The organism is Blautia obeum ATCC 29174 (assembly GCF_025147765.1).
In the GTDB taxonomy this organism is placed as follows: domain Bacteria; phylum Bacillota; class Clostridia; order Lachnospirales; family Lachnospiraceae; genus Blautia_A; species Blautia_A obeum.
The window spans coordinates 2,403,089-2,450,000 of the sequence record NZ_CP102265.1 but is presented as its reverse complement, the minus strand read 5'-3'; the positions used below and the strand labels follow the sequence as shown (position 1 = coordinate 2,450,000).

The following is a 46,912-nucleotide window of genomic DNA, read 5'->3' as shown; positions in this document are numbered from 1 at the left end:
CCAGTGAAGATGCTGGTTACCTGCGCCAGGACGGAAAGACCCCATGGAGCTTTACTCCAGTTTGGTACTGGGATCCGGTACTGCATGTACAGGATAGGTGGGAGGCTGAGAATCGGTAACGCCAGTTGCCGAGGAGCCGCTGTTGGGATACCACCCTTGCAGTATTGGGTTTCTAACCAGCCGCCGTGACCCGGCGGTGGGACAATGCCAGACGGGGAGTTTGACTGGGGCGGTCGCCTCCGAAAGGGTATCGGAGGCGCCCAAAGGTTCCCTCAGGATGGACGGAAACCATCCAAAGAGTGCAAAGGCAGAAGGGAGCTTGACTGCGACACCGACGGGTGGAGCAGGTACGAAAGTAGGGCTTAGTGATCCGGTGGTATTAAGTGGGAATGCCATCGCTCAACGGATAAAAGCTACCCTGGGGATAACAGGCTTATCACTCCCAAGAGTTCACATCGACGGAGTGGTTTGGCACCTCGATGTCGGCTCATCGCATCCTGGGGCTGTAGTAGGTCCCAAGGGTTGGGCTGTTCGCCCATTAAAGCGGTACGCGAGCTGGGTTCAGAACGTCGTGAGACAGTTCGGTCCCTATCCGGCGTGGGCGTAGGATATCTGAGAGGAGCTGTCCTTAGTACGAGAGGACCGGGATGGACGGGCCGCTGGTGCACCGGTTAGACTGCCAAGTCTATAGCCGGGTAGCCAAGCCCGGAAGGGATAAACGCTGAAGGCATCTAAGCGTGAAGCCCCCCTCAAGATGAGATATCCCATCCGAAAGGAGTAAACCCCCTTGAAGACGACGAGGTCGATAGGGCAGGGGTGGAAGTGTGGTAACACATGGAGCTGACTGCTACTAATAGGGTGAGGGCTTGACCAAAAAGCATGGTCAGAATTGATTCGGTTGGTTGTCAACATGTATGTGGTTTTGAAGATAAGATAATATTAGGAGCAGAGAGATCTGCTTCTTTTTTTGTATATTAGAAAGGAATCCCCATGTCCTCAATCACACGAATCAACCGCGACGATATGCTCGAACTCACCCGTCGAATGACAATTGCCCGTACATCCATGACACGCATAGCTGGCAGTTACATGGACGCAGATGGATTTATCGATGGAACCTTCAATACCAACTTCCTAAAACTGAAAAACTCTGAAAAAGAAAAAAACCTTACTATAGCCAAGGCAATTCCGTTCGCGCAAACCAACCAGAATCTCAAACGCTATAAAATTCCTAAAGAAGCATATGCATTAGGTGGAATCCGTCAGCTCCTTTTGGGAATCAAATCCTGTGCTCTCAAAAATGATGCACTTTTGGAATCTTTTTATGACTACATTGCAGAAAATTACCATACAAATCATGATTATGCAGTATATCTCTTCCATAATACTTATGATATCCCTCTCAAAGCAGCCGATCACGAAAGCCTCTGGGAATCCGAAGAAACCTACGAATATATCATCTGTGCAATCTGTCCGGTTTCCGGTGATTATGAACCTGGTAAACCAGAATGTGGTTTCATTTTTCCGGCATTTAATTCCAGAACAGAAGATCCGGACTACATTGATATCTACCAAAGTAATCCGGATTTTCCCCAAAAAGACTTATTAAAAATATTACAAATTCCTGAGTAAGTATATTTATGCCATCATGGGCATGATCACGTGTTATTTCATCCAATGGAAGACAATCAGACAGATGTTTACTATATAGGCAATGGCGATAAAATATATTGGACTTTTGGAATCTCCGAGCCCACGAAATAAAGTAACCGTGCTTCCAATTGTTCTTTTTTTACGAAAAATTAGTCCTGAAGCAGAGCTTTTTCTACGTTTTCAAAGCCGATACGCTCAATTGTTTCTGCAAAACGTTCTCCCTTCAGGCCGTTATCACGAAAAAATAAAATTGCTTTTTCAATAACATTCAGCGCTTCTTCTTTGGATGCGAAGATTTTACTGAGAGATTTTCCGCGAGAAATTTTTTTCCCCCAGCGTCCACCGATATAAATTTTATATCCATAAATACCATTTGCAATTGTATGGAACGGACATTTTCCGACACAGCGACCACAATGTCGGCACTGCATCTCGTCAATTGTGATTTTTCCATCTACAACTTTGGCAACACCATTTGGACATGCTGCTTCAATTGCGCATTTTTTGCAGCCTTTGCAGAGTTCACTGTTTACTTCAGGAATACGCTGACCGATAATACCGACATCATTCAGATTGGGTTTTACACAGTTGTTTGGACATCCACCTACTGCAATTTTGAATTTGTGTGGCAGGGCAACATCCTGAAATCCTTCATAAAAACGTCGGTAGATTTCCTCAGAAAGTGCATAAGAGTCAAGCAGCCCATACTGACATGTCGTTCCCTTACAGGAGACAACCGGACGAACTTTTGCACCGGTGCCACCGGTCACTAAGCCTTCTTTGGCGATAAATTCCTGAAACTCTTCAATTTTATCATAGGGAATTCCCTGAATTTCAACAGAAAGCCGTGTGGTGTATAATAGATTTCCATTGCCGAATTTTTCGGCAGCATCGGCCATACAGTGATGTTGTGCGGCGGTTACCTTTCCGTTTACGGTGAGTACCCGTGCAGAAAACAGATCAGTTCCTCGATTGTTGAGGAAGCCCATCCCTTTTACTCTTTTTTCATCTTCTTTACTGATTGTTAATGCTGACATTAGTAAATTCTCCATTCTGTTTATTATTATAACTGTCTATAGATAGTAATTTTTATTTGCAATTCATAATATACCACTTGAGTATGTATTTGAAAAATGATATTATTTTATATAAATAATAGATATTTTCTATATATGAAAAATGACTGGAACAGGAGAGGGAAAATGACGATTCGGCATTTGAATATTTTTGTTGCAGTGGCAGATTATGGTTCCATGAGTGCAGCTGCAAGACATTTATATTTATCTCAGCCAACGGTAAGCCAGGCGATACGGGAACTGGAAAAACATTATAATGGTTTGCTGTTTGAACGCCTAGGGAAAAAGCTGTATCTTACAGAACGGGGGGAACTTCTTCTGCCGAGAGCAAGAGAACTGGTCCGCCAGTTTGAGGAAACAGAAGAATTGATATTGAATCAGGGCCAGTCATTAACCCTGAAACTGGGTTCAACGATCACAGTAGGAACCTGTCTGACTCCGCGTTTGATTCCTGAACTTCAGAAAAGTTGTCCTGATGTAAAAGTTTCTTCGTATGTAAGCAACACGAGAGCGATTGAACAGAAATTACTGCGTTCTGAGCTTGATGTAGGAATTGTAGAAGGAGAAATTTATTCTCCTGATCTTCATGTGCTTCCAATCGTAGATGATCGCCTTGTTCTTGCAGTGGGGAAAGAACATCCTTTTTATTTAAAAAAAGTATTGCATGTGCAGGATCTTGAGCAGGAACAGTTTGCAATGCGAGAACAGGGGAGTGGGACACGGCAGTTGTTTGAAGATTATGCGACACGGCATCAGATTTCTTTTCAGACAGTATGGGAGGCAAACAGCCCTGGAACATTACTTAATGCCGTGCTTTATGATGGTGTCCTTTCGGTGATGTCTTTGCGGCTGATGTATCACGAGATCAGAAATGACAGTATTCATGTTTTTCAGAATGAAAATGGCGAGTGGAATCGGAAATTTAAACTTGTGTATCACAAAAATAAATTTCTGACGCCTGCGGTCCATGAACTGGAAAGAATCCTGCATTCCTATCGAAACGTAGAGATACCGGAAAATGCTGGAATATTGAGATAAATACGAAGGGAAGTTTATGAAAAAATATCTTACGATAACAGTAAGGGAGCAGATGCAGGGAATGACTGTTGAAAAAGTCCTTTATGATTATCTGGAACTGACCAAAAAGCAGGTCAGTCGTGCAAAATTCCGCCCGGATGGTATTTGCAAAAATAAAGTACAGTGCAGAGTAACAGAGAAAGTTTCTATGGGAGATGAAATTTGTATATGCCTGGAAACAGATGAAATACAGTCTGCACAGCTGGTTTTGGCAAAGATTCAGGGAGAGAGACTGTGTATTTTGTATGAAGATGAAGACATACTGGCAGTAAATAAACCGGCAGGAGTGTTAACGCATCCGGCGGGTATGCACTATAGTGATAGCCTGGCAAATCAGGTTGCTGCATATTTTCAGGAAAGAAATCTTTCAGTCTGTATACGTCCAATCGGCCGATTGGATAAGGAAACATCCGGAATCGTTTTGTTTGCCAAAAATCAGGTTGCAGCACAGAGATTGCAGGAACAGCGTGAAACAGGAGTCTTAGAAAAACAGTATCTTGCTTTGGTGGATGGAAACCTGCCGAAGGATCAGGATGATATTTGGCATACGATAGACTTTCCGATTAAAAAAATTGGAAATCATCCGCTTCGAATGGAAGCAGTAAAAAAGAGCAGCAGTGCAGAAAATGAAAAATATATTGCACATCAGTTAACTGATTATATAAATTGTTTTCAGGCAGTGACACATTATCATGTCCTTTACAGTACGGATAAATGGTCGGCAATAAAGTTAAAACTGGATACAGGACGGACGCACCAGATTCGGGTGCATATGCAGGCAATTGGACATCCACTGCTTGGTGATTCCATATATAATACATCAACAATGAACCGAGAACAGTGTACAATTTATCGTGCAGCATTACATGCCTGGAAAGTAAGACTTCGACAGCCATTCAACGGCAGGAAGATAGAACTGGAGGTACCTGTGCCGGAAGATTTTAAGAAATATGGAGGTTTTTATGTCAGCTCAGGTTCGTGATATGACCAAAGGATCTCCGGCAAAACTGATTCTGCTTTTTGCAGTACCGTTAATGCTGGGGAATATTTTTCAACAGTTGTATACAATGGTGGATACGATTGTTGTTGGCCAGGTTGCCGGTGTACAGGCACTTGCAGCGCTTGGCGCAGTTGAGTGGATCATGTGGATGACACTTGGAGTTTCTACCGGTGTTACGCAGGGATTCTCAATCCTGATCTCGCAGCATTATGGGGCAAAGAAATGGAATGATCTGAAAAAGACAGTTGCCCATAGTTATCTGCTTACCGCAGTGACGGCTATACTGCTCCTTCTGATCAGTCAGCTTGCTGCCAGATGGCTCCTTGTTCTGTTAAATACACCGGATAATATTATTGGAATGTCACTGATTTATCTCAGAATCGTATTTTGCGGGATTCCGATCGTAGCGGCCTATAATATTTTTGCATCTGTGCTGCGGGCACTTGGAAACAGCAGGACACCGTTGATCGCAATGATTATTGCAGCTTTTATCAATGTAGTGCTGGATCTTGTTTTTGTCGCAGGTTTTAACTGGAGTGTGGCAGGAGCTGCACTGGCAACCGTTATCGCACAGGCTTTTTCAGCTTTTTACTGTTTCCTTATTGTTCGTAAAATTGAAATCGTACATACAGACAGGGACGATTTTGCAAAAGTTCCAGGGTTGAATCGAAAATTATTTGGACTTGGAGCGCCAATTCTGTTTCAGGACGTGATCATTTCTGTGGGTGGGCTGGCTGTTCAGTTTGTTATTAATGGATATGGATTTTTGTTTGTTGCCGGTTTTACTGCGACAAATAAACTTTACGGAGTATTGGAGATGGCAGCAATCTCTTACGGCTATGCAGTGGTCTCCTATGTCGGACAAAATCTGGGAGCCGGAGAGATCACGAGAATCAAAAAAGGAGTTCATGCGAGCTCGTTTCTTGCCTTTCTTACATCTGCGTTTATCAGTATAGTGATGTTTCTTTTTGGAAAGACGCTGCTTTCGATGTTTATTTCCGGAGATCCAGAGCAGACAAGTCAGGTACTGGCAATCGCCTGGCATTATCTTTCTATTATGGCATCCTGCCTGTGTATCCTTTATTTTCTGTATGTATACCGTTCTGCATTACAGGGGCTCGGAAATACCATGATTCCGATGTTGAGCGGAGTGGTAGAATTTTTTGTCAGAGTCGGTGTGGCACTTTTACTACCGAAACTGATTGGTCAGAATGGGATTTTCTATGCAGAGATTGCAGCGTGGACAGGAGCTGCTGTTTTGCTGATGATCAGTTATTATATCAACATTCGCAAATTTGCCTGATGCATGAAAATTTGCTATAATCGCATCAGAAATTTTGATGGGATCGGGAGACAGAAAATATGGAACAGACACAAAAAGACAATATCATTAAGAAGTTGATTGATACACATACAACGGTTTCCACGATGGAGAGCTGCACGTCAGGTATGATTGCATCTACGATCACAGATACAGAAGGAGCATCTGCAATCTTTCCGGGAGGATATGTGACATATCTGAATGAAACGAAAATTTTCATCGGCGTGGAGGAAGAAATCATCCGAAAGTATGGTGTGTACTCAAAAGAATGTGCCGAAGAGATGGCGAGAACCGTGCAGGAAAAAATGCATACAGACATTGCCATTGGAATAACCGGGACGACCGGAAATATTGATCCGAATAATGCAGACAGTATGCAGGGAGTTGTGTATTTTTGCATTCGCGTAAAAGATAAAGAAAATACTTTTGAGGTGCATGCAGAGGTTGCAGGAATGAATCGGCATGAGATCAAGCAGATGTATACGGATATGGTATTTGAAAAACTTCAGACACTTGTGATGTAGGATAAAATAGTGTATATTGTAGAAAGAATTATAGTAGAAAATATAATCTGGAGGAAATGATAATGAGTATCAAAGAAGAAATTCATGGATTAACAGATGAGATACTGACAAATCTCGAAAGACTGGTTGCAATTGATTCACAGCTTGGAACTCCGTCAGAAGGGAAACCGTTTGGGGAAGGCCCGGCCAAGGTACTGGAAGAGGCACTTAAGATTGCCGATGAACTTGGGTTTAAGACTGTAAACCTGGACAATTACTGTGGATATGCTGAAATGGGCGAGGGCGAAGAAATCGTTGGTATTGCCGGACATCTTGATATTGTACCGGTTGGTGGAGACTGGACTTATGATCCATTCAAACTGACCAGAGAAGGTGACCATGTCTATGGACGTGGAACTACAGATGACAAGGGTCCGGTTCTGGAAGCACTTTATGCAATGAAACTGCTTCGTGATTCCGGCGTAAAACTCAATAAGAGAGTTCGTTTGATCATGGGATGCAACGAAGAAACTGGATCAAAATGTATGGAACATTATAACGAAGTTGCAGAAGAAGTATCCTGTGGTTTCACACCAGATGCGAATTTCCCGTGCATTCATGGTGAAAAGGGAATGGTGATGATGACAGCATATTCTAAGAACACCAGGATTATTTCCATGAATGGTGGCTTTGTTTCTAACGCTGTCTGCGATACCTGTAATACCGTTGTTCCGGCGGAAGCAGGGCTGAAAGAAAAACTGGAAGCAGCTCTTGCTGAAACAAAACTTCAGGAATACAAAATAACAGAAGAAAACGGTGAGATCAGTATTTACGCAAAAGGTGTTCCGGCACATGCCAGCACACCGACTCTTGGTGTTAATGCAGCAGGTGTGACATTTGAATGCCTTGCAAAAGCCGGATTCGAAGATGACTTCGTAAAATTCTATAATGAACATATCGGAACGGCATGCGATGGCTCCGGACTTGGTCTTAAATTTGAAGATGAGTACGGAGAACTGACTCTGTGCAACGGAATTGTTAAGACAGAGGACGGAGTGGTTTCCTGTACGATCGATATCCGTGTACCGGTTACTCTTAAGGGAGACGAAGTACGCAAGATGTGCGAAGACAAACTGGAAGATGAGAATGGACGTATCGAGATCCATATGATCGGTGATTCCCTGTTTTTCCCGAGAGAATCCCCGCTCGTAAACGCTCTGTACAAGGCATATGTAGATGTGACCGGCGATACAGAAAACAAACCAATGGTAATCGGTGGTGGAACTTATGCGAAGTCACTCAAGAACATTATCGCATTCGGACCGGAAATGCCGGGAATTGATTATCGTATCCATGGGGCAGACGAATTTATTCTTGTATCAGGAATGGAAGAAGCTGTGCTTGTATATATGGAAGCAATCAAAAATCTTCTTGCAATCTAATCAAATGAGGATTTGTGATATCTGTTCTGACAATGAAAGACAGTTTTCTGTTTTTGCAATAATGAAGAGATTGATGAGGAAGCCTGGGAATTAGTGAAACATTGACAAGGAGGTTAGTATATACTAACATAACAGATGTTATGAATGATGACAAGATAAATCCTTGCGATGTTGGAAAAAGAGCTTTGCCAGGTATTATGGGCGTTCTTGAAAGTTGTATTATCAGGAAGTGAGGAAAGAGTTGTTGCGGATAGAAAGGTCGGTATAATGCACGTTTACAGATATGGAAACATGGAGGCAGATATTGTTCTAATTCAGTTGGCTGGTAATCATGATATATCTGAAATCAAAGATGAAGTAGCAGAAATTCAGCATCTGACCTCTATGGATTTTGAACTTATTGCAGTGAAAGTTGATGATTGGAATAAGGAATTGTCCCCATGGAAGACTCCTGCCGTATTTGGAAATGAGGATTTTGGAGACGGAGCGGTACAGACATTGGAAGAGATTTTGCTATTATGTTCAGATAAAAGTAAAACGTATTATATTGGGGGATATTCTCTTTCAGGGCTGTTTTCATTATGGGCTGCCTGTCAGACAGATCTGTTCTCCGGGATTGCGGCAGCATCGCCGTCTGTCTGGTTTCCGGGATTTATAGATTACATGAAAGAGTATAAGATAAAGAGTAAAAATGTATATCTTAGTCTTGGAAATAAAGAAGAAAAAACTCGAAATCCTGTTATGGCAAAAGTAGGAGACTGTATCAGAGAAGGGCATGAATGGATAAAAGCAGAAGGAGTGAACTGTACGTTTGAGTGGAACCAGGGGGGACATTTCAAAGAACCGATGACTAGAACTGCGAGGGCATTTGCCTGGGTGATGCAGCAAAATAGAAACGAAAGCAGAGTAGAGAAGGATCATCTATGAAAACACGTGAAGAGGTATTGAAATTTGGTCTATCCTTTAAAAATGTATATGAGGAACGCCCGTTCAAAGACCAAAACTGGCAGTTGGTGCGCGTGAAGGAAAGTAAGAAAGCATTCCTCTGGATCTACGAAAAAGACGGATATATCAATCTGAATGTCAAGGTAAATCCGGAGTGGCGTGACTTCTGGCGATCGGCGTATGATGCCGTGATCGCAGGTTACCACCAGAATAAAGAGCACTGGAATACCATCATTTTGGATGGAACTATACCAGATAAAGATATCAAAAGAATGATCGCGGAAAGCTATGATATCATCACAGACAGCCCGACAAAACGAATATACGAGGCAGTCAAAAAGATTCCAAAAGGTCATGTCGCAACCTATGGAAAGGTTGCAGAGATGGCAGGTAATGCGAAGATGTCAAGAGCAGTGGGAAATGCTCTCCACAAAAATCCGGACCCGGAACATATTCCGTGTTTCCGAGTTGTGAATGCGAAGGGAGAACTTGCAGGGGCATTTGCGTTTGGCGGAGAACAAACGCAGGCAAAACTTCTTGAAGAGGATGGAGTAGAAGTGATTGACGGTAAGGTTGATCTGAAGAAATATGGAATTGAGATGATTTAGAATAAATCCAGTTTTTCTTGCGAAAGAGCAGTTTGTGTGTTATCCTTACCAAAAAATATAAAGGGAATGAGGTTCTCCCTAAGTAATAAAATTACTTAAACCGCTTATGAAAGCTGATGACTTCTGCGAGTAAATGAACGCAGAGAGTGTCAGCTTTTTCTGCGTATATGAGGAGGAAAATTATGTTATTAAGTATTTCGCTGATTCTTATTTTAGGGATGTTTATGGGATGGATATGCCAGAAAATCAAATTGCCGAGTTTACTTGGCATGCTGATCACCGGTATTGTTCTGGGACCATATGTGCTTAATCTGTTGGATGACAGTATTCTTGGAATATCTGCAGAACTTCGTAAAATAGCATTGATCATTATTCTCACAAGAGCAGGTCTTGGACTGGATCTATCTGGGCTTAAAAAGATTGGAAGACCTGCTGTTCTTATGTGTTTTGTGCCTGCGTCTTTTGAACTGATCGGCATGATTTTGCTGGCACCAAAATTAATGGGATTAACCGTATTGGAGGCGGCTATTATGGGGGCAGTACTTGCGGCAGTTTCACCGGCTGTTGTTGTACCCAGAATGGTGAAGCTTATGGATGAAGGCTATGGAGTAAACGAAGGAATTCCACAATTGATTCTTGCAGGTGCATCCGTTGACGATGTGTATGTCATAGTTCTGTTTTCTACCTTTGTTGGGATGATGCAGGGGGAAGGTGCTTCCATACTTAAGTTTGTCAATATTCCCATTTCAATATTCTTGGGAATTGCAATAGGATTATTAATTGGAGTTTTGTTAGCATATTTTTTTAAGAAGATGCATATTCGGGATACGTCAAAGGTTCTTATTATTTTGAGTATTTCGTTTTTACTTGTAGTAATGGAAGATAAATTGTCAACTCCAATTACATTTTCAGCATTGATCGCTATTATGTTTATCGGCATAGGATTACAGAAAAAGAGGGAAACTGTTGCAAAAAGACTTTCTGTAAAATATGGAAAGCTATGGGTTGCGGCAGAAGTCTTTTTGTTTGTGCTTGTAGGAGCAACGGTAAACATCGGATACCTTGGAAAAGTCGGAGTGAAGGCTCTGATTGTTATTATTGGTGCATTGGTATTTAGAATGTTTGGCGTATTTGTATGCCTGTTAGGAACAAGTCTTAAAAGAAAAGAAAGGCTGTTTACGATGCTGGCATATACACCGAAAGCAACTGTCCAGGCTGCAATTGGGGGGATTCCGCTTGCATTAGGTTTTACCTGTGGAGATCTGGTACTTACAGTGGCGGTTCTTGCGATAGTACTTACGGCACCGTTGGGGGCATTTGCCATCGATTTGTCGTATAAGAAGTTATTAAATAGATAGAGACGATTGCAAGTTTAGAAACGTAAGGAAAAAGAGTAGTGACACATTTTATTCAATAAAATTTTGTTTGTGAATGGAGAGAAAAGCAATGTTCAGACCGATTCGAAGAAAGAAAAAAGAAATGGATATTGATGCAGCAAAAGAACTTCTGCAGTGCAGCAGACGAGGGGTGCTTGCAGTAAATGGGGATGATGGATATCCTTATGCAGTCCCTGTCAACTATTTTTATGACAGCGATGCAGGAAAAATATATTTTCATGGAGCACGTGTCGGACACAAAGTAGATGCCTTAAAAGCCAGCGACAAGGTATGTTTTACCGTTTACGGAAATGAAACCATCAAAGAAGAGGTGTGGGCACCGTTTGTACAGAGCACAGTTGTATTTGGCAGATGCCATCTGGTAGAAAAAGGAGCAGAAGCAACAGAAATCCTGAAAAAGCTTGCGGCGAAATACTATCCGAATGAACAACTGATCGATGAAGAAATAGAACGTTCGGGAAAAGCTGTACAGCTTTTTGAGATAGAAATTGAACATATCAGTGGTAAAGAAATTCAGGAAAAGTAAATCAAACCAAATATTAGTTTGTCTGGTATCGAACTCAGGGTACCAATTTTGATACCCTGAGTGGTACCCTGCTCTTTTCGGGCAAAACAAAAGAGCCTGAATGCCATGATTTTAAAGGCTTTCAGACTCCTAATGAGCAGGGGATGAGAGAATCGAACTCCCACCAAAGGTTTTGGAGACCCCTATCATACCATTTGACCAATCCCCTGTATTATTAAAATAATTGCAAATTTATCTGCAACAAATCAAATTATAGCAGATATGCTGAAATTTGTCAAGCGGAGATGGAGGGATTTGAACCCTCGCACCGGTTACCCGATCTACCGCATTTCGAGTGCGGACCCTTCAGCCACTTGGGTACATCTCCATGTCCTGAAAATTGTCTCAAACATGTTTATTATATAAGCAGTTTGTCGAAAGGTCAATTCTTTTTTTTATTGACGTGAAAAGAATCCTATAATATGATATAAGGAAAGATATCCGCAGAGTAATAATACATCAGGTATTAACATCTTTGCAGAAATTGCGGAAGGAGGTTTGGATTTTATGAACAGAAAAAAAGATGTGATTCTCAGGGCCACTGTGGCTTTGACTGAAAATTATAAAAAAGAAGAGTTATTTATGCCAAAAAATAACAGAGAACTTCCAAGCAGGGCAGCAGTGATCGATGTTGTCAAGGAACTTCGTTCCGTTATTTTTCCGGGTTACTTCTGGAATGATTCGGCAGCAAAGGTATTTCCGGAATATTTTGCGGGATACCGTCTGAATGATCTTTATGACAGACTCAAGGAACAGATTGAAATTGCTCTTTTATATGCACAGCCGGAATTAGAACAGGAGGGCGCAGAAGAAGAGGCAGACCGTATCTGTGCAGGCTTTTTTGAACAGCTTCCAGAGGTGCAGCAGCGTCTTCTGAAAGATGTGCAGGCGGGATTCGACGGTGATCCGGCTGCCAAGAGCAAAGAAGAAATCATATCATCGTATCCTGGTTTGTTTGCCATTTATGTATATCGCCTGGCTCATCTTTTATATAAAGAAGAAGTTCCGTATATTCCGCGAATCATGACAGAATATGCACATGGTAAGACCGGAATCGATATTAATCCGGGAGCAACGATTGGAGATTACTTCTTTATTGATCATGGTACAGGTGTGGTAATCGGTGAAACAACTGAGATCGGCTGCAATGTAAAATTATATCAGGGAGTAACTCTTGGGGCGCTTTCTACGAGACAGGGCCAACAGTTGGCCAATGTGAAACGTCATCCAACGATCAGGGATAATGTGACAATCTATTCCAATGCGTCTGTACTTGGCGGAGAAACGGTTGTGGGAGAAAATACGATCATTGGAGGTAACACATTTATTACAGAATCTGTTCCGGCCAACACCAAGGTCAGTGCCAAGAGCCCGGAATTGGTGATCAAGAAATCTCGCAGTGCAGTATCCAAAACAGATGTCTGGGATTGGCAGGACTGATTTTCAAAACTGACAAAACAATACAAAATAACAGAAAAAAATATAAAATAAAAATAATTTAAAAAAATTAAAATTACCTGTTGACAAACTATGAGTTATAAGATATACTCAATATCGTTGAAGCGAGCGGATACAAGCGTGACGCGAGAACAGCGATATGCGGGTGTAGTTCAATGGTAGAACACCAGCCTTCCAAGCTGGATACGTGGGTTCGATTCCCATCACCCGCTCTTATGCGATAGTGGCGTAGTTGGTAACGCGCGACCTTGCCAAGGTCGAGACCGCGGGTTCGAGCCCCGTCTATCGCTCTTAAGGACTCTGAGTTTTCAGAGTCCTTTTTTCTTTATATAAAAAAGTAAGGAGGAATGAAAGATGCCAGTACCAACCCCTCACATTGAAGCGAAAAAAGGTGAGATTGCTAAGAATGTTCTGATGCCAGGAGATCCTCTCCGTGCGAAATATGTAGCAGAACATTTTTTAGAGGATGCCAGACTGGTCAACCAGGTCAGGAATGTATATGCTTATACAGGAACATATAAAGGAAAAGAACTTACGGTTATGGCTAGTGGAATGGGAATGCCGTCTATCGGTATTTATTCTTATGAACTGTATAAGTTTTATGATGTGGACAATATCATCCGTATTGGTTCGGCAGGCGCTTATACGGACAGACTTGCTGTATACGATGTAGTTCTTGCAGACAGCGCGTGGAGTCAGTCCAGTTTTGCGAAAGTGCAGAATGGGTGTATGGATGATGTGTTGTACCCATCTGAGGCGCTGAATACCAGAATCCTTGATGCGGCGCATTGCTTGCAGATTCCGCTTAAGACTGCGCGTATTCATTCCTCTGATGTTTTTTATACAGAAGATAATGTGGATGGTTATAAAGAGATAATCAAGAAACACCAATGTGAATGTGTGGAAATGGAAAGCTTCGCACTGTTTCACAATGCGAAGCTTCTTGGCAAAAATGCGGCGTGTCTTCTGACTATTTCAGACTCTTTTGTGACACATGAGGAATTATCTTCATTGGCGAGACAGGAGTCTTTTGAAAATATGATGAAGATAGCCCTGGAAGCATGCTGATCAGGAAGAAGTTCTGTCCTGTTCAACCAGACCATAAAAAGAAAGCAGATAGAGCCCGCAAAGGCCGACCAGTCCATAGATGATTCTGGAAAGCAAACTCATACTTCCAAAAAGAAGAGCCACAAGATTCAGGTTGAAAAAACCAATCAGTCCCCAGTTGATGGCACCGATTACAGTGAGTGTCAGTGAAAAGTATTGTAAAAATTTATTTCCCATAAGTCACCATCCTTTCATAGTGCTAGTATGGCAGGATAATAAAAAAATATTCGCGACAGATCTGCTCTGCCGCGAATATTTTTTTACTGTAATTTAATTGTCTGTGAAGTGACATTGCCCCCACCGAAAGCAAATGCTTCAGATGCTTCCAGAGTAACATCAGATTTATCATTCAGAGAGAATGCGTAGCAGACGGTTACTGTACTTCCTGGTTCTACTTCGGCAATATAATTGTCAATCGCAGGTTCATCTTCTTTTGGAACAGCCGGTGAAAGCTTTTCTCCATTCTGCTTTGCAGAAAGCTGAACATCAACTAATGCACTGGATGAGGAACTGCTGTTGTTTGTATAGTCACAGTACAATAACAGACAGTCAGAATCATCAATTGCCTGTGTGACACGAAATTCTTTCAGGCGAAGTGTGAAATGATCATTGTCCATATCAATGCTGGTAGTTTCAGCTGGTGTGACAGTTGCTTCGACACCTGCGTTTTCTGAATTGTTCATTTCAGCCAGGGATTGATTGATCTCATCCTGAACGTTTGTGAAGTTTGCAGACATAACTTTTACGGTGTCGGCATCCAGAGAAACAATTTTCCATTTTCCATCTGCTTCTATTAACGGATAAGTGATGTCGATGGATGTGAATTTATCTTCTACGCTACCTGACTTTTCCTCCAGAAGTGAAGCTAGTTTCTGCTGTGTTTCTTCTTCGGTTAAAGTCGTGCCGGAAAATGCTGTGGAAACAATCTGTTTCAGAAATTCTGAGATGGTTTCTTTGTAAATATCTGCACCATCAATGTAATTGATGTGAACAGTTACAGATGCAGTGCCGTTCTGAATATGAAAATTGGTTTTGCCGATTTTGTAGGTCATCTTCTCATTGATCTTCTTGAAAAATGAAGAGTAAGCATCACTGGTGATATCTGCATTGTCAAGAGCAGACATATCATTGCTCTGCAGAAGGTTTTTCATTCCGTCAAAGTTCATGGCGCGCATGTTTTCCAGAAAATCTTCTGTTGCGGAAATTGGTTTCTGGCGTTGCATAAAATAAAATCCAGTGCCGCCGGCGACAGCAAGAATGAGGATGATCAGAAAAATGATCCACCCTTTTTTCTTTTTTTTCTTACGTCTCGGAGCAGCGGATTGTTCTTCATATACTTCCTGATTATTAGTATCCATACTTCCTCCTTATGAAGTTGCCTGGCTACGTTTGAAATTGTAACCGTATTGTTGCGCAATAAACGCATGCTTATCATTAACTCTTTTATTATAGCAGAAGGCGACGTTACTTGACAAGGTCATTTACGGACTCTAAAATGAGATTATAATGAAATACAAAATAGAAGCAAAAACAAAAGAGAAGTGACTGTAGCTCAGGAGGGGAGAGCGAAGGTCGGATGGAGGGAAAATATGGCGATAAAATATGAAGGAAGTTTTCTTTCAGAGGCAGATACACTTGAGATTTCGGTACTTTGCCTGATGCCGGAACCAGGGATAAAACCACGGGCAATCGTTCAGTTGGTGCATGGAATGAGTGAACATAAAGAACGATATATCCCATTTATGGAATATCTGACAGACAAAGGTTATATAACAGTGATTCATGATCACAGAGGACATGGGAAAAGTGTTTCGGATAAAAAAGATCTGGGATATATGTACGGAGGCGGTGCAGATGCAATGCTGAAAGACGTCCTGACGGTGAATGAAGAAATCAGACGCCATTTTCCGGAATTGCCGCTGATTTTGTTCGGGCACAGCATGGGGTCACTTGCAGTAAGAGCATTTGCTGCAAAACATGACGACTGTATGAATATGCTGATCGTCTGTGGTTCACCAAGTGAAAATAAAGCAAGACCTCTTGGAAAAGCAATTGCGAAGGTACAGGGAAAACTACTGGGCTCACATCATAAGAGTAAAATTCTGGAAACCATGTCTTTTGGAACTTATGCATTGAAATTTAAGGATGAGAAAAACAAAAATGCATGGATATGTTCTGATCCGGCAGTTTATGAGGCTTATACAAAGTCTGATCTGTGTGGATTTACTTTTACAGATGATGCATACATAGCACTGTTTGATCTGATGAAAAAAGCATATGACGTACATAGATGGACCTGTACCAGACCAAAGATGCCTGTATTGTTTATCAGTGGGGCGGAAGATCCGTGCCTTGGAAATGTACGGAAATTTGCAGGAGCGGTCCATGCCATGCGAAGAGCCGGTTATCTTGACGTGAAGGGGAAATTATATCCGGGAATGCGCCATGAAATTTTGAATGAAAAAGGAAAAGAAAAAGTCTGGCACGATGTATTTGTATATATGAAGAAAAAGGGATTTTAAAAATGTATCAAATCTGATATAATCTTTTTTGTGAAAAATTACCAGATTTGGAGGAGATAAAATGAGAGCAAGTGGCATTTTGATGGGGATATCCAGTATTCCGTCAAAGTATGGAATCGGATGTTTTTCAAAGGAAGCCTATGATTTTGTAGATCAGCTTGAAAAAGCAGGACAGCAGTACTGGCAGATACTTCCACTGGGACCGACAGGGTATGGAGATTCTCCGTATCAGTCTGTTTCTACATTTGCAGGGAATCCGTATTTTATTGATCTGGAGGAACTGATCAAAAAAGAACTCCTGACCAAAGAAGAATGTGAGGCCTGTGACTGGGGTGGCAGTGAATCTTATGTTGATTATGAAAAAATATATCTTTCCAGATATAAACTGCTCCGCAAAGCATATGAAAAGGCAGATCTGAAGACGGACCCGGATTATGCGGAATTTTTGAAAGAAGAAAAAGACTGGCTGCAGGATTATTGTCTGTTTATGGCAATCAAGAATGATCAGAAGGGAATCTGCTGGATTGACTGGCCGGAAGAATTAAAGGATCGTCATTCAAAGGCAGTAAAAGAGGCAGAGAAAGAGCTGGCAGAAGAAATAGAATTTTATCGTTTCCAGCAATATTGTTTTACCACACAGTGGAGAAAACTGAAAGCATATGCAAATAAGAAAGACATCAGTATCATTGGAGATGTGCCAATCTATGTGGCTCTGGACAGCTCTGACGCATGGGCAAATCCGGAAATGCTACAGTTTGACGAAGATTATGATCCAAAGGCAGTTGCAGGATGCCCTCCAGATGCTTTTTCAGCAACCGGACAGCTGTGGGGAAATCCATTGTATGACTGGAAGGCACTTAAGAAAGACGGTTATGGCTGGTGGGTGCAGCGAATGACACACTGCCTGGAACTTTATGATGTAGTCAGAATCGATCATTTCCGTGGATTTGATGAGTATTATGCTATTCCGTATGGGGACAAAACTGCTGAGAGGGGAAAATGGGAAAAGGGTCCGGGAATGAATCTGTTCCATACACTTGATAAAAAAATCAAAGACCTCCGAGTGATCGCAGAAGATCTTGGTTTCCTGACAGAAAGTGTTCTGGAAATGCTGAAAGAGAGCGGATATCCGGGAATGAAAGTGCTTCAGTTTGCGTTTGATGGAAGTGAAGATAGCAGCTATCTTCCATACAAATATGATCACAACTGTGTAGTTTATACAGGTACACATGATAATGAGACCACAAAAGGCTGGTTGGAAAATCTGCAGGGACATGATCTTAAATTTGTCAGAGAATATATCAACTGTTATGAACAGCCGGTCAATGACTGTGTATGGGCACTGATACGTACAGCACTTTCAAGTGTAGCTGATCTTGCAGTCATTCCGATTCAGGATTATTTGTGTCTTGGAAATGAAGCCCGTATGAATGCTCCGTCTACATTGGGGGATAACTGGAAATGGCGGCTTACTGCAAATCAGATTTCGGAAACAACGTTGTATCATATGAGAGAAGTGACCAGGATTTATGGACGTCTCGCAAAAGTATCTGAAGAAAAGGAAACTGATGAAATTGCGAACGCAGAGGAAGAAGAACGGCAGGATAATGACCAAAATTCTAAAATAGTTGAATAAATGCGTGAGAGGAGAGGCAGGATGGAAGAACAGAATAAGAATCCTGAAAAGAAGGAGAACGAAGTGCAGACTTCACAGGAAAATACCCCACAGAATGCGACACCTACCAGAAGCTATGTACTGATGATTCTGGCAGGATGTTATCTTTTGTATACGGGGTACAGATTGTGTAAAAATGTCATCGATGGAGTTGACGGTGGCAGCTGGGGCTTTTTTGCGGCAGGAATCGGTTTCCTGATCGTGGGAGCGGTAATGCTTTTTATTGGTGGTAAGAATTTTATCAAACGAGATAAAGAAAAACGTGCGATGGAAGAAGCTGCCAGGGCAGAAGAAAAAGCGGCAGAGCCGGAGAAAACGACAGAGAAAAAAACGATGAGTATTGCGGAACGTGCGAGACTGGCTTCAAGTCTTGAAGAGTCAGAGAGCGAAGACAAAACAGAGAAGCCGGACGAGTCAGAAACGGCTGATATAGCTTCAGAAGAAAAAACAGAGGAGTAAGTATTCAAAAAGCGTCGCAGAATGTTATCTGCGGCGCTTTTTGCGTGTTTTTTTCTTCTTTTTGTGTGAGCCGGAAGGGTTATGCAGGGTAGACCAGCAGAAAAGCTGAACCAAAATGATTCCGATCAATGCTCCGGAACTGTCAATGCAGACATCTCTGACAGAAGGACTTCGTCCGGAAACAAAAGATTGATGGTATTCATCCAGCCCTGCGAAGCCTGCACAGAAAATACCGGCGAGGAGAAATAACCAGAACCCTCTCACTCGATATACATAAAGCGGGAAAGAAACAGCCACGGCAAGAAGAAAATATTCAGTCATATGAGCTGCTTTCCGAACATAAAACTGAATGGAATTGGCCTCATAATTCAGCTCATCATAACTTTTGCCTTCATGCAGGATCTCGCTTTTGGTTTCTACGATATTATAACTGATCTTGTAACTTAATTCCCCGGACACCTCCCCGGTCTGGGCTGAAAATGAAAAGATCAGATACATCATAAGCAAAGCTGGTATAAAAGATAATGGTTTTAATAGTGTGATCAGTATTTTCATGGCTTTAAATATAGCAAAGGGGGAAAAGATTGTCAACTGAGAGGAAGGTATGTTATACTTATATCAATTATGAACCTGCATCAAAAGTGATTAAAGAACAGGTAGGAGACAGGAATTAATCTAAGGGATAAGAGAGGAACAAAAAAGATGAGTTTAGCAGATGTTACGTTTATTAATATGTGCAGAGATGTCATAGAAAATGGAACCAGTACAGAAGGAGAAAAGGTACGTCCAGTCTGGGAAGACGGTACATCGGCCTACACGATCAAGAGATTTGGAGTAGTGAATCGCTATGATCTGCGCAAAGAATTTCCGGCTCTGACACTTCGAAGAACTGCACTAAAAAGTGCTATGGATGAGATACTCTGGATCTGGCAGAAAAAATCAAATAATATCAAAGATCTTCACAGTCATATCTGGGACAGCTGGGCCGATGAGAATGGCTCCATTGGTAAGGCATATGGTTATCAGCTGGGGGTGAAACATCAGTACAAAGAAGGGATGATGGATCAGGTAGACCGTGTATTATATGATTTGAAAAATAATCCCTACAGCCGTCGCATCATGACGAATATTTACGTACACCAGGATCTGCATGAGATGAATCTGTATCCATGTGCATATTCCATGACGTTTAATGTGACGAAGGAACCGGGGAAAGACAAGCTTACTTTGAATGCAATCCTGAATCAGCGTTCACAGGATATTCTGGCTGCAAATAACTGGAACGTCTGCCAGTATTCAATCCTTCTGATGATGATCGCACAGGTATGTGACATGGAAGCAGGTGAACTTGTACATGTGATTGCAGACTGCCATATTTATGATCGTCACGTACCGGTTATCAAAGAACTGATCAGCCGTACTCCGTATCCGGCACCAACTGTGAAACTGAATCCGGAGATCAGGGATTTTTATGAGTTTACAACGGATGATCTGATAGTAGAGAATTATCAGACATGGCCACAGATCAAAAATATTCCGATCGCAATCTGATGTGTTTGAAAATAAATATATTGCTGTAGAGAAGAGGGTAATGAAGTATGAATATTATAGTAGCAGTAGATAAGAACTGGGCAATCGGTAAAGATAACAAGCTTCTTGTAAGTATTCCGGCAGATATGAAGATGTTTCGCCAGGAAACAACTGGAAAAGTTGTTGTTATGGGACGTAAGACTCTGGAAAGTTTTCCAAATGGGCTGCCTCTTAAGAACAGAACAAATATTGTCCTGACAGGAAACAAAGATTACAATGTCAAAGACGCGATCATTGTCCACACTGTAGAAGAACTTCTGGAAGAAATAAAAAAATATCCGTCAGAGGAAGTATACTGTATTGGTGGAGACAGTGTATACAAACAGCTTTTGCCTTACTGTGATACAGCACATGTGACAAAAATTGATTTTGCATATGAGGCAGACAGCTATTTCCCAAACCTGGATGAAATGCCGGAGTGGAAAGTAACTGCGGAAAGCGATGAGCAGACATATTTTGATCTGGAGTATTCTTTTATGAAATATGAAAGGATAAAATAAATATTTTCTCTGCAAATTTTGCATTGAAGTCACCACGATAAAGTGCTAAAATGGATGAAAAGAGTTACTGAGAAGGGTAACTGGAAAAGAAATCCATATGACTGGAGGAAGATATATTATGGAAAAAAAGAACATTGACTGGGGCAGCATCGGATTCGGTTATATTCCGACAGATTATCGTTATGTTGCCAATTTCAAAGATGGTAAATGGGATGAAGGACAGCTGACTACAGACCCGAATGTTACACTGAATGAATGTGCCTGTGTATTCCAGTATGCACAGACTGTATTTGAAGGAATGAAAGCTTATACAACAGAAGACGGACATATTGTTACTTTCCGCCCGGATCTCAATGCTGAGCGTCTTGCAAATTCTGCAAGAAGACTGGAAATGCCGGTATTCCCGGAAGACCGTTTTGTAGAGGCTGTTGTACAGACAATCAAGGCAAATGAAGCATATGTACCACCATATGGCTCTGGTGCAACTCTGTATGTACGTCCGTATATGTTTGGAAGTAACCCTGTTATCGGCGTTAAACCGGCTGACGAGTATCAGTTCCGTATTCTGACTACACCGGTTGGACCGTATTTCAAAGGTGGCGCAAAACCGATTACGATCCGTGTCACAGACTTTGACCGTGCTGCACCGCATGGAACAGGTCATATCAAGGCTGGTCTGAACTATGCAATGAGTCTTCATGCTATCATGGATGCGCATCGTCAGGGATATGATGAAAACATGTATCTGGATTCTGCTACAAGAACAAAAGTAGAAGAAACAGGTGGAGCGAACTTTATCTTTGTTACAAAGGATAATACCGTTGTTACACCGAAGTCCAACAGTATTCTTCCATCTATCACACGTCGTTCTCTGATCTATGTTGCAGAGCATTATCTTGGACTGAAGGTAGAAGAACGAGAAGTATATCTGGACGAAGTAAAAGACTTTGCGGAATGTGGACTCTGCGGAACCGCAGCTGTTATCTCACCAGTTGGCAAGATTGTAGACCATGGCAAAGAAATCTGCTTCCCAAGCGGAATGGAAGAAATGGGACCTACAACAAAGAAACTTTACGAGACACTTACCGGCATCCAGATGGGACGCATCGAAGCTCCGGAAGGCTGGATCAAAGTTATCGAATAAGATTTATTGTATCAGATATAAGACAAGGTACAGGCAGATGTCCTGCGCCTTGTTTTTTTGTTTGTATTTCGTTATAATAAGAGAGAGTTTACAGGAGGACGGAATGGACAAAAAATCTTACGATAACGGAATGGACTTCAGCTTTGTGGAGCAAAAAGTCCGCGAAGTGCAGACAACAATAGAAAATGCTGTAAAAACAAGCAATTATCAGGAACTGAATCAGTCCATCACGAAGATGGTTAATAATACACTGAAACAATATCAGAAAGAGCATCCTGCGACGGTTCAGAAAAAAACTGAGCACAAAGTTATGAATCAGAAAATACAGGAAACTCATCCGGAACTGTACGGAAATACCGGAGGCGAAAAGGTAAAAGATATTCTGCTGATCGTATTCGGTGGGCTTCTTTCCGGAAGTATGGCAATAGGACTTTTGACAGTGCAGATTCTGCAGGCTGTAATAGGTCACGGCGGTATCACTTCGACAGCAGTGACGTTGATTGGTACACTGGCAGGCGTGGGGATGATCTATGGAGGCTGTACAGGACTTGGCAGATTGAAACGCTTCAAGAAATATGTACAGGCACTTGGAGACAGAACGTATTGTGATTTTGAACGTCTGGCAGGGGCTGTGGGCCGCAGTGTGAAATTTGTAAAAAAAGATATCAGATTTATGATTCAGAAAGGCTGGTTTCTGGAAGGACAGACAGATCAGAAGGAAACATGCCTGATCACGAGCACAGAAACATATCGACAGTATACAGAGACACAGAAGGCACTGGAGCAGCGAAACGAAGAAGAATGCAGAAAACGCCAGCAGGAAACAGAGCAGCAGAAACAGATCAGTCCGGAAGTACAGGAAGTTCTGGATAAAGGTGAAGCATATATTCAAAAAATCCATGCAAGTAATGATGCAATCCCGGGAGAAGAGATCTCGGCTAAAATTGCCCGCATGGAACAGATTGTAGAACAGATTTTTCAGAGGGCAGAGGAGCATCCGGAAATTATCCCGGACCTTAAAAAAATGATGGATTATTATCTACCTATGACAGTGAAACTTCTGGATGCTTATGAGGAAATGGACAGACAGCCAATTCAGGGAGAGACGATCCGCTCATCCAAAAAAGAAATTGAAGATACGCTGGATACTTTAAATGAAGCATTTGCAAAGCTCTTGGATTCAGTTTTTCAGGATACCGCATGGGATGTTTCCAGTGATATATCGGTGCTTCATACGATGCTTGCACAGGAAGGACTGACTGGAAATGATTTCAGTAAGAAGCAATTATAAAAAAACGAGTATAAAATACATTTGCCACAGAACACGATAAGGAGAACGATATGGGTGATGAAATGAAACAGGCAGAAACAGGGATGCCGTCACTTACACTGGAACCAGATTTTGCACCGGAAGTGAAGAAGGAGCCGGAAGTGCAGGTACAAGGACAACTGATGGAAGTTGCACCGGAAATGGATCCGGTCCAGCAGAAGATGGCACAGACAGTACTGACACCGGAAGAACAGAAGATGGTGGACGATTTTGCATCTAAGATTGATGTGGAGAATCTGACACAGGTCATGCAGTATGGCGCTGGGACACAGAAAAAGATGGCCGATTTTTCAGATGAGGCATTGAAAAACGTAAGAGCACAGGATCTTGGTGAAGTCGGAGAACTTCTTTCAGGAGTTGTTGGAGAACTGAAGGGATTTGATGCCGAAGAGGAAAAAGGTTTTCTGGGATTTTTCAAAAAACAGGCAAATAAAGTAGAAAATTTGAAAAACAGATATGACAAGGCTGAAGTAAATGTAGAAAAGATTGCAGATGCACTGGAAAAGCACCAGGTTCGTCTGCTCAAGGATTCTGCAATGATGGACAAAATGTATGAACAGAATCTCCTGTATTTTAAAGAGCTTTCCATGTATATTCAGGCTGGTAAACAGAGGCTTGCACAGACCAGGAACGGCAAACTGCATGATTTGGAAGAAAAGGCGAAAATGACCGGACTCCCGGAGGACGCGCAGGCGGCTAAGGATCTGGACAGTAAATGTGCCCGTTTTGAGAAAAAACTTCATGACCTGGAACTTACCAGAATGATCTCACTGCAGACAGCACCACAGATCCGCCTTGTCCAGAATAATGATACGATGATGGCAGAAAAGATTCAGACTACACTGGTCAATACGATTCCACTCTGGAAAAGCCAGATGGTACTGGCACTTGGCATTGCACATTCAACAGAGGCGGCGCAGGCACAGAGCCAGGTATCGGATCTTACAAATGAACTCCTTCGAAAAAATGCAGAGAAACTGCATATGGCATCGGTAGAGACAGCAAAAGAATCGGAACGTGGTATTGTGGATATGGAAACACTTCAGAAAACCAATGCAGATCTGATTCAGACGCTGGATGATGTAATGAAGATTCAGAAAGAGGGCAGAGAAAAACGCCAGGCAGCGGAAGCTGAAATGGTCAGAATGGAAAATGACCTGAAGGCTAAACTGTTGGAAATTCAGCACTGAAATACAAGAGGGGCTGTTTAAAAATAACAGCTCCGCTTTTTCGTCAAAAAGGAGAGAAGAGCATGTATCGTGATCATACAAAAGTTGTACAGATAGGAAATAAAAAGATTGGTGGAGGTAATCCAATTCTGATTCAGTCTATGACGAATACAAAGACAGAAGATGTGGAGGCAACTGTCCGCCAGATTCTGGAGCTGGAAGCAGCAGGATGTGATATTATCCGTTGTGCAGTGCCGACTATGGAAGCTGCGCAGGCACTGAAAGAAATCAAAAAGCAGATTCACATTCCATTGGTGGCAGATATTCACTTTGATTATCGACTGGCGATTGCCGCAATGGAAAACGGTGCAGATAAAATTCGTATCAATCCTGGAAATATCGGAAGTACTGACCGTATTCAGGCAGTTGTGGATGTTGCAAAAGAGCGAAATATACCAATCCGTGTAGGAGTCAACAGTGGTTCTCTGGAAAAAGAGCTGGTAGAAAAATACCATGGTGTAACAGCAGAAGGACTGGTGGAGAGTGCACTGGATAAAGTACGTATCATTGAAGAGATGGGGTATGACAATCTTGTGATCAGTATCAAATCTTCGGATGTTATGATGTGTGCCAAAGCACATGAGCTGATTGCAGAAAAAACAGATCATCCGCTTCATGTTGGTATTACAGAGGCGGGAACTCTGTATTCTGGAAATATCAAATCTGCCGTAGGACTTGGAATCATTCTTTCACAGGGAATCGGAGATACGATCCGTGTTTCTTTGACGGGCGCGCCATTGGAAGAAATAAAATCTGCCAAACGGATCCTTAAGACACTGGGACTGCGTAAAGGTGGCGTAGAAGTTGTTTCTTGTCCGACATGTGGACGTACACGTATTGATTTGATCGGGCTTGCAAATAAAGTAGAAGCAATGGTACAGGATATCCCATTGGACATTAAAGTTGCTGTTATGGGGTGCGTGGTGAATGGACCTGGTGAAGCAAAGGAAGCAGATATTGGGATTGCCGGAGGTGTTGGTGTCGGTCTGCTGATCAAAAAAGGTGAGATTGTGAAGAAAGTACCGGAAGACCAGCTTCTGGATACTTTAAGAGAGGAACTGCTTCATTGGGAGGGATAAGAGAGGCATAGAGTGTGGAGAAAGAATTTTTCGATGTATTTCCCAATTTAAAAGTAAAAGACCAGCTGCATGAATGGCTGGAGATGGTAACTGTTTCAAGAGTTTCCTGCAATCCGGCGAAGACGAGACTGTGGGTTTATATCCATAGTGAACGCTGGATCCATAAGAAAAATATTATGGCACTGGAAGATCAGATTGAGAGACAGTGCTTTTCCGGCCTTGAAATACAGGTAACAGTGATTGAACGTTTTCATCTTTCTAGACAGTATTCCCCGGCCAATTTTCTGGAAGTTTATCGTTCCAGTATGGAAGTGGAACTGAAGAACTTCAATATGCTTGAATACAATCTTTTTAAGCGTGCACAGATTGCTTTTCCATCAGATGAGCAGATGGATCTGACTTTACCTGATTCTGTGATATCCAGAGAAAAAAGCGGCATTCTGGTGGAATATCTGGAAAAAGTTTTTTGTGAACGATGCGGAATGAATCTTAAGATCAACCTGCAGTTCGTAGAGGCAGAAGAGAGCAAATATCGCAAAAATGCAGCACTGCAGATTCGACAGGAAGTGGCGAATGTGCTGAAACATGCCAAACTGACACCGGAGCCGCTGCAGGATGAGAAAGAGGAAGAAACGGCTGCGACGGAAGTAAAGGATGGCAAAAAGGCAGAAGCGAAGACTAATAAAACAGAACAGAAACCAAAAACATTTGAGAAGAAAAACCAGCGTGGAGAGTTTTATGGTGGATTCCGTAAAGACAGCAATCCGGATGTGATCTATGGAAGAGATTTTGAGGGAGATACCATTGATCTGGAATCCATTACCGGTGAGATGGGAGAAGTCATCATCCGTGGACAGGTTATAGATGTGGAAGCACGTGAGATCCGTAATGAAAAAACAATCCTGATCTTTCCGGTAACAGATTTTACAGATTCTATTGTGATCAAAATGTTTCTGAGAAATGAACAGGTACCTGAGATTACGGAATCTGTCAAAAAAGGTGCCTTTTTGAAATTTAAAGGGGTAACAACGATTGACCGATTTGACAGTGAGTTAACGATCGGATCAATATCTGGAATTAAGAAAATTGCAGATTTCCGTAGTACCAGAATGGATACCAGCCCACAGAAGCGAGTGGAACTGCACTGCCATACCAAAATGAGTGATATGGATGGTGTTACGACTGCAAAGGATCTGGTAAAACGAGCTTACGAATGGGGACACAAGGCAATCGCAATTACAGACCATGGTGTTGTACAGGCTTTCCCGGAGGCAAACCACTGTTTTGATGCATGGGGAGGATGTGTTCCGAAAGATTCAGATTTTAAAGTCCTGTATGGTATGGAAGCATATCTTGTTGATGATATGAAAGGAATTGTTACCAACAGTCAGGGACAGCCGATTGATGGTAAATTTGTTGTATTTGATATTGAGACAACAGGATTTTCACCGCTTACATGTCAGATTATAGAGATTGGTGCTGTGAGAGTCGAAAATGGTGTGATCACAGACCGTTTTTCGACGTTTGTGAATCCAAAGGTACCAATTCCGTACAGAATTGAACAGTTGACAAGTATTAATGATTCCATGGTTATGGATGCACCGGATATTCAGACAATACTTCCGCAGTTCCTTGAATTTTGCGCGGGAGCTGTCATGGTGGCCCATAATGCGGACTTTGATATGAGTTTTATTATAGAAAACTGCAAACGACAGGGGCTGCCGCAGGAGTATACATATGTGGATACGGTTGGTATGGCACGTTTCCTTCTGCCGGCACTGAACCGATTCAAACTGGATACGGTTGCCAAGGCTGTCGGAGTGTCTCTGGACCATCATCACAGAGCAGTGGACGATGCAGCATGTACGGCTGAGATTTTTGTACGATTTGTGGAAATGTTAAAAGAACGAGACATTTTTGATATGGATACGCTGAACCAGCAGGGAAATGTATCTGTGAATACAATTAAGAAGCTGCCGACATATCATGCGATCATTTTGGCGAGAAATGAGACCGGACGTGTGAATCTCTATAAACTGGTTAGCCAGTCACATCTGAAATATTACAGACGTCGTCCACGTGTACCGAAGAGCCTTTTTCTGGAACACAGAGAGGGACTTCTGATCGGAAGTGCCTGTGAAGCTGGCGAATTGTATCAGGCACTTCTTCGAAATGCACCGGAACCGGAAATTGCCAGACTGGTCAATTTTTATGATTATCTGGAAATTCAGCCACTTGGAAATAATGCATTTATGATCGCAGATGAAAAAAATGATCGTGTGAAATCCAATGAGGATCTGATTGAACTTAATAAGAAAATCGTAAAACTTGGAGATCAGTTTAAGAAACCGGTTGTTGCCACCTGTGATGTACATTTTATGGATCCACAGGATGAAATCTATCGCCGGATCATTATGGCCGGAAACGGATTCTCAGATGCGGATAATCAGGCACCTCTATATCTGCGCACTACAGAAGAGATGTTGGAAGAATTTTCTTATCTGGGAAGTGAAAAAGCAGAAGAAGTGGTTATTACCAATACCAACAAGATTGCAGATATGATCGAGAAGATCTCTCCGATTCATCCGGATAAATTTCCACCGGTTATTGAAAATTCGGATCAGGATCTGAAAGATATCTGTTTTAACCGTGCACATGAGATGTATGGTGAAAATCTTCCAAAGATTGTAGAAGACCGTTTGAACAAGGAGTTGCATTCTATTATTTCCAATGGATATGCTGTTATGTATATCATCGCGCAGAAACTGGTATGGAAATCTAATGAAGATGGTTATCTGGTTGGCTCGCGAGGATCAGTAGGCTCTTCACTGGCGGCAACTATGTCTGGTATCACAGAAGTAAATCCTCTGCCACCGCATTATTTGTGTCCGGAATGTAAATACAGTGACTTTGATTCGCCGGAAGTCAAGAAATTCGGAGGTATGGCCGGATGCGATATGCCGGATAAAGTATGCCCGAAGTGTGGCGCTAAGATGAGTAAGGAAGGCTTTGATATTCCTTTTGAAACATTCCTTGGATTCAAGGGAGATAAGGAACCGGATATTGACCTTAACTTTTCAGGTGAGTATCAGGCGAATGCACATCGATATACAGAGGTTATCTTTGGCAAAGGGCAGACCTTTAAGGCCGGAACGATTGGTACACTTGCGGAGAAGACGGCATTTGGTTATGTGAAGAATTATTATGAGGAACGGGGACAGCACAAACGTTATTGTGAGATCAACCGTATTGTGCAGGGATGTACCGGTATCCGGCGAACGACCGGCCAGCATCCGGGTGGAATCATTGTCCTTCCAGTGGGCGTGGAAATTGAAAAATTCACGCCGGTACAACATCCGGCAAACGATGAGAACAGTGATATTATCACAACACATTTTGATTACCATTCTATTGATGGAAACCTTTTGAAACTGGATATTCTCGGACACGATGATCCGACAATGATCCGTATGCTGGAGGATCTGACAGGCTTAAGTGCCCGTGATGTTCCTTTGGACAGCAAGGAAGTTATGTCTTTATTTGCAAGTACGGATGCATTGGGAATCAAACCGGAGGATATTGGAGGCTGCAAGCTCGGATGTCTGGGTGTACCGGAGTTTGGTACAGATTTTGCCATGCAGATGCTTATTGATACGAAACCGAAATATTTTTCTGACCTGGTACGTATTGCCGGATTGTCTCATGGTACAGACGTATGGCTGGGAAATGCACAGACATTGATCGAAGAAGGAAAAGCAACGATTTCTACTGCAATCTGTACACGAGATGATATTATGATCTATCTCATCAGCATGGGGGTAGAAAGCAGCCTTGCCTTTACGATCATGGAAGCTGTACGTAAAGGAAAAGGTCTGCGCGAAGAGTGGGAAGCTACCATGCGTGAACACAATGTTCCGGAATGGTATATCTGGTCCTGTAAAAAGATTAAATATATGTTCCCGAAGGCACATGCAGCAGCATACGTTATGATGGCATGGCGTATTGCCTGGTTTAAAGTATTTAAACCCCTTGCATATTATGCGGCATTTTTCAGTATCCGTGCAACGGCTTTTTCATATGAAACGATGTGTATGGGACGTGACAGGTTAGATTTCTATCTTGCAGAACTTCGCAAAAAGGGCGATGCAGCGTCAAAGAAAGAACAGGATACGATCAAAGATATGCGTATTGTACAGGAAATGTATGCACGAGGTCTGGAGTTCATGCCAATCGATCTTTACCGTGCCAAGGCAAATCGTTTTCAGATCATTGACGGCAAACTGATGCCCGCATTGAACTGTATTGACGGAATGGGGGATAAAGCTGCCGAGGCAGTCGTAGATGCTGCCAAACAGGGAAAATTCCTGTCGAAGGATGATTTCAGAGATCGGACAAAGGTCAGCAAGACGGTTATCGATCTGATGGATGATCTGGGAATCTTTGGAGATATTCCACAGTCTAATCAGTTTTCATTGTTTGACGGTGTGATTGCCTGAATGGATATCATTTATAAAAAATGGGGATTACCGATAGAAAAGCCGGGTATGTTACCATAGCGAAAAGGAGACAATTATGAAAAAAGAGGAGTTAAGGTATTTACAGAGACTTGCGGAACTCTATCCGACGATCGGAAAGGCTTCTACTGAGATCATTAATCTGCAGTCGATTCTGAACCTGCCAAAAGGGACAGAACATTTTATGTCGGATCTGCATGGAGAATATGAGGCTTTTTCGCATGTACTTCGCAATGGTTCTGGTGCTGTACGCAAAAAAATCGATGATGTGTTTGGCCATACACTGAGCAATAATGACAAGAGGGCGCTGGCTACACTGATTTATTATCCGAAAGAAAAAATACAGCTGGTCAAAAAGACAGAGGAAGATATGGAGAACTGGTACAAGATTACTTTGTACCGTTTGATCGAAGTCTGCAAGACTACAGCGTCCAAATATACAAGATCCAAGGTACGTAAGGCATTACCTCCGGATTATGCGTATGTTATTGAAGAATTGATCACAGAAAAGGCGGAAGTGCTCGACAAAGAAGCTTATTATGATTCTATTGTCAATACGATCATTGAAATTGGCCGTGCAGAGAATTTCATCATTGCACTTGCAGAACTGATACAGAGACTGGTTGTAGATCATCTGCATATTCTGGGTGATATTTTTGACAGAGGCCCGGGCCCGCATTTTATCATGGACCGTCTGATACAGTATCATTCTCTGGATATCCAGTGGGGAAATCATGATGTAGTATGGATGGGGGCAGCAGTTGGGCAGAGAGCCTGTATAGCAACGGTGCTTCGTAACAGTATCCGCTATGGAAATCTGGATATTCTGGAAGATGGATACGGAATTAATATGCTTCCGCTTGCGACATTTGCAATGGAAGTATATAAAGATGATCCGTGTACTGCTTTTGAAATGAAGGGAACATCTAATTATAATGCACTGGAAAAAGAACTTGGACAGAAGATGCATAAAGCAATTGCAATCATTCAGTTTAAGCTGGAGGGACAGCTGCTTCGAAGACATAAAGAATTTCATATGGAAGACAGATGTCTGCTGCACCGGATCAATCCGGAAAAAGGTACGGTTACACTGGCAGATGGAAAAGAATATCCAATGCTTGATACAGAATTTCCAACGATTGACTGGAAGCATCCGTATGAACTTACTCCGGGAGAACTGGATGTGATGGAACGTCTGGAAACTGCATTCCGAAACTGCGAAAAATTGCAGAATCATATGCGGTTGTTGCTGGACAAAGGTGGACTTTATAAGATATATAATGGAAATCTTCTGTTTCATGGATGTATTCCATTAAATGAAGACGGAAGTCTGAAGGAAATTCAGATTTACGGAAAAACTTATAAGGGACGTGAATTGTATGACGTTCTGGAGGCATATGTGCGGAGAGCATTTTATGCGGTTGATAGAGAAGAACAGCGTAAGGGCAGAGATATTTTGTGGTTTATCTGGGCAAGTCCGTCTTCGCCGTTATTTGGCAAGGATAAAATGACTACATTTGAACGATATTTTATTGCAGATAAGGAAACTCACAAAGAAACAAAAGGTGCGTATTATCATCTTCTTGAAAATGAAAAAGTAGTAGATGGAATGATACGGGAATTTGGATTGGATCCGGAAACCGGCCATATCATCAATGGACATGTTCCTGTGCATCAGGGGGATGGTGAGAGTCCGGTCAAATGCAATGGGAAAGTAATTGTTATTGATGGAGGATTCTGCAAAGCTTATCAGAAAGTAACAGGAATTGCCGGATATACGCTGATCTACAATTCTTATGGCCTGGTGCTGACGGCACATGAGCCTTTTACATCCAAGGAGCAGGCAATATCTAAAGAAAGTGATATTGTATCCAACAGAGTATCCGTACATTATACATCCAAACGTCGTTTAGTAGGGGATACAGACACTGGAAGAGCTCTGAAAGAACGTATCGGTGAACTGCGACAGTTGCTTGACGCATACAGAAAAGGTATTATTAAAGAGAAAAAATAAAGTACAAAAGCAATAACAGAGGTGAGCGAATGAGAAGAAAAAACAGACTGAAGGTACTGCTGGTGATTTTGGTCTCAATATTTATCATGTTCAGTGCAGCAGCACTTCTTCTGGCAGGATTTCAGAAAAGTGAGAGAGAGGCACAAAAGAAGAAAGAAGCAATGGCAGCGCTGGAAAGTCTGCCGACAGCAGCACCTACGGAAGTTCCTGTGACACCGTCTCCGAGTCCGACACCGAGGCCGACAGCGACACCAACGCCGATACCAAAAGAAAAAGTAAGTTTTAATCCGGATGATTTCTGGGATTACTGGTATAGCACAGATGGACTTGTGACAATTAATATATATAATATCAGTCAGGACAGTGTATCATTCAGCTTCAGCCAGACAGATGCAGGGCAGACACAGTCTGTTTCTGCTGATGTAACTGCGGAAGTGGCCGGAACTGCGGCAGCATTTTCCTTTACAGATACAGCGGGAAATGCAGCTTCAGGAAATCTGACATTTGACAATGGTCAATTATATCTGCGCGCGACGACAGCAGAACCAGTTTCTTCTGTATATCCAAATGTAAGTTGTATTATGAGCAGAACACAGGTACAGCTGCAACCGGATCCGACGGTTACACCAACGCCGGCCGAGCAGGCACAGAATACGGCTGAGACAGGAGAATATTTCTTCCCGGAGAGCAGTAATCGTTATCTGACAGATGAGGAGATTTCAGCATATAGTTCAGATCAGCTGGAACTTGCAAAGAATGAAATCTATGCACGCCATGGACGTCAGTTTGTAACAGATTATATTGCGGATTATTTTAACAGTAAATCCTGGTATCAGGGTACGATAGATCCGGACACTTTTGATGCCGAACAGAATTCTATTTTCAATGAATATGAGCTTGCAAATATTTCAAAGATTGCTGAGTGGGAAGAACAGAAAGCGAGTCAGGGAAACTGACTCGCTTTCTGCGTCATTTGATCGGTTCTTTGTTATCGGTTCTTCCAACCAGATAATCAATGGTGGTATCATAATAATCAGCGAGGCGGATCAGCATTTCAATTGGAATATTACGAGATCCTGTTTCATAATGAGAATAAGAACGCTGACTGATATGAAGAATTTCACCAATTTTCTTCTGAGAGAGATCGGAATCTATACGCAGATCCTGAATTCGTTGAAATTTCATTCTTATACCTCCTTCATTTTCTGTAATTATAAAACAGTCCGAAATGTGCTATTGCAATACGGAGCAAAATGGACTATAATAAAAATCATTTCTTTTTTTATTCCCATAATACAATTATAAATTAAAAAATATAGCAGTGCAGATCGAGGTGCATGTGCATACAGGAGGTTGTTATGTTTGCAAGTGTACTATCAGCAGCGATTTTAGGCATGGATGTTCATCCAATCCAGGTGGAGGCAGACGTCAGTGATGGTCTGCCGACATTTACGATGGTTGGATTTCCTTCGGCACAGGTAAAGGAAGCACAGGATCGTGTCAGAACGGCATTGAAGAATAACGGTATTGCACTTCCACCGAAGAGAATTACCGTGAATTTTGCTCCGGCTGATATCAAGAAAGAAGGAGCTGGATTTGATCTTCCGTTAGCAGCAGCTGTTTTGGCGGCGTCAGATATTCTGAAATCGGAACAGCTGGATCGGGTGATGATGGCCGGAGAAATAAGCCTTAATGGAGAAATTCATGCAATATCAGGGATTTTGCCTATAATCATCAGGGCGAGGGAGGAAAAGTGCCGGTTTTGTGTTGTTCCATATGAGAATCTCCGGGAAGCGACACTGATACCGGATATGAAGGTGATTGGAGTTCGCAATCTGCAGGAAATGATACGCTATGTGCAAAGTCCGGATTCTTATAGAAAAGAAGTGGGAAAAACAATAGAATCTCCGGGTAAAGAAAAACTGGATTTCAGTGATATTCGAGGACAGGAAAGTCTGAAACGAGCCGTGGAGATTGCAGTCAGCGGTTTTCACAATCTGCTTATGATCGGGCCTCCGGGGGCAGGAAAAACGATGGTTGCGAGAAGAATTCCGGGAATTATGCCGGCACTTACATTTGATGAAGGGCTGGAATTGACAAAAATCTACAGTATTGCCGGATTGCTCTCGAGAGGAGATCCTCTGATCAAAGAAAGACCTTTTCGCAGTCCGCATCATACATGTTCAGCACAGGCTCTGGCTGGTGGTGGCCGAAATCCCAGACCAGGGGAGATCACACTGGCACACAGAGGTGTATTGTTTCTGGATGAGATGCCAGAGTTTTCCAGAAGAAGCCTGGAGATTCTCAGACAGCCACTGGAGGACAAGGTGATACGTATCTCCAGAGTATATGGGACGTATGATTTTCCGGCAGATTTTATGTTGTGTGCGGCAATGAACCCATGTCCCTGTGGTCATTATCCGGATATGAACAGATGTCGGTGTACACCGGCACAGGTAATGCAGTATCTGGGAAGAATAAGTCAGCCGCTTCTGGACAGACTGGATCTTTGTGCTGAAGTGTCCCCGGTAGATTTTGAAGGACTGAGCAGTGGACGAAAAGGGGAGAGTACACAAACGATCAGAGAGCGGGTTATCTGCGCACAGGATATTCAGAGAGAACGATATAAAATAGAAGGAATTCAGTTTAACGGAGAATTAAGTGGTGCTCAGATTGAGAAATATTGCAAGATGGAAAAAGACGCCCGGCAGCTTTTGAAGATGGCATTTCAGAATATGCCGTTCAGTGCCCGTGCCTATCACAGGATTCTAAAGGTGGCACGGACAATTGCAGATATGGAAGCGACAGAAAGTATTCACAGACATCACATAGCAGAAGCGTTATCCTATCGGGCATTTGACAAAAAATACTGGAATTAATCAGGGTATAAAATCTGAAGAGGAGTGATAATTTATATGGAAGGAACTCTTAACATCAGAAAAAGTGACACGGAAATGTTTGTGCGTGAGATTTCGAAAGAAAGTCCGGAATATCCGCAGAAACTTCTGCATTATGAGGGAATGCCGGAGATTTTATATGTCAGGGGAACATTACCGGATCCACGACGACCGGCAGTTGCAATCGTCGGAGCCAGGGCAGCCAGTCCATACGGGCGTATGCAGGCGTTTCGTTATGCCAGGAGACTCAGTGAAGAAGGAGTGCAAATATTAAGTGGGATGGCATATGGGATTGATACTGAGGCACACAGAGGTGCACTGGAAGGAGAAGGAGGCACATGGGCGGTACTTGGAAATGGCGTTGATATCTGTTATCCTTCGGGTAACAGAGCACTTTATCAGCGAATTCTGCGAGAAAAATGTGGTATACTCAGTGAACAGCCGACGGGGACGCGGGCAAGAAATTATTTTTTTCCGGCAAGAAACAGAATTATCAGCGGACTGGCGGATCTTGTTGTGATTGTTGAAGCAAGAGAAAAAAGTGGTTCATTGATCACTGCACAGTGGGCACTTGATCAGGGAAAAAGTGTTTTTGCCATACCGGGACCGGTAACAGAGGAACTCAGTATGGGGTGTAATAAATTGATCTATGACGGGGCAGGTATCGCATATACACCGGAAATACTGCTTCGGGAACTCGGAATAGATTGTGAAAAAATTGTTAAAGTAAAGACAAAAAATGAGTTAGGACTTGCAACTGATTTAAAATTGGTGTATAGTTGTCTCGATTTGCAACCAAAATCTGTGGAATTTTTGATCCAGAAGACAGGACTTTCGCCGGAAAAAGTCGGCGGTCTTTTGTTGGAGTTGAAAATATCGGGGTTAGCCCGGGAAATAGGCAGGCATTATTATGTAAAGACAACATAAGACACGGATCAGCCTCCCGGGAAGTTTAAGAAGTGTTGCTGTAACGGAGTGAACAGTAACGGAGAAGTAGGAGAGATAGCATGGCGAAATATCTGGTGATAGTGGAATCACCTGCAAAAGTAAAAACCATTAAGAAATTTCTTGGGAGTAACTATGATGTACAGGCATCAAACGGACATGTGCGTGACTTCCCGAAGAGTCAGTTTGGTATTGATGTAGAGAATGATTTTGAACCAAAATATATTACGATCAGAGGAAAGGGAGAATTGCTTTCAAATCTTCGCAAAGCGGCCAAAAAAGCAGATAAGATATATCTTGCAACTGACCCTGACCGCGAGGGAGAGGCAATCTCCTGGCACCTGATGCAGGCGCTAAAAGAAGATCCGTCTAAGATGCGCAGAATTTCTTTTAACGAAATCACAAAGACTGCTGTAAAGAATTCCATCAAACAGCCGCGGGATCTGGATATGAACCTGGTAGATGCACAGCAGGCACGAAGAATGCTTGACCGTATGGTAGGATATACGATCAGTCCGCTCCTTTGGGTAAAAGTGAAAAGAGGCCTGAGTGCAGGACGAGTACAGTCTGTAGCACTGCGTATTATCTGTGACAGAGAAGATGAGATCAATTCTTTTATTCCGGAAGAATACTGGAGTCTTGAAGGTGAGTTTCGTGTAAAAGGAGAGAAGAAACCTCTTCAGGCAAAATTCTATGGCACGGATAAGAAACTTCCAATCCATAATAAGGCCGAGATGGATGAACTTCTTGGAAAACTGGAAAATGCAGAGTATGAAATTACAGAGGTAAAAAAAGGCGAACGTATCAAGAATGCACCCCTGCCGTTTACAACCAGTACTTTGCAGCAGGAGGCAGCCAAAACACTGAATTTTTCTACACAGAAAACAATGCGTCTTGCCCAGCAGTTATATGAAGGTATTGATATTAAGGGAAGCGGCACGGTTGGTCTGATCAGTTATCTGCGTACGGATTCCACTCGAATCTCACAGGAAGCAGATGAAGCAGCGCGAACCTATATTGGTGAACAGTATGGAGAAAACTATGTTTCTACAAGTGGAAAGATGGTAAAAAAAGACCAGAAGATTCAGGATGCGCATGAAGCAATCCGTCCGACTGATATTACCAGAACGCCAGTCATGGTCAAAGAATCTCTTTCCAGAGATCAGTTCCGTCTGTATCAGCTGATCTGGAAACGCTTTACAGCAAGCCGTATGTCTGCAGCAAAATATGAAACAACATCAGTAAAAATCAGTGCAGGAGAGTATACTTTTACGGTTGCTGCCTCCAAGATCATATTTGACGGATTTATGTCTGTGTATATGCAGGAAGAAGATAATCAAAAAGGCAATGTACTCAGTCAGAGTCTTGAGAAGGGAATGAAGCTGCAGCTTACTGAACTGAAACCGGAACAGCATTTCACACAGCCACCGGCACATTATACAGAAGCATCTCTTGTAAAGGCACTGGAAGAACAGGGAATTGGACGTCCGAGTACTTATGCTCCGACGATCACCACGATCATCAGCCGCCGTTATGTATCTAAAGAACAGAAAAACCTCTATGTGACGGAACTTGGAGAAGTTGTTAATAATATTATGAAACAGGCATTTCCAAGCATTGTAGATGTTCGTTTTACTGCAATGATGGAAGGCCTTTTGGACTGCGTTGAAGAGGGTACTGTGCAGTGGAAAACGGTTGTCAGAAACTTTTATCCGGATCTTAAGAGAGATGTGGATGCTGCTGAGAAAGAACTGGAAAAAGTTGAAATTCAGGATGAAGTTACAGATGAAATCTGTGATGTCTGTGGACGCAATATGGTCATCAAATACGGACCACATGGAAGATTCCTTGCATGTCCTGGATTTCCGGAATGCAGAAATACCAAACCGTATTATGAAAAAATCGGTGTGGCATGTCCGAAATGTGGAAAGGATGTTGTGTTGAAGAAAACCCAGAAGGGTCGTAAATATTATGGTTGTATCGACAACCCGGAATGTGATTTTATGTCATGGCAGAAGCCATCAGCAAAAAAATGCCCGGTTTGTGGAAGCTATATGGTCGAAAAAGGAAACAAGATTGTCTGCAGTGAGACAACTTGCGGTTATGTAGAGCAGAAGTCTAAAGAAGATTAAATATATAAATTTTCTGAAAATGCGGACAAAATCGAAAAAAATATAAAAATATCTTGTATTTTCGTTGCAAAACGTGTACTATTATACCATAAGATTGAAAACATCGAAAAAACAGGAGAAGGAGGCCGTAATGAGCGTTCAGTTGTTGGATAAAACCAGAAAAATCAATAAGCTTTTGCACAACAGCAGTTCCAGTAAAGTTGTATTTAATGATATCTGTCAGGTGCTGATGGACACATTAAGTTCCAATATCCTGGTACTGAGCAAAAAGGGTAAAGTACTTGGAATTAGTTTATGTCCGGGCGTTGAAGAAATTACCGAGCTGATTGAAGATAACGTAGGCGGACATGTAGATTCTCTGTTAAATGAGCGTTTCCTTGGCGTTTTGTCTACAAAGGAAAATGTGAATCTTCAGACACTTGGATTTGAACATGTAAACAGCAACTGTCAGGGTATTATCAATCCAATCGATATTGCCGGCGAAAGACTGGGGACTGTTTTTATGTATCGTAACGATAAGCCTTATGATATTGAAGACATTATCGTCAGTGAATATGGCACAACAGTGGTTGGTCTGGAAATGATGAGAGCGGTTCATGAAGAAAATGCAGAAGAGGACCGTAAACAACAAGTTGTAAAATCTGCATTCAATACACTGTCCTTCTCAGAACTAGAAGCGATCATTCATATATTTGATGAACTTGATGGAGAAGAGGGTATTCTGGTTGCAAGCAAGATTGCAGACCGTGTAGGAATCACCAGATCTGTTATTGTAAATGCACTTCGCAAATTTGAAAGTGCCGGGGTAATCGAATCTCGTTCATCAGGTATGAAGGGAACTTATATCAAAGTACTTAACGAAGTAATTTTTGATGAGCTTGAAGAAATTAAAGCTCAGCGAAGCAAAAAATCATAAGGACAGCAGAAGCTGTTTATAAAGAGAGGTCTTTTCCTATGAAGGAAAGGGCCTTTTCTTTTATAAAATACTTAAAAATCAGAAAATGAGAAAACAGGAGAAAATAAGAGAAAATAAAAGATAAATAAAAAAATAATACTAATTTACAGCTTTGAAAAGAGTTGCAGAAAATCATGATTTTAAATAATATAGGGACAGTGATTAGCACTCAAACGAAATGAGTGCTAGTAATTCGAAAAAGGCAACAATAAAGGAGGAAATAGATCATGAAATTAGTACCTTTAGGCGACAGAGTTGTATTAAAACAGTTAGAAGCAGAAGAAACAACAAAATCTGGTATCGTACTTCCGGGACAGGCACAGGAAAAACCGCAGCAGGCAGAAGTTATTGCAGTAGGTCCTGGCGGAGTTGTTGACGGTAAAGAAGTTAAGATGGAAGTTGCTACAGGTAATAAAGTTATTTATTCCAAATATGCAGGAACTGAAGTAAAACTTGACGGCGAAGAATATATCATCGTAAAACAGAGCGATATTCTCGCAATCGTTGAATAATCGTAACAGAATAAAAAACGTTACAGATCATTAAGCATTTCAGGAGGACAGTCATCATGGCAAAAGAAATTAAATTTGGTGCAGAAGCAAGAGCTGCACTTGAAACTGGTGTAAACAAACTTGCAGATACAGTAAGAGTAACAATCGGACCAAAAGGAAGAAACGTTGTACTTGACAAACAGTTTGGTGCTCCGCTTATCACAAACGACGGTGTTACTATTGCAAAAGAAATTGAATTGGAAGACAGATTCGAAAACATGGGTGCCCAGCTGATCAAAGAAGTTGCATCCAAGACAAATGATGTAGCTGGTGATGGTACTACTACAGCAACTGTTCTGGCACAGGCAATGGTTCATGAAGGAATGAAAAACCTGGCAGCAGGTGCAAACCCGATCATCCTGAGAAAAGGTATGAGAAAAGCTACAGATGCAGCTGTAGAGGCTATCAAAGAAATGAGCCAGAAAATCAGTGGCAAAGCACAGATCGCAAATGTTGCATCTATTTCTGCAAGTGATGAAGAAGTAGGTCAGCTGGTTGCTGATGCAATGGAAAAAGTTTCCAATGATGGTGTTATCACAGTAGAAGAATCCAAAACAATGCATACAGAACTTGATCTGGTAGAAGGTATGCAGTTTGACCGTGGATATATTTCTGCATATATGTCTACAGATATGGAAAAAATGGAAGCAAATCTTGAAGACCCATATATCCTGATCACAGACAAGAAGATCAGCAATATTCAGGAAGTTCTTCCGTTACTGGAGCAGGTTGTTCAGGCTGGAGCAAAACTTCTGATTATCGCAGAAGATGTAGAAGGTGAGGCACTGACAACTCTGATCGTAAATAAATTAAGAGGAACATTCCAGGTAGTTGCTGTTAAAGCTCCTGGATATGGAGACAGAAGAAAAGAAATGCTGCAGGATATCGCTATTCTGACAGGTGGACAGGTAATTTCCGAAGAACTTGGACTTGATCTTAAAGAAACTACAATGGCTCAGCTTGGACGTGCAAAATCTGTCAAAGTTGCAAAAGAGAATACAGTTATCGTAGATGGTCTGGGTGATAAGAAAGAAATTGCTGACCGTGTTGCTCAGATCCGTAAACAGATTGCAGAGACAAAATCTGAATTTGATAAAGAAAAATTACAGGAAAGACTTGCAAAACTGGCTGGCGGCGTAGCTGTTATCCGTGTTGGTGCTGCAACTGAAACTGAAATGAAAGAAGCAAAACTTCGTCTGGAAGATGCTCTTGCAGCTACAAGAGCAGCAGTAGAAGAAGGAATCATTGCAGGTGGCGGATCTGCATATATTCATGCATCCAAGAAGGTTGCAGAACTGGTTGCAACTCTGGAAGGTGATGAAAAGACAGGTGCAAACGTTATCCTCAAAGCTCTGGAAGCTCCGCTGTTCCATATTTCTGCAAACGCTGGTCTGGAAGGCTCTGTTATTATCAATAAAGTAAGAGAATCCGAGCCAGGTGTTGGATTTGATGCTCTGAACGAGAAATATGTAGACATGGTAGGTGCCGGAATCCTTGATCCGGTTAAAGTTACAAGAAGTGCTCTGCAGAATGCGACAAGTGTTGCTTCTACACTCCTGACTACAGAGTCTGTAGTTGCTACAATCAAAGAAGATGCTCCGGCTATGCCGGCAGGTGCTCCAGGAATGGGCGGCATGATGTAAAATAAATTTATGCGAATTAAGGGATTGGCGTCATAGACGCTGATCCCTTTTTGTGATAAAATTTAATAAATATTATATATATTAAGGAGAATGTACATATGAGCGATCTTTATTCAGAATTACTGGTTAAAAAAGAACCAACAGCAAAAGATTCCATAGTCAAATATGGAATGATCGTACTGACAGTCCTGGCAGTGGGTGCAGGCCTTTTTATCAGTCCGATCCTTCTTCTCGTTGCAGTTGCGTTAGGTGTTGCATCGTATTTTGTGATTCCGCGGACAGATCTGGAGTATGAGTACCTTTTTGTAAATGGAGAATTTGACATTGATATGGTCATGTCAAAATCCAAACGGAAAAAAGTTATGTCCATGAACTTGCGTGAGGCAGATTTGGTCGCGCCTCTTGATTCACACAGAATGGATTATTACAATGGTAACAGCCGATTGAAAACACTGGATTATTCTTCCGGAAATCAGCAGCACAGACGATTTGCCGTTATTATAAAAAGCGGTGGAGAAAACTGTAAGATTATTATTGAACCAGATGAACAGATGGCACAGGCTATCAAAAATTCAGCTCCAAGCAAAGTTTTTTTGGATTGACACTGTAAGTTATTTTTGTTACACTTTGAATCAAAATCAAACTAACATAAATACAAGGGAGGAAATGCAATGGGTACTATCATTGGTGAAGGCATTACATTTGATGACGTTCTGTTAGTTCCGGCATATTCAAAAGTAATTCCGAATCAGGTAGATGTTACAACGCACTTAACGAAAAAAATCAAGCTGAACATTCCTATGATGAGCGCAGGAATGGACACCGTTACTGAGCACAGAATGGCAATTGCCATGGCGAGACAGGGTGGTATTGGAATCATTCATAAAAATATGTCCATCGAAGCACAGGCTGAGGAAGTAGATAAGGTAAAACGTTCTGAGAACGGTGTTATTACAGATCCATTCTTTTTATCCGCAGACCATACACTGGAAGATGCCAATAATCTGATGGCAAAATTCCGTATCTCTGGTGTTCCAATTACAGAAGGTAAGAAACTTGTTGGCATCATTACCAACCGTGACCTGAAGTTTGAAACTGATTTTACAAAGAAGATCAGAGAATGCATGACTTCTGAGGGACTGATTACAGCCAAAGAAGGAATCACACTTGAAGAGGCAAAGAAGATTCTTGCCAAATCCCGAAAAGAGAAATTACCCATTGTAGATGATGATTTTAATTTAAAAGGTCTGATCACAATCAAAGATATTGAGAAACAGATCAAATATCCTCTGGCAGCCAAAGATGCACAGGGACGTCTTCTCTGTGGTGCTGCAGTAGGTATCACATCAAATGTTCTTGCACGTGTTGAAGCACTTGTAAAAGCAAACGTAGATGTTATTGTTATTGATTCAGCACATGGACATTCAGAGAACATTCTCCGTGCAGTACGTCAGATTAAAGACGCATATCCGGATCTGCAGGTTATCGCAGGTAACGTTGCAACAGGAGCTGCTACAAAGGCTCTGATCGATGCTGGTGTTGATGCAGTTAAGGTTGGTATCGGACCTGGATCTATCTGTACAACACGTGTTGTAGCTGGTATTGGTGTTCCACAGATCACTGCTGTTATGGATTGTTATGAAGTAGCAAACCGCTACGGAATTCCGATTATTGCAGATGGTGGTATCAAATATTCCGGAGATATTACCAAGGCCATTGCAGCCGGTGCAAATGTCTGCATGATGGGAAGCATCTTCGCCGGATGTGATGAAAGCCCGGGAACATTCGAACTGTATCAGGGACGTAAATACAAAGTATACCGTGGCATGGGATCCATTGCAGCTATGGAGAATGGAAGCAAAGACCGTTACTTCCAGCAGGATGCGAAGAAACTTGTTCCGGAAGGTGTTGAAGGACGTGTTGCATACAAAGGACATGTGGAAGACACTGTATTCCAGTTGATGGGCGGCCTTCGTTCCGGTATGGGATATTGTGGCGCAGAAACAATTGAGAAGCTTAAGACAACAGGACGATTTATTAAGATTTCTGCTGCTTCTCTGAAAGAGTCTCATCCGCATGATATCCATATCACAAAAGAAGCACCGAACTATAGCGTAGACGAATAAAGTAACTGAATAAAAAATATTTAGCTGATGTATTTATTTTTGTTCTTGCTAAATGAAATAAGATAGTATATTATGATTACAACGACTGCATGACTGGCGGAAGTAGGATGAACTACAGGGAGTGCAGTAAGTGAACGTGCCGACCGCCTGGGCAGCCTGGAAACAGACTACCCAGGCGGTCGCTTTACTTTATCACACTAAAGGAGAATGATCATGGAAAAAATTTCACTGGAAAATGAACTGAAAAACAATTCTTATCCGGGCAGAGGAATCATTATCGGACGTTCTGCAGACGGAACAAAGGCAGTTACCGCATACTTCATCATGGGAAGAAGTGAGAACAGTAGAAACCGTGTATTTGTTACAGATGGTGAGGGAATTCGTACACAGGCATTTGATCCTTCAAAACTGACAGATCCGAGCCTGATCATTTATGCTCCGGTACGTGTTCTTGGAAATAAGACAATTGTGACAAATGGTGATCAGACAGATACTATTTATGAGGGATTGGATAAACAGCTGACTTTTGAGCAGTCCTTAAGATCACGTGAATTTGAGCCAGATGGTCCGAACTATACACCTCGTATTTCAGGTGTTATGCATATTGAGAACGGAAATTACAGTTATGCAATGTCTATTCTCAAGAGTGACAATGGTAATCCGGATTCCTGCCTGAGATACACCTATGCTTACGAAAAAGCAGTAGCAGGAGAGGGACGTTTCATTCATACTTATAAATGCGATGGTAATCCGTTACCAAGCTTTGAGGGTGAACCAAAGCTGGTCGATATCCCGGATGATATGGATGCATTCACAGAACTTCTCTGGAACAGTTTGAATGCAGATAACAAGGTTTCTTTGTTTGTACGTTATATTGATATTGCAACAGGAACATATAATACAAAAATCGTAAATAAAAATCAGTAAGGAGAGTATAGAGATGAAAGAATTACAGTTAAAATACGGATGTAACCCGAATCAGAAACCTTCCAGAATCTATATGGAAGAGGGACAGGATCTTCCGATCAAAGTACTTTCCGGAAAACCTGGATATATCAATTTTCTTGATGCATTTAATGGATGGCAGCTGGTTCGTGATCTTAAGAAAGCAACAGGACTTCCGGCAGCAACTTCTTTTAAACATGTTTCACCTGCAGGAGCTGCAGTAGGACTTCCTCTTACAGAGACACTGGCAAAGATCTATTGGGTAGATGACATGAACTGGAAAGAATTTTCTCCACTGGCATGCGCATATGCGAGAGCCCGTGGAGCAGACAGAATGTCTTCTTTTGGCGATTTTATTTCTCTTTCAGATGTATGTGACAAAGATACTGCTATGCTGATTAAAAGGGAAGTATCAGATGGTGTGATCGCACCTGGATATACAGAGGAGGCACTGGAGATTCTGAAACAGAAGAAAAAGGGAAATTATAATGTGATTGAAATTGATCCGGATTATGTACCGGCTCCGCTGGAACACAAGCAGGTATTTGGTGTGACATTTGAACAGGGACGCCAGGAACTTGCGATCGATGATGCACTAATTTCCAATATCGTGACAGAAAACAAAGAACTTACCGAAGAAGCAAAGAGAGATCTGAAGGTATCTCTGATCATTCTGAAATATACACAATCCAATTCGGTATGCTTTGTTAAAGATGGTCAGGCCATTGGTGTTGGAGCAGGGCAGCAGTCGCGTGTACATTGTACAAGACTTGCCGGACAGAAAGCAGACAACTGGTTTCTGCGTCAGAGCCCGAAGGTACTGAATCTTCCGTTTAAAGATACGATCAGCCGTGCAGAGAGAGATAATGCAATTGATGTCTACATCGGAGAAGAGTACATGGATGTATTGGCTGACGGTGCTTGGGAAAATGTATTTACAGAGAAACCGGAAGTATTCACAAGAGAAGAGAAGCGAGCATGGCTGGATCAGCTTACAGATGTCACACTTGGTTCGGATGCATTCTTCCCGTTCAGTGACAATATTGAAAGAGCACATAAGAGCGGTGTGAAGTTTATTGCTCAGCCAGGCGGTTCCGTGCGAGACGATGCGGTAATTGAAACCTGTAATAAATATGGAATGGCGATGGCATTTACCGGAATTCGCTTATTCCATCATTGATTATGATGAGTGAATATTAAACATAAAATTAATTTGCAGGAAATGCCGAAAAAGAGAGGAAAAAGCTTCCTCTCTTTTTTTCAGAATATGATATGCTATGTTTAGCAGCAGGAAAAAGGAGGGGAAGAGGAAGAATTTTTTACCTCTGAAGAAACATTACCTGATGCTGGGACAGTCGGAGGGAAATGCTTCGGCTATATTATTGAAAGTCCGAAGCATTTCTTTGTGCTATGAAAAAAAATAGCAACAAAAAACCGGACATAACAGTCCGGAAAATAAAAAGAGCGATAGACGGGGCTCGAACCCGCGGTCTCGACCTTGGCAAGGTCGCGCGTTACCAACTACGCCACTATCGCAAATGTCTTGTGAAGAAGTGCGTTCCTCATCGACAAGACATATAATACCAGATATAATTGTAGTTGTCAAATGTTTTTTCGAAAAAATTTGAAAAATTTATAAAAAACATTTTGTACGAATCAAGTGATTTAGGAATGATAGTAACGAAGTACATGTTCCGGATAATACTGATCTCCATAGTCCCATGGACCGGCCGTGTCGTATAGAGGATCTTCTTTGGAACGCTCGGTTTCTCCGCTTGCTATTTCGGCAAAAGCTTTTGAACTTTCTTCAGACCAGGAGGTGATGCCATTTTTTTCCAGATAGTTAAAATAGACATCTGCTCCAAAATTGTATCCCTGAAGAGCAAGTTTGATGTTGGCAATATCATTCGGTCCTGTAACATCTGCTTTGGTCATAGAATATTTCAGTTCCTGAATTCCGCAGGCAATAGAATAATCTACATCTGTGATGCCGTTTGGAGTCTGAGGATATTGTGTGTTATATGCACCTTCAGAGGATTGCATAACGTCTGTTCCCTGACCGGAGCTTTCCTGCATCATAAGAGCCAGAATAAGATCTACATATGCAGACATATCGTATTTTGCAGCAACTTGTTCTACATCGCTGCGATAAGATTCGCAGGCAGAGTTGATCATATGAGTCTGTCTGGAAGTACGGAGTGGTCGTAAAATAAGAAAGGACAGAGACAGGATTATGATAAGAAACAGTATGAAGCAGAGAAACTGTTTTTGTCGGCGAATCTGATGCCGGCGTTTTATGAGACGCGCTTTTTTGGTAAGGTGCACGCTGTTTGGGTGTTTTTTATGTTTGATCTTTTGTGTCTTCTTCATAGGTATTATTGTAATCGGTAAAGCTGCTTTTGAAAAGAAAGAAATTCTAAGGATTTTCTTAAAATTTCGTGAAAAAACTGTGTAAATTTGAAATCATGCGTTTCATGTGCTAAAATAAGCCAGAGTAAGAGATGGGGAAA

At 42.0% G+C, this 46,912-nt stretch carries 40 protein-coding genes, 5 tRNA genes, 1 rRNA gene and 2 riboswitches (1 of these 48 only partly in view); of the genes, 37 read left to right on the top strand and 9 right to left on the bottom strand.

The genetic code is table 11. From position 1 onward, the window contains the following. Both NQ503_RS11890 and NQ503_RS11885 read left to right on the top strand, forming a co-directional pair. Window positions 1-875, top strand: a 23S ribosomal RNA gene (locus tag NQ503_RS11890); it begins 2,011 nt to the left of the window's first position. 115 nt (window positions 876-990) lie between these two features. Further along, window positions 991-1,632 carry a DUF4317 family protein gene (locus NQ503_RS11885; protein WP_044926086.1) on the top strand — a complete coding sequence of 214 codons (642 nt, stop codon included), beginning with the start codon at window positions 991-993 and terminating at the stop codon, window positions 1,630-1,632. Between the two features lie 170 nt (window positions 1,633-1,802). Here the strand turns inward: NQ503_RS11885 and NQ503_RS11880 are convergent, their stop codons facing one another. Continuing rightward, on the bottom strand, window positions 1,803-2,690 hold the full coding sequence (locus tag NQ503_RS11880; RefSeq protein WP_044926088.1) for a 4Fe-4S binding protein: 888 nt from the start codon (window positions 2,688-2,690) through the stop codon (window positions 1,803-1,805). Window positions 2,691-2,855: 165 nt separating this feature from the next. Here NQ503_RS11880 and NQ503_RS11875 point away from each other — a divergent pair, with 165 nt between their 5' ends. The 9 genes from NQ503_RS11875 (at window position 2,856) to NQ503_RS11835 (ending at window position 11,548) form a co-directional block, all read left to right on the top strand. Further along, window positions 2,856-3,767, top strand: a complete 912-nt coding sequence (locus NQ503_RS11875) for a LysR family transcriptional regulator (protein ID WP_044926089.1) — start codon at window positions 2,856-2,858, stop codon at window positions 3,765-3,767. A 16-nt stretch (window positions 3,768-3,783) separates the two neighbouring features. Continuing rightward, the gene (locus NQ503_RS11870) at window positions 3,784-4,788 is read left to right on the top strand and encodes an RluA family pseudouridine synthase (protein ID WP_005427233.1); all 1,005 of its coding nucleotides are present in this window, start codon (window positions 3,784-3,786) and stop codon (window positions 4,786-4,788) included. Further along, window positions 4,769-6,109, top strand: a complete 1,341-nt coding sequence (locus NQ503_RS11865; RefSeq protein ID WP_044926090.1) for an MATE family efflux transporter — start codon at window positions 4,769-4,771, stop codon at window positions 6,107-6,109. The genes NQ503_RS11870 and NQ503_RS11865 overlap by 20 nt, the downstream gene beginning before the upstream one ends. A gap of 59 nt (window positions 6,110-6,168) precedes the next feature. Then, the gene (locus tag NQ503_RS11860) at window positions 6,169-6,651 is read left to right on the top strand and encodes a CinA family protein (RefSeq protein WP_005427235.1); all 483 of its coding nucleotides are present in this window, start codon (window positions 6,169-6,171) and stop codon (window positions 6,649-6,651) included. A 62-nt stretch (window positions 6,652-6,713) separates the two neighbouring features. Then, complete coding sequence (locus NQ503_RS11855) at window positions 6,714-8,072, top strand: M20 family metallopeptidase (RefSeq protein ID WP_081017297.1); 1,359 nt, start codon at window positions 6,714-6,716, stop codon at window positions 8,070-8,072. A gap of 267 nt (window positions 8,073-8,339) precedes the next feature. Beyond that, window positions 8,340-8,999 (top strand): alpha/beta hydrolase, encoded by a 660-nt coding sequence (locus NQ503_RS11850; protein ID WP_044926125.1) that lies wholly within the window; start codon window positions 8,340-8,342, stop codon window positions 8,997-8,999. Continuing rightward, a complete protein-coding gene (locus NQ503_RS11845) occupies window positions 8,996-9,625 on the top strand; it encodes a methylated-DNA--[protein]-cysteine S-methyltransferase (protein ID WP_005427245.1) in 630 nt (209 codons plus the stop codon). The genes NQ503_RS11850 and NQ503_RS11845 overlap by 4 nt, the downstream gene beginning before the upstream one ends. A gap of 53 nt (window positions 9,626-9,678) precedes the next feature. Next, window positions 9,679-9,758: riboswitch (Fluoride riboswitch) on the top strand. A 49-nt stretch (window positions 9,759-9,807) separates the two neighbouring features. Then, a complete protein-coding gene (locus tag NQ503_RS11840; protein ID WP_022388610.1) occupies window positions 9,808-10,983 on the top strand; it encodes a cation:proton antiporter in 1,176 nt (391 codons plus the stop codon). 88 nt (window positions 10,984-11,071) lie between these two features. Next, window positions 11,072-11,548 (top strand): pyridoxamine 5'-phosphate oxidase family protein, encoded by a 477-nt coding sequence (locus NQ503_RS11835; protein WP_044926091.1) that lies wholly within the window; start codon window positions 11,072-11,074, stop codon window positions 11,546-11,548. A gap of 137 nt (window positions 11,549-11,685) precedes the next feature. Here NQ503_RS11835 and NQ503_RS11830 read toward each other — a convergent pair. Together NQ503_RS11830 and NQ503_RS11825 are read right to left on the bottom strand one after the other, a co-directional pair. After that, window positions 11,686-11,756: transfer RNA gene (locus tag NQ503_RS11830), tRNA-Trp, on the bottom strand. 71 nt (window positions 11,757-11,827) lie between these two features. Further along, window positions 11,828-11,915: transfer RNA gene (locus NQ503_RS11825), tRNA-Ser, on the bottom strand. A 179-nt stretch (window positions 11,916-12,094) separates the two neighbouring features. Between NQ503_RS11825 and NQ503_RS11820 the strand changes: the two genes are divergently transcribed. From NQ503_RS11820 to deoD, 4 genes are all read left to right on the top strand, one after another. Further along, complete coding sequence (locus NQ503_RS11820; RefSeq protein WP_055066569.1) at window positions 12,095-13,027, top strand: serine O-acetyltransferase; 933 nt, start codon at window positions 12,095-12,097, stop codon at window positions 13,025-13,027. A gap of 159 nt (window positions 13,028-13,186) precedes the next feature. Continuing rightward, window positions 13,187-13,257, top strand: a tRNA-Gly gene (locus tag NQ503_RS11815). Window positions 13,258-13,262: 5 nt separating this feature from the next. After that, window positions 13,263-13,335, top strand: a tRNA-Gly gene (locus tag NQ503_RS11810). Between the two features lie 64 nt (window positions 13,336-13,399). After that, a complete protein-coding gene (gene deoD / locus NQ503_RS11805; protein ID WP_005427250.1) occupies window positions 13,400-14,113 on the top strand; it encodes a purine-nucleoside phosphorylase in 714 nt (237 codons plus the stop codon). Here the strand turns inward: deoD and NQ503_RS11800 are convergent, their stop codons facing one another. After that, complete coding sequence (locus tag NQ503_RS11800; protein ID WP_005427251.1) at window positions 14,114-14,329, bottom strand: DUF378 domain-containing protein; 216 nt, start codon at window positions 14,327-14,329, stop codon at window positions 14,114-14,116. 83 nt (window positions 14,330-14,412) lie between these two features. Next, window positions 14,413-15,510: a DUF5067 domain-containing protein gene (locus NQ503_RS11795; RefSeq protein ID WP_005427252.1), complete on the bottom strand. Its 1,098-nt coding sequence runs from the start codon at window positions 15,508-15,510 to the stop codon at window positions 14,413-14,415. 231 nt (window positions 15,511-15,741) lie between these two features. Here NQ503_RS11795 and NQ503_RS11790 point away from each other — a divergent pair, with 231 nt between their 5' ends. The 3 genes from NQ503_RS11790 to NQ503_RS11780 all read left to right on the top strand — a co-directional run bounded on the left by NQ503_RS11790 (window position 15,742) and on the right by NQ503_RS11780 (window position 18,808). Further along, window positions 15,742-16,674, top strand: a complete 933-nt coding sequence (locus NQ503_RS11790; RefSeq protein WP_005427254.1) for an alpha/beta fold hydrolase — start codon at window positions 15,742-15,744, stop codon at window positions 16,672-16,674. Between the two features lie 61 nt (window positions 16,675-16,735). Beyond that, window positions 16,736-18,310: a 4-alpha-glucanotransferase gene (gene malQ / locus NQ503_RS11785; RefSeq protein ID WP_055066568.1), complete on the top strand. Its 1,575-nt coding sequence runs from the start codon at window positions 16,736-16,738 to the stop codon at window positions 18,308-18,310. Between the two features lie 21 nt (window positions 18,311-18,331). Further along, entirely contained in the window at window positions 18,332-18,808 is a 477-nt protein-coding gene (locus NQ503_RS11780) for a DUF308 domain-containing protein (RefSeq protein ID WP_117753985.1), read from the top strand. 24 nt (window positions 18,809-18,832) lie between these two features. On the opposite strand, the gene NQ503_RS11775 is transcribed toward NQ503_RS11780, so the two are convergent. Further along, window positions 18,833-19,363 carry a VanZ family protein gene (locus NQ503_RS11775; RefSeq protein ID WP_005427258.1) on the bottom strand — a complete coding sequence of 177 codons (531 nt, stop codon included), beginning with the start codon at window positions 19,361-19,363 and terminating at the stop codon, window positions 18,833-18,835. 147 nt (window positions 19,364-19,510) lie between these two features. Between NQ503_RS11775 and thyA the strand changes: the two genes are divergently transcribed. From thyA to NQ503_RS11730, 9 genes are all read left to right on the top strand, one after another. Then, window positions 19,511-20,359, top strand: a complete 849-nt coding sequence (gene thyA, locus NQ503_RS11770) for a thymidylate synthase (RefSeq protein WP_005427259.1) — start codon at window positions 19,511-19,513, stop codon at window positions 20,357-20,359. Window positions 20,360-20,406: 47 nt separating this feature from the next. Next, window positions 20,407-20,898 carry a dihydrofolate reductase gene (locus tag NQ503_RS11765; protein WP_005427260.1) on the top strand — a complete coding sequence of 164 codons (492 nt, stop codon included), beginning with the start codon at window positions 20,407-20,409 and terminating at the stop codon, window positions 20,896-20,898. Window positions 20,899-21,016: 118 nt separating this feature from the next. Then, the gene (locus tag NQ503_RS11760; protein WP_022388603.1) at window positions 21,017-22,042 is read left to right on the top strand and encodes a branched-chain amino acid aminotransferase; all 1,026 of its coding nucleotides are present in this window, start codon (window positions 21,017-21,019) and stop codon (window positions 22,040-22,042) included. A 103-nt stretch (window positions 22,043-22,145) separates the two neighbouring features. Further along, window positions 22,146-23,333, top strand: coding sequence for a 5-bromo-4-chloroindolyl phosphate hydrolysis family protein (locus tag NQ503_RS11755; RefSeq protein WP_259892566.1), 1,188 nt, complete (start codon window positions 22,146-22,148; stop codon window positions 23,331-23,333). A gap of 50 nt (window positions 23,334-23,383) precedes the next feature. Then, entirely contained in the window at window positions 23,384-24,562 is a 1,179-nt protein-coding gene (locus NQ503_RS11750) for a toxic anion resistance protein (protein WP_005427264.1), read from the top strand. A gap of 62 nt (window positions 24,563-24,624) precedes the next feature. After that, on the top strand, window positions 24,625-25,680 hold the full coding sequence (ispG, locus tag NQ503_RS11745) for a flavodoxin-dependent (E)-4-hydroxy-3-methylbut-2-enyl-diphosphate synthase (RefSeq protein ID WP_005427265.1): 1,056 nt from the start codon (window positions 24,625-24,627) through the stop codon (window positions 25,678-25,680). Between the two features lie 14 nt (window positions 25,681-25,694). Beyond that, window positions 25,695-30,176, top strand: coding sequence for a PolC-type DNA polymerase III (locus NQ503_RS11740; protein ID WP_044926093.1), 4,482 nt, complete (start codon window positions 25,695-25,697; stop codon window positions 30,174-30,176). A 76-nt stretch (window positions 30,177-30,252) separates the two neighbouring features. After that, entirely contained in the window at window positions 30,253-32,208 is a 1,956-nt protein-coding gene (locus NQ503_RS11735) for a fructose-bisphosphatase class III (protein WP_005427268.1), read from the top strand. A gap of 29 nt (window positions 32,209-32,237) precedes the next feature. Beyond that, the gene (locus NQ503_RS11730) at window positions 32,238-33,164 is read left to right on the top strand and encodes a YARHG domain-containing protein (protein ID WP_005427269.1); all 927 of its coding nucleotides are present in this window, start codon (window positions 32,238-32,240) and stop codon (window positions 33,162-33,164) included. 13 nt (window positions 33,165-33,177) lie between these two features. On the opposite strand, the gene NQ503_RS11725 is transcribed toward NQ503_RS11730, so the two are convergent. Further along, complete coding sequence (locus NQ503_RS11725) at window positions 33,178-33,393, bottom strand: helix-turn-helix domain-containing protein (protein WP_005427270.1); 216 nt, start codon at window positions 33,391-33,393, stop codon at window positions 33,178-33,180. A gap of 173 nt (window positions 33,394-33,566) precedes the next feature. On the opposite strand from NQ503_RS11725, the gene NQ503_RS11720 reads away from it, so the two are divergent. From NQ503_RS11720 to NQ503_RS11675, 10 genes are all read left to right on the top strand, one after another. After that, on the top strand, window positions 33,567-35,087 hold the full coding sequence (locus tag NQ503_RS11720; RefSeq protein ID WP_044926094.1) for a YifB family Mg chelatase-like AAA ATPase: 1,521 nt from the start codon (window positions 33,567-33,569) through the stop codon (window positions 35,085-35,087). Between the two features lie 36 nt (window positions 35,088-35,123). Continuing rightward, on the top strand, window positions 35,124-36,032 hold the full coding sequence (gene dprA / locus NQ503_RS11715) for a DNA-processing protein DprA (protein WP_005427272.1): 909 nt from the start codon (window positions 35,124-35,126) through the stop codon (window positions 36,030-36,032). Between the two features lie 80 nt (window positions 36,033-36,112). After that, complete coding sequence (gene topA / locus NQ503_RS11710; protein WP_005427273.1) at window positions 36,113-38,182, top strand: type I DNA topoisomerase; 2,070 nt, start codon at window positions 36,113-36,115, stop codon at window positions 38,180-38,182. Between the two features lie 130 nt (window positions 38,183-38,312). Further along, window positions 38,313-39,098: a GTP-sensing pleiotropic transcriptional regulator CodY gene (gene codY / locus NQ503_RS11705; protein WP_005427274.1), complete on the top strand. Its 786-nt coding sequence runs from the start codon at window positions 38,313-38,315 to the stop codon at window positions 39,096-39,098. A 266-nt stretch (window positions 39,099-39,364) separates the two neighbouring features. Further along, window positions 39,365-39,649 (top strand): co-chaperone GroES, encoded by a 285-nt coding sequence (groES, locus tag NQ503_RS11700; protein ID WP_005427275.1) that lies wholly within the window; start codon window positions 39,365-39,367, stop codon window positions 39,647-39,649. Window positions 39,650-39,705: 56 nt separating this feature from the next. Further along, window positions 39,706-41,331 carry a chaperonin GroEL gene (gene groL / locus NQ503_RS11695; RefSeq protein ID WP_005427276.1) on the top strand — a complete coding sequence of 542 codons (1,626 nt, stop codon included), beginning with the start codon at window positions 39,706-39,708 and terminating at the stop codon, window positions 41,329-41,331. Between the two features lie 98 nt (window positions 41,332-41,429). Beyond that, window positions 41,430-41,933, top strand: a complete 504-nt coding sequence (locus NQ503_RS11690; RefSeq protein ID WP_005427277.1) for a DUF6106 family protein — start codon at window positions 41,430-41,432, stop codon at window positions 41,931-41,933. Between the two features lie 69 nt (window positions 41,934-42,002). Continuing rightward, complete coding sequence (gene guaB, locus NQ503_RS11685) at window positions 42,003-43,457, top strand: IMP dehydrogenase (RefSeq protein ID WP_005427278.1); 1,455 nt, start codon at window positions 42,003-42,005, stop codon at window positions 43,455-43,457. A gap of 79 nt (window positions 43,458-43,536) precedes the next feature. Continuing rightward, a riboswitch (ZMP/ZTP riboswitch) is annotated at window positions 43,537-43,617 on the top strand. Between the two features lie 53 nt (window positions 43,618-43,670). Next, complete coding sequence (locus NQ503_RS11680) at window positions 43,671-44,384, top strand: IMP cyclohydrolase (RefSeq protein ID WP_044926095.1); 714 nt, start codon at window positions 43,671-43,673, stop codon at window positions 44,382-44,384. Between the two features lie 13 nt (window positions 44,385-44,397). Beyond that, window positions 44,398-45,582 carry a phosphoribosylaminoimidazolecarboxamide formyltransferase gene (locus NQ503_RS11675; RefSeq protein ID WP_005427280.1) on the top strand — a complete coding sequence of 395 codons (1,185 nt, stop codon included), beginning with the start codon at window positions 44,398-44,400 and terminating at the stop codon, window positions 45,580-45,582. 283 nt (window positions 45,583-45,865) lie between these two features. On the opposite strand, the gene NQ503_RS11670 is transcribed toward NQ503_RS11675, so the two are convergent. Both NQ503_RS11670 and NQ503_RS11665 read right to left on the bottom strand, forming a co-directional pair. After that, window positions 45,866-45,938: transfer RNA gene (locus NQ503_RS11670), tRNA-Gly, on the bottom strand. 129 nt (window positions 45,939-46,067) lie between these two features. Beyond that, window positions 46,068-46,577, bottom strand: a complete 510-nt coding sequence (locus tag NQ503_RS11665; protein WP_022388932.1) for a lysozyme family protein — start codon at window positions 46,575-46,577, stop codon at window positions 46,068-46,070. Window positions 46,578-46,912 lie beyond the last annotated feature (335 nt).

Bases quoted from the DNA above. Each gene is read 5' to 3' on its own strand.
- NQ503_RS11845 (WP_005427245.1), top strand. From the start codon at position 8,996: ATGAAAACACGTGAAGAGGTATTGAAATTTGGTCTATCCTTTAAAAAT.
- dprA (WP_005427272.1), top strand. From the start codon at position 35,124: ATGGAAGGAACTCTTAACATCAGAAAAAGTGACACGGAAATGTTTGTG.
- codY (WP_005427274.1), top strand. From the start codon at position 38,313: ATGAGCGTTCAGTTGTTGGATAAAACCAGAAAAATCAATAAGCTTTTG.
- NQ503_RS11855 (WP_081017297.1), top strand. From the start codon at position 6,714: ATGAGTATCAAAGAAGAAATTCATGGATTAACAGATGAGATACTGACA.
- deoD (WP_005427250.1), top strand. From the start codon at position 13,400: ATGCCAGTACCAACCCCTCACATTGAAGCGAAAAAAGGTGAGATTGCT.
- NQ503_RS11750 (WP_005427264.1), top strand. From the start codon at position 23,384: ATGGGTGATGAAATGAAACAGGCAGAAACAGGGATGCCGTCACTTACA.
- NQ503_RS11860 (WP_005427235.1), top strand. From the start codon at position 6,169: ATGGAACAGACACAAAAAGACAATATCATTAAGAAGTTGATTGATACA.
- NQ503_RS11885 (WP_044926086.1), top strand. From the start codon at position 991: ATGTCCTCAATCACACGAATCAACCGCGACGATATGCTCGAACTCACC.
- NQ503_RS11875 (WP_044926089.1), top strand. From the start codon at position 2,856: ATGACGATTCGGCATTTGAATATTTTTGTTGCAGTGGCAGATTATGGT.
- NQ503_RS11870 (WP_005427233.1), top strand. From the start codon at position 3,784: ATGAAAAAATATCTTACGATAACAGTAAGGGAGCAGATGCAGGGAATG.
- NQ503_RS11760 (WP_022388603.1), top strand. From the start codon at position 21,017: ATGGAAAAAAAGAACATTGACTGGGGCAGCATCGGATTCGGTTATATT.
- topA (WP_005427273.1), top strand. From the start codon at position 36,113: ATGGCGAAATATCTGGTGATAGTGGAATCACCTGCAAAAGTAAAAACC.
- malQ (WP_055066568.1), top strand. From the start codon at position 16,736: ATGAGAGCAAGTGGCATTTTGATGGGGATATCCAGTATTCCGTCAAAG.
- NQ503_RS11835 (WP_044926091.1), top strand. From the start codon at position 11,072: ATGTTCAGACCGATTCGAAGAAAGAAAAAAGAAATGGATATTGATGCA.
- NQ503_RS11820 (WP_055066569.1), top strand. From the start codon at position 12,095: ATGAACAGAAAAAAAGATGTGATTCTCAGGGCCACTGTGGCTTTGACT.
- NQ503_RS11765 (WP_005427260.1), top strand. From the start codon at position 20,407: ATGAATATTATAGTAGCAGTAGATAAGAACTGGGCAATCGGTAAAGAT.
- NQ503_RS11790 (WP_005427254.1), top strand. From the start codon at position 15,742: ATGGCGATAAAATATGAAGGAAGTTTTCTTTCAGAGGCAGATACACTT.
- NQ503_RS11865 (WP_044926090.1), top strand. From the start codon at position 4,769: ATGTCAGCTCAGGTTCGTGATATGACCAAAGGATCTCCGGCAAAACTG.
- NQ503_RS11665 (WP_022388932.1), bottom strand. From the start codon at position 46,577: ATGATCAACTCTGCCTGCGAATCTTATCGCAGCGATGTAGAACAAGTT.
- NQ503_RS11690 (WP_005427277.1), top strand. From the start codon at position 41,430: ATGAGCGATCTTTATTCAGAATTACTGGTTAAAAAAGAACCAACAGCA.
- NQ503_RS11680 (WP_044926095.1), top strand. From the start codon at position 43,671: ATGGAAAAAATTTCACTGGAAAATGAACTGAAAAACAATTCTTATCCG.
- NQ503_RS11795 (WP_005427252.1), bottom strand. From the start codon at position 15,510: ATGGATACTAATAATCAGGAAGTATATGAAGAACAATCCGCTGCTCCG.
- NQ503_RS11735 (WP_005427268.1), top strand. From the start codon at position 30,253: ATGAAAAAAGAGGAGTTAAGGTATTTACAGAGACTTGCGGAACTCTAT.
- guaB (WP_005427278.1), top strand. From the start codon at position 42,003: ATGGGTACTATCATTGGTGAAGGCATTACATTTGATGACGTTCTGTTA.
- NQ503_RS11675 (WP_005427280.1), top strand. From the start codon at position 44,398: ATGAAAGAATTACAGTTAAAATACGGATGTAACCCGAATCAGAAACCT.
- NQ503_RS11730 (WP_005427269.1), top strand. From the start codon at position 32,238: ATGAGAAGAAAAAACAGACTGAAGGTACTGCTGGTGATTTTGGTCTCA.
- NQ503_RS11840 (WP_022388610.1), top strand. From the start codon at position 9,808: ATGTTATTAAGTATTTCGCTGATTCTTATTTTAGGGATGTTTATGGGA.
- ispG (WP_005427265.1), top strand. From the start codon at position 24,625: ATGTATCGTGATCATACAAAAGTTGTACAGATAGGAAATAAAAAGATT.
- NQ503_RS11850 (WP_044926125.1), top strand. From the start codon at position 8,340: ATGCACGTTTACAGATATGGAAACATGGAGGCAGATATTGTTCTAATT.
- NQ503_RS11720 (WP_044926094.1), top strand. From the start codon at position 33,567: ATGTTTGCAAGTGTACTATCAGCAGCGATTTTAGGCATGGATGTTCAT.
- NQ503_RS11800 (WP_005427251.1), bottom strand. From the start codon at position 14,329: ATGGGAAATAAATTTTTACAATACTTTTCACTGACACTCACTGTAATC.
- groES (WP_005427275.1), top strand. From the start codon at position 39,365: ATGAAATTAGTACCTTTAGGCGACAGAGTTGTATTAAAACAGTTAGAA.
- groL (WP_005427276.1), top strand. From the start codon at position 39,706: ATGGCAAAAGAAATTAAATTTGGTGCAGAAGCAAGAGCTGCACTTGAA.
- NQ503_RS11880 (WP_044926088.1), bottom strand. From the start codon at position 2,690: ATGTCAGCATTAACAATCAGTAAAGAAGATGAAAAAAGAGTAAAAGGG.
- NQ503_RS11725 (WP_005427270.1), bottom strand. From the start codon at position 33,393: ATGAAATTTCAACGAATTCAGGATCTGCGTATAGATTCCGATCTCTCT.
- thyA (WP_005427259.1), top strand. From the start codon at position 19,511: ATGAGTTTAGCAGATGTTACGTTTATTAATATGTGCAGAGATGTCATA.
- NQ503_RS11755 (WP_259892566.1), top strand. From the start codon at position 22,146: ATGGACAAAAAATCTTACGATAACGGAATGGACTTCAGCTTTGTGGAG.
- NQ503_RS11780 (WP_117753985.1), top strand. From the start codon at position 18,332: ATGGAAGAACAGAATAAGAATCCTGAAAAGAAGGAGAACGAAGTGCAG.
- NQ503_RS11775 (WP_005427258.1), bottom strand. From the start codon at position 19,363: ATGAAAATACTGATCACACTATTAAAACCATTATCTTTTATACCAGCT.